General features: G+C 64.3%; 48 protein-coding genes (1 of these 48 cut by a window edge). 27 read left to right on the top strand and 21 right to left on the bottom strand.

The genetic code is table 11. The features are described from left to right. Window positions 1-143: 143 nt before the first annotated feature. Entirely contained in the window at window positions 144-812 is a 669-nt protein-coding gene (otnC, locus tag AC0L3K_RS20480; RefSeq protein ID WP_007593729.1) for a 3-oxo-tetronate 4-phosphate decarboxylase, read from the bottom strand. A 103-nt stretch (window positions 813-915) separates the two neighbouring features. Here otnC and ltnD point away from each other — a divergent pair, with 103 nt between their 5' ends. From ltnD to AC0L3K_RS20445, 7 genes are all read left to right on the top strand, one after another. Then, window positions 916-1,833, top strand: coding sequence for an L-threonate dehydrogenase (gene ltnD, locus AC0L3K_RS20475; protein ID WP_473366777.1), 918 nt, complete (start codon window positions 916-918; stop codon window positions 1,831-1,833). Between the two features lie 14 nt (window positions 1,834-1,847). Next, window positions 1,848-2,630 (top strand): 2-oxo-tetronate isomerase, encoded by a 783-nt coding sequence (otnI, locus tag AC0L3K_RS20470; protein ID WP_473366776.1) that lies wholly within the window; start codon window positions 1,848-1,850, stop codon window positions 2,628-2,630. Next, a complete protein-coding gene (otnK, locus tag AC0L3K_RS20465) occupies window positions 2,627-3,916 on the top strand; it encodes a 3-oxo-tetronate kinase (protein WP_473366775.1) in 1,290 nt (429 codons plus the stop codon). The genes otnI and otnK overlap by 4 nt, the downstream gene beginning before the upstream one ends. A 169-nt stretch (window positions 3,917-4,085) precedes the next feature. Further along, window positions 4,086-5,777, top strand: a complete 1,692-nt coding sequence (locus AC0L3K_RS20460) for a methyl-accepting chemotaxis protein (RefSeq protein WP_219682657.1) — start codon at window positions 4,086-4,088, stop codon at window positions 5,775-5,777. 271 nt (window positions 5,778-6,048) lie between these two features. After that, window positions 6,049-7,743 carry a methyl-accepting chemotaxis protein gene (locus AC0L3K_RS20455; protein ID WP_473366774.1) on the top strand — a complete coding sequence of 565 codons (1,695 nt, stop codon included), beginning with the start codon at window positions 6,049-6,051 and terminating at the stop codon, window positions 7,741-7,743. A 165-nt stretch (window positions 7,744-7,908) separates the two neighbouring features. Then, window positions 7,909-11,088, top strand: a complete 3,180-nt coding sequence (locus tag AC0L3K_RS20450; protein WP_007593719.1) for an efflux RND transporter permease subunit — start codon at window positions 7,909-7,911, stop codon at window positions 11,086-11,088. After that, entirely contained in the window at window positions 11,075-12,277 is a 1,203-nt protein-coding gene (locus AC0L3K_RS20445) for an efflux RND transporter periplasmic adaptor subunit (protein WP_473366773.1), read from the top strand. The genes AC0L3K_RS20450 and AC0L3K_RS20445 overlap by 14 nt, the downstream gene beginning before the upstream one ends. A gap of 102 nt (window positions 12,278-12,379) precedes the next feature. On the opposite strand, the gene AC0L3K_RS20440 is transcribed toward AC0L3K_RS20445, so the two are convergent. Next, the gene (locus tag AC0L3K_RS20440; RefSeq protein WP_473366772.1) at window positions 12,380-13,897 is read right to left on the bottom strand and encodes an acetyl-CoA acetyltransferase; all 1,518 of its coding nucleotides are present in this window, start codon (window positions 13,895-13,897) and stop codon (window positions 12,380-12,382) included. Between the two features lie 117 nt (window positions 13,898-14,014). Then, window positions 14,015-15,148 (bottom strand): nitronate monooxygenase, encoded by a 1,134-nt coding sequence (locus AC0L3K_RS20435; protein ID WP_473366771.1) that lies wholly within the window; start codon window positions 15,146-15,148, stop codon window positions 14,015-14,017. 304 nt (window positions 15,149-15,452) lie between these two features. Here AC0L3K_RS20435 and yghU point away from each other — a divergent pair, with 304 nt between their 5' ends. Beyond that, a complete protein-coding gene (yghU, locus tag AC0L3K_RS20430) occupies window positions 15,453-16,334 on the top strand; it encodes a glutathione-dependent disulfide-bond oxidoreductase (RefSeq protein ID WP_007593714.1) in 882 nt (293 codons plus the stop codon). A gap of 137 nt (window positions 16,335-16,471) precedes the next feature. On the opposite strand, the gene AC0L3K_RS20425 is transcribed toward yghU, so the two are convergent. From AC0L3K_RS20425 to AC0L3K_RS20415, 3 genes are all read right to left on the bottom strand, one after another. Then, window positions 16,472-17,749 carry an acyl-CoA dehydrogenase family protein gene (locus AC0L3K_RS20425; protein WP_007593713.1) on the bottom strand — a complete coding sequence of 426 codons (1,278 nt, stop codon included), beginning with the start codon at window positions 17,747-17,749 and terminating at the stop codon, window positions 16,472-16,474. A 274-nt stretch (window positions 17,750-18,023) separates the two neighbouring features. Then, on the bottom strand, window positions 18,024-18,404 hold the full coding sequence (locus tag AC0L3K_RS20420; RefSeq protein ID WP_027516798.1) for a VOC family protein: 381 nt from the start codon (window positions 18,402-18,404) through the stop codon (window positions 18,024-18,026). Between the two features lie 109 nt (window positions 18,405-18,513). Beyond that, window positions 18,514-19,293 (bottom strand): SDR family NAD(P)-dependent oxidoreductase, encoded by a 780-nt coding sequence (locus AC0L3K_RS20415; RefSeq protein WP_354162874.1) that lies wholly within the window; start codon window positions 19,291-19,293, stop codon window positions 18,514-18,516. A 167-nt stretch (window positions 19,294-19,460) separates the two neighbouring features. On the opposite strand from AC0L3K_RS20415, the gene AC0L3K_RS20410 reads away from it, so the two are divergent. The 3 genes from AC0L3K_RS20410 to AC0L3K_RS20400 are packed head-to-tail and all read left to right on the top strand — an operon-like array spanning window position 19,461 to window position 21,626. Further along, on the top strand, window positions 19,461-20,249 hold the full coding sequence (locus tag AC0L3K_RS20410; protein ID WP_007593710.1) for an enoyl-CoA hydratase/isomerase: 789 nt from the start codon (window positions 19,461-19,463) through the stop codon (window positions 20,247-20,249). 10 nt (window positions 20,250-20,259) lie between these two features. Further along, window positions 20,260-21,246 (top strand): phosphotransferase family protein, encoded by a 987-nt coding sequence (locus AC0L3K_RS20405; protein ID WP_473366770.1) that lies wholly within the window; start codon window positions 20,260-20,262, stop codon window positions 21,244-21,246. Window positions 21,247-21,248: 2 nt separating this feature from the next. Beyond that, window positions 21,249-21,626: a DUF6285 domain-containing protein gene (locus AC0L3K_RS20400; protein ID WP_354127677.1), complete on the top strand. Its 378-nt coding sequence runs from the start codon at window positions 21,249-21,251 to the stop codon at window positions 21,624-21,626. Between the two features lie 220 nt (window positions 21,627-21,846). Here AC0L3K_RS20400 and AC0L3K_RS20395 read toward each other — a convergent pair whose 3' ends face one another. After that, the gene (locus tag AC0L3K_RS20395; RefSeq protein ID WP_219683980.1) at window positions 21,847-22,626 is read right to left on the bottom strand and encodes an enoyl-CoA hydratase-related protein; all 780 of its coding nucleotides are present in this window, start codon (window positions 22,624-22,626) and stop codon (window positions 21,847-21,849) included. Window positions 22,627-22,834: 208 nt separating this feature from the next. On the opposite strand from AC0L3K_RS20395, the gene AC0L3K_RS20390 reads away from it, so the two are divergent. Further along, window positions 22,835-24,109 (top strand): acyl-CoA dehydrogenase family protein, encoded by a 1,275-nt coding sequence (locus AC0L3K_RS20390; protein WP_007593699.1) that lies wholly within the window; start codon window positions 22,835-22,837, stop codon window positions 24,107-24,109. Window positions 24,110-24,305: 196 nt separating this feature from the next. Here the strand turns inward: AC0L3K_RS20390 and AC0L3K_RS20385 are convergent, their stop codons facing one another. Beyond that, window positions 24,306-25,883 carry a fatty acid--CoA ligase gene (locus AC0L3K_RS20385; protein ID WP_354127675.1) on the bottom strand — a complete coding sequence of 526 codons (1,578 nt, stop codon included), beginning with the start codon at window positions 25,881-25,883 and terminating at the stop codon, window positions 24,306-24,308. Window positions 25,884-26,050: 167 nt separating this feature from the next. Continuing rightward, window positions 26,051-26,923, bottom strand: a complete 873-nt coding sequence (locus AC0L3K_RS20380) for an SDR family oxidoreductase (protein WP_354127674.1) — start codon at window positions 26,921-26,923, stop codon at window positions 26,051-26,053. A 116-nt stretch (window positions 26,924-27,039) separates the two neighbouring features. On the opposite strand from AC0L3K_RS20380, the gene AC0L3K_RS20375 reads away from it, so the two are divergent. The 4 genes from AC0L3K_RS20375 to AC0L3K_RS20360 all read left to right on the top strand — a co-directional run bounded on the left by AC0L3K_RS20375 (window position 27,040) and on the right by AC0L3K_RS20360 (window position 30,866). After that, window positions 27,040-27,849, top strand: a complete 810-nt coding sequence (locus AC0L3K_RS20375) for a crotonase/enoyl-CoA hydratase family protein (RefSeq protein WP_473366769.1) — start codon at window positions 27,040-27,042, stop codon at window positions 27,847-27,849. Window positions 27,850-27,978: 129 nt separating this feature from the next. Beyond that, window positions 27,979-29,523: an acyl-CoA synthetase gene (locus AC0L3K_RS20370; RefSeq protein ID WP_473366768.1), complete on the top strand. Its 1,545-nt coding sequence runs from the start codon at window positions 27,979-27,981 to the stop codon at window positions 29,521-29,523. A 171-nt stretch (window positions 29,524-29,694) separates the two neighbouring features. Next, a complete protein-coding gene (locus tag AC0L3K_RS20365; RefSeq protein ID WP_007593693.1) occupies window positions 29,695-30,099 on the top strand; it encodes a YccF domain-containing protein in 405 nt (134 codons plus the stop codon). Window positions 30,100-30,686: 587 nt separating this feature from the next. After that, a complete protein-coding gene (locus AC0L3K_RS20360; protein WP_473366767.1) occupies window positions 30,687-30,866 on the top strand; it encodes a hypothetical protein in 180 nt (59 codons plus the stop codon). Between the two features lie 133 nt (window positions 30,867-30,999). Here the strand turns inward: AC0L3K_RS20360 and AC0L3K_RS20355 are convergent, their stop codons facing one another. Both AC0L3K_RS20355 and AC0L3K_RS20350 read right to left on the bottom strand, forming a co-directional pair. Further along, window positions 31,000-31,917 (bottom strand): NADP-dependent oxidoreductase, encoded by a 918-nt coding sequence (locus tag AC0L3K_RS20355; protein WP_473366766.1) that lies wholly within the window; start codon window positions 31,915-31,917, stop codon window positions 31,000-31,002. A 345-nt stretch (window positions 31,918-32,262) separates the two neighbouring features. Beyond that, entirely contained in the window at window positions 32,263-32,886 is a 624-nt protein-coding gene (locus AC0L3K_RS20350) for a TetR/AcrR family transcriptional regulator (protein WP_007593689.1), read from the bottom strand. A gap of 124 nt (window positions 32,887-33,010) precedes the next feature. Here AC0L3K_RS20350 and AC0L3K_RS20345 point away from each other — a divergent pair, with 124 nt between their 5' ends. The 3 genes from AC0L3K_RS20345 to ppc all read left to right on the top strand — a co-directional run bounded on the left by AC0L3K_RS20345 (window position 33,011) and on the right by ppc (window position 38,377). Beyond that, window positions 33,011-33,889, top strand: coding sequence for an SDR family oxidoreductase (locus tag AC0L3K_RS20345; protein WP_007593688.1), 879 nt, complete (start codon window positions 33,011-33,013; stop codon window positions 33,887-33,889). A gap of 194 nt (window positions 33,890-34,083) precedes the next feature. Beyond that, window positions 34,084-34,566 carry a cupin domain-containing protein gene (locus AC0L3K_RS20340; protein ID WP_473366765.1) on the top strand — a complete coding sequence of 161 codons (483 nt, stop codon included), beginning with the start codon at window positions 34,084-34,086 and terminating at the stop codon, window positions 34,564-34,566. A 1,021-nt stretch (window positions 34,567-35,587) separates the two neighbouring features. Further along, on the top strand, window positions 35,588-38,377 hold the full coding sequence (gene ppc, locus AC0L3K_RS20335; protein WP_473366764.1) for a phosphoenolpyruvate carboxylase: 2,790 nt from the start codon (window positions 35,588-35,590) through the stop codon (window positions 38,375-38,377). Between the two features lie 99 nt (window positions 38,378-38,476). Here ppc and AC0L3K_RS20330 read toward each other — a convergent pair whose 3' ends face one another. From AC0L3K_RS20330 to AC0L3K_RS20315, 4 genes are all read right to left on the bottom strand, one after another. Then, window positions 38,477-39,589: an SMP-30/gluconolactonase/LRE family protein gene (locus tag AC0L3K_RS20330; RefSeq protein WP_473366763.1), complete on the bottom strand. Its 1,113-nt coding sequence runs from the start codon at window positions 39,587-39,589 to the stop codon at window positions 38,477-38,479. A gap of 131 nt (window positions 39,590-39,720) precedes the next feature. Next, entirely contained in the window at window positions 39,721-40,635 is a 915-nt protein-coding gene (locus AC0L3K_RS20325) for an SDR family oxidoreductase (RefSeq protein ID WP_007593675.1), read from the bottom strand. 266 nt (window positions 40,636-40,901) lie between these two features. Further along, the gene (locus AC0L3K_RS20320; protein ID WP_219684729.1) at window positions 40,902-42,041 is read right to left on the bottom strand and encodes a thiolase C-terminal domain-containing protein; all 1,140 of its coding nucleotides are present in this window, start codon (window positions 42,039-42,041) and stop codon (window positions 40,902-40,904) included. 3 nt (window positions 42,042-42,044) lie between these two features. Further along, the gene (locus AC0L3K_RS20315) at window positions 42,045-42,458 is read right to left on the bottom strand and encodes a Zn-ribbon domain-containing OB-fold protein (RefSeq protein WP_473366762.1); all 414 of its coding nucleotides are present in this window, start codon (window positions 42,456-42,458) and stop codon (window positions 42,045-42,047) included. Between the two features lie 173 nt (window positions 42,459-42,631). Between AC0L3K_RS20315 and AC0L3K_RS20310 the strand changes: the two genes are divergently transcribed. From AC0L3K_RS20310 to alkB, 4 genes are all read left to right on the top strand, one after another. Continuing rightward, complete coding sequence (locus AC0L3K_RS20310; RefSeq protein WP_007593673.1) at window positions 42,632-43,981, top strand: amidase; 1,350 nt, start codon at window positions 42,632-42,634, stop codon at window positions 43,979-43,981. Beyond that, window positions 43,974-44,660, top strand: coding sequence for a DUF2848 domain-containing protein (locus AC0L3K_RS20305; protein ID WP_007593672.1), 687 nt, complete (start codon window positions 43,974-43,976; stop codon window positions 44,658-44,660). Before AC0L3K_RS20310 ends, AC0L3K_RS20305 begins: the two co-directional genes overlap by 8 nt. A gap of 159 nt (window positions 44,661-44,819) precedes the next feature. Continuing rightward, window positions 44,820-45,566: a 2OG-Fe(II) oxygenase gene (locus AC0L3K_RS20300; RefSeq protein ID WP_007593670.1), complete on the top strand. Its 747-nt coding sequence runs from the start codon at window positions 44,820-44,822 to the stop codon at window positions 45,564-45,566. Between the two features lie 9 nt (window positions 45,567-45,575). After that, window positions 45,576-46,229 carry a DNA oxidative demethylase AlkB gene (alkB, locus tag AC0L3K_RS20295; RefSeq protein ID WP_198288297.1) on the top strand — a complete coding sequence of 218 codons (654 nt, stop codon included), beginning with the start codon at window positions 45,576-45,578 and terminating at the stop codon, window positions 46,227-46,229. A gap of 127 nt (window positions 46,230-46,356) precedes the next feature. Here the strand turns inward: alkB and AC0L3K_RS20290 are convergent, their stop codons facing one another. The 6 genes from AC0L3K_RS20290 to hpaH all read right to left on the bottom strand — a co-directional run bounded on the left by AC0L3K_RS20290 (window position 46,357) and on the right by hpaH (window position 52,760). Further along, window positions 46,357-47,985, bottom strand: a complete 1,629-nt coding sequence (locus AC0L3K_RS20290) for a thiamine pyrophosphate-dependent enzyme (RefSeq protein WP_473366761.1) — start codon at window positions 47,983-47,985, stop codon at window positions 46,357-46,359. 25 nt (window positions 47,986-48,010) lie between these two features. Continuing rightward, a complete protein-coding gene (locus AC0L3K_RS20285) occupies window positions 48,011-48,880 on the bottom strand; it encodes a fumarylacetoacetate hydrolase family protein (RefSeq protein ID WP_473366760.1) in 870 nt (289 codons plus the stop codon). Window positions 48,881-48,883: 3 nt separating this feature from the next. After that, window positions 48,884-49,867, bottom strand: a complete 984-nt coding sequence (gene hpaD / locus AC0L3K_RS20280; RefSeq protein WP_473366759.1) for a 3,4-dihydroxyphenylacetate 2,3-dioxygenase — start codon at window positions 49,865-49,867, stop codon at window positions 48,884-48,886. A 125-nt stretch (window positions 49,868-49,992) separates the two neighbouring features. Continuing rightward, a complete protein-coding gene (gene hpaE, locus AC0L3K_RS20275) occupies window positions 49,993-51,531 on the bottom strand; it encodes a 5-carboxymethyl-2-hydroxymuconate semialdehyde dehydrogenase (RefSeq protein WP_473366758.1) in 1,539 nt (512 codons plus the stop codon). Continuing rightward, window positions 51,524-51,922 carry a 5-carboxymethyl-2-hydroxymuconate Delta-isomerase gene (locus tag AC0L3K_RS20270; protein ID WP_007593662.1) on the bottom strand — a complete coding sequence of 133 codons (399 nt, stop codon included), beginning with the start codon at window positions 51,920-51,922 and terminating at the stop codon, window positions 51,524-51,526. The genes hpaE and AC0L3K_RS20270 overlap by 8 nt, the downstream gene beginning before the upstream one ends. Window positions 51,923-51,953: 31 nt before the next feature. Beyond that, window positions 51,954-52,760: a 2-oxo-hept-4-ene-1,7-dioate hydratase gene (gene hpaH, locus AC0L3K_RS20265; protein ID WP_219684788.1), complete on the bottom strand. Its 807-nt coding sequence runs from the start codon at window positions 52,758-52,760 to the stop codon at window positions 51,954-51,956. 110 nt (window positions 52,761-52,870) lie between these two features. On the opposite strand from hpaH, the gene hpaR reads away from it, so the two are divergent. The 4 genes from hpaR to AC0L3K_RS20245 form a co-directional block, all read left to right on the top strand. Continuing rightward, window positions 52,871-53,389 carry a homoprotocatechuate degradation operon regulator HpaR gene (gene hpaR / locus AC0L3K_RS20260; RefSeq protein WP_473366757.1) on the top strand — a complete coding sequence of 173 codons (519 nt, stop codon included), beginning with the start codon at window positions 52,871-52,873 and terminating at the stop codon, window positions 53,387-53,389. A 240-nt stretch (window positions 53,390-53,629) separates the two neighbouring features. Next, window positions 53,630-54,406: an HpcH/HpaI aldolase family protein gene (locus tag AC0L3K_RS20255; RefSeq protein WP_007593655.1), complete on the top strand. Its 777-nt coding sequence runs from the start codon at window positions 53,630-53,632 to the stop codon at window positions 54,404-54,406. A 170-nt stretch (window positions 54,407-54,576) separates the two neighbouring features. After that, window positions 54,577-56,100 (top strand): UxaA family hydrolase, encoded by a 1,524-nt coding sequence (locus tag AC0L3K_RS20250; protein ID WP_473366756.1) that lies wholly within the window; start codon window positions 54,577-54,579, stop codon window positions 56,098-56,100. Window positions 56,101-56,286: 186 nt separating this feature from the next. Next, on the top strand, window positions 56,287-56,334 hold the 5' portion of the coding sequence (locus AC0L3K_RS20245) for a PAS domain-containing protein (protein WP_354202198.1). It continues 474 nt past the right edge of the window; 48 of the gene's 522 nt are visible here — the first part of the coding sequence; its start codon is at window positions 56,287-56,289; the stop codon falls past the right edge of the window.

The raw sequence follows: 56,334 nt of genomic DNA, 5'->3' as shown, positions 1-56,334 counted from the left end.
GAACGTCGCTGCCGTTTCGTCATCTGACACCTCTTGCTGTCTAAGCTATAGGTGTCCACCGATTTAGGGGAGGCTCAGAATCCCTCCGCGGAAAGACCATGGATTGCTTCGCTGCGCTCGCAATGACGAGGTTAGAGCCGAGCCTAATGCCCGTGCTCCGGCAGCATCAGCCCAAACACCTTCCCCAGATCGTTCACCTGCTCCGGCGACAAATACCGCGGGTTCATCCCGCGCAGCATCAGATACAGCTTCGCGGTCTCCTCCAGCTCCTCCGTCGCGAACACGGCTGCCTCCAGCGTGTCGCCCGCGACGACCGGGCCGTGATTGGCGAGCAGCACGGATGAGTATTTCCCTGCCAGCCCTCTGATCGCATCGGCGACCGCGGGATCGCCGGGGCGGTAATAGGGCACGAGCGCGGTGGCGCCGCATTTCATCAGATAATAGGCCGTCATCGGCGGCAGCGCGGCGCGCGGGTCGATCTCCGGGAGCATCGACAGCGCGACCGAATGGGTGGAATGCAGGTGCACGATCGCCCTTGCGCTCCCGCGCGTGGCGTAGAGCGCATTGTGCAGCGGAACTTCCTTGGTCGGCGCATCGCCCGAAACCAGTCGGCCCTGATCGTCCAGCCGCGACAATTTTGCGGGATCGAGGAAGCCGAGCGAGGCATTGGTCGGCGTCACCAGCCAGCCGCCGCCATCCAGCCTGACGCTGATATTGCCGGAGGAGCCGGGCGTCAGCCCACGTTCGAACAGGGACCGTCCGAAGCGGCAAATGTCTTCGCGCAGCAATGTCTCGTTGCTCATGGCCGTCATGTCCGTTTGTCTCACGCTTTGGCAGCGCGGCCAAGCCGTGTTATTCCGTTGCCAAGCTGCCGCAAAGGGCGGCCCTCCGGGAAACGTCGCAAGGATCAGTTGTATGTCCGCCTCCACGTCACAGAATCAGCGCATCGCCGTCATCGGACTCGGCTCGATGGGGTTTGGCATGGCGACCTCGCTGAAGCGCGCCGGTCATGTCGTCACCGGCTGCGACGTCTCGGCTGATGCGGTCGCGCGCTTCGTGACGGAGGGCGGCGCCGGCGCCAAGACGCCGGCTGAAGCCGCCAAAGGCGCCGACATCGTCGTCAGCGTCGTCGTCAATGCCGCGCAGACCGAGACCATCCTGTTCGGCAAGGATGGCGTCGCCGAAACCATGGCCAAGGACAGCGTCTTCCTGTCGTCGGCGACCATGGATCCCGACGTGGCGCGGCGTCTCGCCAAGCAGTTGGAGGCGACCGGCCGGCACTATCTGGATGCGCCGATCTCCGGCGGGGCGCAGCGCGCAGCGCAGGGCGAGCTGACGATCCTCGCCTCCGGCAGTCCGGCTGCGTTTGACAAAGCGCGGCCCGCGCTCGATGCCATGGCCGCAAAGCTCTACGAACTCGGCGATGCCGCAGGCCAGGGCGCCGCCTTCAAGATGATCAACCAGTTGCTTGCCGGCGTGCACATCGCCGCCGCCAGCGAGGCGATCGCGTTCGCGGCCAAGCAGGGTCTCGATATCCGCAAGGTCTATGAGGTGATCACGGCGTCCGCCGGAAACTCCTGGATGTTCGAGAACCGCATGCCGCACGTGCTCGACGGCGATTACACGCCGCGCAGTGCGGTCGAGATCTTCGTCAAGGACCTCGGCATTATCCAGGACATGGCGCGCAGTGCCAGATTCCCGGTCCCGGTCTCCGCCGCAGCGCTCCAGATGTTCTTGATGACATCAGCCGCCGGCATGGGCCGCGACGATGATGCGTCGGTAGCGCGGATGTATGCGCAGGTCACCGGCGTCAAGCTGCCCGGCGACAAATAGACAAGAGGATTCCCATGCCCCGTTTTGCCGCCAATCTCTCGATGATGTTCACCGAGGTGCCGTTCCTCGACCGCTTCGATGCCGCTGCGGCAGCCGGCTTCACCGCCGTCGAGTTTCTCTTTCCCTATGAGCATCCGGCCGAAGCCGTCGGCGAGCGGCTCAAGCGCAACGGCTTGACCCAGGCGCTGTTCAACCTGCCGCCGGGCGACTGGAATGCCGGCGAGAAGGGCTTTGCGGCGCTCCCGTCGCGATTCCCTGAGCTCAAGGCGAGCCTGGAGACCGCGCTGCCTTACGCCAAAGCGACCGGCGTCAAGCGGCTGCATTTGATGGCGGGCATCGCCAACCGCGGCGAGCGCGTCGCGATCGAGGCGTTCTACAAATCGGTGGCGTGGGCCGCCGAGTTCTTTGCACCGCACGGCATCGACATCGTGCTGGAGCCGATCAATGCGCGCAACGTGCCGGGCTATTTCCTCAACGATTTCGGCTTCGCGCGCGACCTGATCCAGGAGCTGCGGCTTCCGAACCTGAAACTCCAGTTCGACATCTATCACTGCCAGATCATCCATGGCGACGTCACGATGCGGCTGCGCGAGATGATGCCGGTGATCGGCCACATCCAGATCGCCAGCATCCCCTCGCGCAACGAGCCTGATGGCGAGGAGCTGAACTATCCGTTCCTGTTCGACGAACTCGACCGGCTCGGCTATGCCGGCTTCGTCGGCTGCGAATATAATCCCCGCGGCAAGACCACCGACGGCCTTGCCTGGTTCACGCCTTATGCGGGAGTGAAGCCGTGACACTTGCAGCGAAAATATCTCTTGGCTGCATCGCCGACGACTACACCGGCGCCTCCGACCTCGCCAACACGCTGACACGCGCCGGCCTGCGCACCGTGCAGACCATCGGCGTGCCCGCGGACGATCTCGCGCTGCCCGAGGTCGACGCCGTCGTGGTGTCCTTGAAGAGCCGTTCGATCGAGGCCGGCCTTGCCGTGTCGCGCTCGCGCGCGGCTGACAAATGGCTGCGCGGCCGTGGCGCCGGCCACGTGCTGTTCAAGATCTGCTCGACCTTCGATTCCACCGATGCCGGCAATATCGGCCCGGTGATGGATGCGCTGCGCGCCGATTGCGGCGAGGCGACCGTGCTGGTGACGCCGGCCTTCCCGGAGACTGGCCGCACCGTCTACCAGGGCAATCTGTTTGTCGGCGCCGTGCCGTTGAACGAGAGCCCGCTGAAGGACCATCCGCTCAACCCGATGCACGATTCCAACCTGGTGCGCATCCTGGCGCGCCAGAGCAAAACGCAAATCGGCCTGGTCGATCTCGCCACCGTCACGCGCGGCGCGGATGCCGTGCGGACGCGGCTCGCCGAACTTGCGGGCAAGGGCATTGGCGCGGCGATCATCGACGCCGTGTTCGACCGCGACCTTGAGACCATCGGCCTCGTCGCTGTCCAGCATCGGCTGTCGGTCGGCGCCTCCGGCATGGGCCTTGGGCTGGCGCGGGCGCTGGTGTCGACAGGCAAGGTCACATCGACAGCGGCGAGCAGCAAGGCGAGGGCTGCCGTCGGCGGACCGGCGGCGTGCCTGGCCGGAAGCTGCTCGCAGGCGACGCTTCAGCAGATTGCCAATGCCGAGCGTGTCATGCCGGTGCTGCATCTCGATCCGGGCCGTATTACTACGGGCGAGGACGAGGCGCAGCGCGCGCTGGCCTGGGCGAAACCGCGACTGGCGGACGGTCCGGTCCTGATCGCATCGAGCTCGACGCCCGATCAGGTCGCCGCGCTCCAGGCGCGCCATGGTCGCGACGCGGCTGGTCACGCCATCGAGCAGGCGATGGCCGACATTGCCGAGGGCTTGGTGCGGGCCGGCGTCAAGCGCCTGGTCGTTGCCGGCGGGGAGACATCCGGCGCCGTGGTCGATCGGTTGAAGATTCCCGGATTTCTCGTGGGAGTAGAGATCGCAGCCGGCGTCCCGGTGCTGCGTGCAGTCGGTGCTGAAAAAGGCGACATGTTGCTCGCCTTGAAGTCCGGAAATTTCGGCGGCGCGGAGTTTTTCTCCGACGCGCTTGGGCTCATGCGCTGAGCGCAGGGCATTTTTAGCGCCCTGTTCATTTGTTTCGGGCTTCGTGCTCGTACGGAGTCGTCGTTAACATCTGCTCAGGTGCTCTGGTGTTGGATGTCGGTGCTGCTCCCTTAGGTTGATTCGTAAAATTTCCGGACGCGCCGCCGCGCCAGCACAAAGAGACCCCGTTATGCTCGCCACCATTTCCATTCGCGCCAAGATCATCAGTGTCGTGGCGTTCCTGCTGGTCGCGATGGCCGGCATGGGCCTGCTCGCCGTCATGAAGATGCGGTCGATGAACGCCAATACCACCGAGATCACCACGAGCTGGATGCCCAGCGTGCGGGTGCTGGGCGAGCTTCGGGCATCGGTCATCACCTATCGCAACGTGGTTCGTCAGCACATGCTGTCGGAAACCCTTGAAGACAAGCTCGCAAACGAGAAGACGGGCGCCACGGTGATCGAGGCGCTCGCCAAGGCCCGCAAGGCCTACGAGCCGATGATCACCTCGCCCGAAGAGCGGAAGCTCTACAACGATTGGGCCAAGCTCTGGGACGACTATAAGAAGGGCACCGAAGACGTCATGGCGCTCTCGCGCAAGGAGGCCGGCAAGGTCCCGCATGAGGCCCAGGAGCTGAACACCAAGACGGTCAACAAGATCGGCCTCGAGGCCGACGCGATCCTGACCAAGGACATCGAGCTCAATACCAAGGGCGGAGACCAGGCCGCGCAGGATGCCGCCGACAGCTACTACTATGCCTTCATGCTCGTCTCGATCATCCTCGGCGCGGCCGTCGTCGTCGGGATCGGCGTCGGCTTCTACCTGGTCCGGGACGTCTCCAGCGGCATCAACTCGATCATCGAGCCGATGCAGGCGCTGGGCAAGGGCGAGCTTTCCGCCGAAGTTCCTCATCGCGGTGAGAAGACCGAGATCGGCGCCATGGCCGATGTGCTCCAGATCTTCAAGGAAGCGCTGATCGCCAAGAAGGCCGCCGACGAGGCTGCCGCCGCCGATGCCGAAGCCAAGATCGAGCGCGGCCGCCGCGTCGACAACATCACCCGCGAATTCGAGACGATGATCGGCGAGATTGTCCAGACCGTGTCGTCGGCCTCGACTCAGTTAGAGGCCTCCGCCTCGACGCTGACCTCGACCGCCGACCGCTCCCAGCGGCTGGCGACCACCGTTGCCGGAGCGTCGGAGGAAGCCTCGACCAACGTGCAGTCGGTCGCTTCGGCGACCGAGGAGATGGCCTCGTCGGTGAGCGAGATCAGCCGCCAGGTCCAGGAATCGGCGCGAATGGCGGGCGACGCCGTCGGCCAGGCGCGCTCCACCACCGAGCGCGTCAGCGAGCTCTCCAAGGCGGCCTCGCGCATCGGCGACGTCGTCGAGCTCATCAACACCATCGCCGGCCAGACCAATTTGTTGGCGCTCAACGCGACCATCGAAGCCGCACGCGCCGGCGAAGCCGGCCGCGGCTTTGCGGTCGTGGCCTCCGAGGTGAAGGCGCTCGCCGAGCAGACCGCGAAGGCGACCGGTGAAATCGGCCAGCAGATCTCCGGCATCCAGGCGGCGACCAACGACTCGGTCGGCGCCATCAAGGAGATCTCGTCGACCATCGAGCGTCTGTCGGAGATTTCCTCGGCGATCGCGGCGGCCGTGGAAGAGCAGGGCGCCGCGACCCAGGAGATCGCCCGCAACGTCCAGCAGGCGGCGCAGGGCACCCAGCAGGTCTCATCCAACATCACCGACGTGCAGCGCGGCGCAACCGAGACCGGCACCGCCTCCTCGCAGGTTCTGTCGGCGGCACAGATGCTGTCCAACGACTCGGGCCGGCTCAAGACCGAGGTCAGCAAGTTCCTGACCAACGTTCGCGCGGCGTAGCTACGTCCGCGCGGCGTAACGACGGACGCGCGAGGTGTAAACTCCCGCGTCAACATCCATTGACGAACGAGCGGCGCCTCAAGCGCCGCTCTTTTTTTTGAGCGCCGGTAGCCTGATGTCGGTAGCAGGTACCATCATGGGGTTCCGCGGAAGATGGACGGGTGCCTTCTTCATCGATAGTTAAATTCGGCTTACGAGAATGGTCACAAGGACCGCCGGTAGCAGCCCTGATTGGAATCGCCGCTTATTTCATCCAACTTTTGGGGCTCGCATGCGCAAGAATTTACCCGTCACCGATGTCGAATATTCCGTCAGCGATGAGACGCTGATCGTCTCCCGGACTGACCTCAAGGGCAAGCTCACCTACTTCAACGACGACTTCCTTGCTGCAGCCGGCTTCACGTCCGCGGAGCTGATGGGCCAGCCGCACAACATCGTCCGTCACCCCGACATGCCGCCGGAGGCATTCGACAATCTCTGGGACACGCTGAAGGCCGGCAAGCCGTGGCTCGGCGCGGTGAAGAACCGCCGCAAGAACGGCGATTTCTACTGGGTGCTGGCGACGGCATCGCCCATTCGCGAGAACGGGCAGGTCACGGGCTTTACGTCGATCCGCACCAGATTGCCGGCCGACCAGCGCAAGCTGGCCGAAGAGGTCTACGCCGCGATCCGCGAGAAGAAGCCGCATGGTTATCGCGTCGACGCCGGCATCATCCGCCGCCGCTCGCTGCTCGACCATTTTGCGATCTTCACCAGAACGCTGAAGGCGCGCCTGGTCACCACGATGGCGCTGCAGCTGCTGTTCGTGCTTGGGCTTGGCATCGGCGGCGCGCTCTCGACCGGCGGCACGACCAGCCTGAGCCTGGCGCTGCTGGCCGCCGCCGGCGCTGCCGTCCTCGGCTTCGCCGGCCTTACGACCATGCGCGCCGTCCAGGGGCCAATGCAGCAGCTCAACGACACCTTGGTCAACCTCGTCCAGGACAAGCTGGACAACCGCATCGTGATCCAGCGCGACGACGAGATTGGCGAGGCGCTACGCAACCTGCAGACGGTGCAGACCATCATCCGCTTCAGCCGCGGCGAGGTCCAGGCCGTGCAGCTGCGCTCAGAGGCGCAGCGCAAGGCCGAGATGGCAAAGCTCGCGGACGCCTTCGAGGCCGCCATCGGCGAGATCGTGGAAACGGTCTCGTCAGCCGCGACCGAGTTGGAAGCGTCTGCTTCGACGCTGTCCACCACGGCGGGTCGCGCGATGGAGCTCGCTACCGTGGTCGCGGCAGGCTCCGAAGAAGCCTCAGCCAACGTGGATTCTGTCGCCTCTGCCGCGGAGGAGATGGCGGCTTCGGTTCGCGAGATCAGCCGCCAGGTTCAGGACTCGGCGCGGATCGCAGGCGAGGCCGTCAGCCAGGCGCAGATCACCACCGAACGCGTCAGCGAGCTGTCGCGCGCCGCGTCACGCATCGGCGATGTGGTAGAACTCATCAACGCGATCGCCGGTCAGACCAATCTTCTGGCGCTCAATGCCACAATCGAGGCCGCGCGCGCCGGCGAAGCCGGTCGCGGCTTCGCGGTCGTTGCCTCCGAGGTCAAGGCACTCGCCGAGCAGACGGCAAAGGCAACCGGCGAGATTGGCCAGCAGGTTGGCGGCATTCAGACGGCAACGCAGGACTCGGTCGGCACGATTGGCCAGATCAGCGGCACGATCGCGCAATTGTCCGAGATTTCCTCGGCGATCGCGGCCGCCGTGGAAGAGCAGGGCGCAGCCACCCGGGAGATCGCTCGCAACGTGCAGCACGCGGCGGAGGGCACGCAGCAGGTGTCCTCGAACGTCGCCGAGGTCGAGCGCGGCGCCACCGAAACCGGGTCGGCCTCCTCACAGGTACTGTCGGCGGCACAGATGCTCTCGCGCGATTCCAACCGGCTGAAGCTCGAAGTGGGCAAGTTCCTCGGGTCGGTCCGCGCCGCATGAGGCGGCCGCATGGCCGCAGTGCGTGTTCTGCAGTGCGGTAGCAGGGAATTGAATGCCGGAAACCCGCCGGAGATTAGCGTTTCCGGCGGTGCTCGGGTAAAGGGTAAAGAGGATCCCCGTGGGGGCGGATTCCGTATCCTCGCTTGACCTGGAATTTCCCGGCGAATGATTGCTCTGGTCCGTATTGCCCTGAGCCGGCCCTACACGTTTGTCGTGCTCGCGCTCCTGCTCCTGATCATCGGACCGCTGGCGGCGCTGCGGACGCCGACCGACATCTTCCCGGACATCCGCATTCCCGTGATCGGCGTGGTCTGGCAGTACACCGGCCTGCCGCCCGACCAGATGTCGGGCCGCATCACCACGCCGTTTCAGCGCGCGCTGACCACGACGGTCAACGACATCGAGCACATCACCGCCAATTCCTATAACGGCTTTGGCATCATCAAGATCTTCTTCCAGCCGAACGTCGACATCCGCACCGCCAATGCGCAGGTCACCGCGATCTCGCAGACGCTGATCAAGCAGATGCCGCCGGGCGCGACGCCGCCTCTGATCCTGAATTACTCCGCCTCCACCGTGCCGATCGTCCAGGTGGCGCTGTCGGGTGACGGGCTGACCGAGCAGAACCTCGCCGATATCGGCATCAACCAGCTCCGTACGCCGCTGGTCACCGTGCCGGGTGCTGCGATCCCGTATCCGTTCGGCGGCAAGCAGCGCCAGATCCAGATCGACCTCGACCCGACCGCGCTCCAGGCCCGCGGCCTGTCCGGCCAGGACGTCGCCAATGCGCTGGCTGCGCAGAACCTGATCACGCCTGTCGGCACCCAGAAGATCGGCACCTTCGAGTACAACATCCAGCTCAACAATTCGCCGCTGAAGATCGACGAGCTCGGCAATCTGCCGATCAAGACCGTCAACGGCGCGATGGTCTATGTGCGCGACGTCGCGACTGTGCGGGACGGCAACCCGCCGCAGACCAACATCGTCCATGTCGACGGCAACCGCTCGGTGCTGATGATGGTGCTGAAGGCGGGCGCGACCTCGACGCTCGACATCATCGCCGGCATCAAGCAGAAGGTGATCGACGTCAAGGACCAGCTGCCGGACGCGCTCAAGATCGGCTTCATCGGCGATCAGTCGGTGTTCGTCCGCGGCGCCATCGAAGGCGTCGCGTTTGAAGGCGTGATCGCGGCGCTGCTCACCAGCGTCATGATCCTGCTGTTCCTCGGCAGCTGGCGCTCGACCGTCATCATCGCGGTCTCGATCCCGCTCTCCGTGCTCGGCGCCATCATCATGCTGTCGGCGATCGGCGAGACGCTGAACATCATGACGCTCGGCGGCCTGGCGCTCGCGGTCGGCATTCTCGTCGACGATGCCACCGTCACGATCGAGAACATCAACTACCATCTGGAGCAGGGCAAGCCGGTCGAGCAGTCGATCCTCGACGGCGCCAACCAGATCGTGACGCCGGCCTTCGTCTCGCTGCTCTGCATCTGCATCGTGTTCGTGCCGATGTTCTTCCTCACCGGCGTGGCGCGCTTCCTGTTCGTGCCGATGGCGGAAGCGGTGATGTTCGCGATGATCTGGTCATTCCTGCTGTCGCGTACCTTGGTGCCGACCATGGCCAACTATCTGTTGCAGGCACATGTCCATCACGAGGACGGCCCGCCGAAGTCGCGCAATCCCCTGGTCTGGTTCCAGCGCGGCTTCGAGGCTCGCTTCGAGCGCATTCGCGGCGGCTACCATAATTTCCTCGGGCTCGCGCTGGCGCACCGTCCGGTGTTCGTGATCGGCTTCCTTTGCGTGGTCGCCGCCTCCTTCGCGCTGGTGCCCTTCCTCGGGCGCAACTTCTTCCCCGCGGTCGATGCCGGCAACATCCTGATGCACGTCCGCACCCAGGTCGGCACCCGCGTGGAGGAGACCGCGAACCAGCTCGCCGACGTGCAGAAGGCGATCCGCAAGCTGATCCCGGGCGAGATCGAAACGCTGACCGACAACATCGGCATGCCCATCTCCGGCATCAACATGACCTACAACAACACCGGCGTGATCGGCCCGCAGGATGGCGACATCCAGATCAAGCTGAAGGAAGGCCACAAGCCGACCGAGGAGCATGTGCGCGTGCTGCGTGAGCAACTGCCGCGGCTGTTCCCCGGCGTCAGCTTCGCCTTCCTGCCGGCCGACATCGTCAGCCAGATCCTGAACTTCGGCGCGCCGGCGCCGATCGACCTGCAGATCCGCGGCGCCAATCTCAGCGCCAACTTCGCTTATGCCAACAATCTTCTGGCCAAGGTCCGCAGGATTCCCGGCGTCGCGGATGCGCGCATCCAGCAATCGCCGAACAATCCGACCTTCAACATCGACGTCGACCGCACCCGCGCGCAATATGTCGGCCTGACCGAGCGCGACGTCACCAACAGTCTCGTGGTCAACCTTGCCGGCTCCTCGCAGGTAGCGCCGACCTACTACCTCAATCCTGATAACGGCGTGTCCTATTCGATCGTGATGCAGACGCCGCAATACCAGATGGATTCGCTCAGCGCGCTGCAGACGCTGCCGATCACGGCCGCCGGAAATTCGCAGTCGCCGATCCTCGGCGGCATCGCCGACATCAAGCGCTCGACCTCGAGCGCGGTGGTCTCGCAATACGACATCCAGTCGATGGTGCAGATCTTCGCCACCACCTCGGGCCGCGATCTCGGTGCGGTCGCGACCGACATCCGCCAGGTGATCGCCGACACCGCCAGGGAGGTGCCGAAAGGCTCTTCGGTGGTGCTGCTCGGCCAGGTGCAGACCATGAACAGCGCCTTCACCGGCTTGTTGTTCGGCCTGCTCGGCGCGGTCGTCCTGATCTATTTCCTGATCGTCGTGAACTTCCAGTCCTGGTCCGATCCGTTCGTGATCATCACGGCGCTGCCCGCCGCACTCGCCGGCATCGTCTGGATGCTGTTCGCCACTGAGACGACGCTGTCGGTGCCGGCGCTGACCGGCGCCATCATGTGCATGGGCGTTGCCACCGCCAACAGCGTGCTCGTAATCTCGTTCGCGCGCGAGCGCTACGAAGAGCTCGGCGATCCCATCGCCGCGGCGCTGGAAGCCGGCTTCGTCCGGTTCCGCCCGGTGCTGATGACCGCGCTCGCCATGATCATCGGCATGGCGCCCATGGCCCTGGGGCTCGGCGAGGGTGGCGAGCAGAATGCGCCGCTCGGCCGCGCCGTGATCGGCGGCCTGATCTTTGCAACCTTCGCCACGCTGATGTTCGTTCCCGTGGTGTTCAGCATGGTACACAAGAAGCAAGGCGGCAAAGCCGCCGCCCCTTTGGAGACTCCGCATGTCGCCCACTGAATCCCGCTCCCCGGTGTCGCACCGGAAACTGGGCATTTTCGGCGTGGTGGCGCTGATCGCGGCGGGCCTGGTCGTGGGCACCGGCATCCGTGCCCGCGAGGAGCAGGGCTCCAAACTGAAGGCATGGACCGATGACCAGGCTGTTCCCAGCGTCGCGGTGACGCTGCCTAATGCCAAGGCTCTCAATTCGACCATCGACTTGCCGGGCCGTCTCGAAGCCTATTATCGCGCGCCGATCTTTGCCCGCGTTCCCGGCTATCTCAAGAGCTGGAGCGCCGACATCGGTGCGCGGGTGAAGGCCGGTCAGGTGATCGCCGAGATCGAGGCGCCCGACCTCGACCAGCAACTGCTTCAGGCCCGCGCCGACCTCGCCAGCCAGCAGTCCAGTGCCAGGCTGTCGGAAGCCACCCTCAACCGCCGCAAGACGCTGGTCGCCTCCAACTTCGTCTCCGCGCAGGAGATCGACGAGCGTACCGCCGATCTCTCCAACAAGAACGCGGCGGTTCGCTCGGGCCAGGCCAATGTCGAGCGCCTCGAAGCGCTGGCCGGTTACAAGAAGATCACCGCTCCGTTTGACGGTGTGGTCACGGCGCGCGACACCGACGTCGGTGCGCTGATCAATTCAGGCGGCGGCTCGGGCCCGGCGATGTTCGTGGTCTCCGACATCACCAAGCTGCGCGTCTACATCAACGTGCCCCAGAACTACGTGCCCGCGATCAAGATCGGCGCCAAGGCCGCCATTGTGCTGCCGGAGTATCCGAACCGGACCTTCCAGGCGACGGTGGAAGCCTCCTCGCAGGCGGTTGACGTCGCCTCCGGCACGACGCGCATGCAACTTGGTCTCGACAATTCCTCGGGCGAGCTGATGCCCGGCGGCTACGCCAGCGTGAAGCTCAACCTGCAGCGCGACTCCGCGCCGCTCAGCATTCCCGCCAGTGCGCTGATCTTCAACGGCAGCGGCCTGCGCGTCGCAACCGTCGGTCCGGACGACAAGGTCCTGTTCAAGCCCGTGACCATCGCCCGCGACCTCGGCCGCGAGATCGAGCTCGCCTCGGGAATTGCAGCGGACGACCGCGTCATCACGGCACCACCGGACGGCCTTTCCGACGGCGATCAGGTCCGCGTGACCGGCACTGGTGCCAAGGGCAAGCCGGCGACGGCGTCGGAGACGCAAGCGCCGAAGGGGTAGGGTGAGTTTGTAGGGTGGGTTAGCGAAGCGTAACCCACCACTGTTCGTCTCCGCGCAAGCAAAAGAGGTGGGTTACGCCTTCGGCTAACCCACCCTACGAGACTACGCCACGCGCCACTCCGGAACGCCATCCGCGGCCGTCGTGATCTCGCCCAGCGAACCCACCGGCGTGCGGTCCATGTTCAGCACTTGCGCCAACGTCGCCGTGTCGCCCGCGGGAATCCGCGCCAGCGTGCGCCTGTCGTCTTCCGTCCGCAGCATCACCACGCCATGCTCGACATCGCCACTGCGGCCATAGAGCACCGTAAAGCTCTCGACCTTGCCCATGCCGCTCGGCTCCGTCACGAACTCCGGCACCGCGCGCTTGTTGCGGTCCGCCGCCGCCTGCACGCTCGTCTCCTGTGCCAATGCTTCACGCGGCGGCGCCTTCGACACCACCAGCGCATGATGCTTGGTGACGAAGCCGCCCTGGCCGTAGAGCAGGCCGAGCTTGGCGCCGTCGCGCAGGCGCCGCACCATCGCGCAGGCCGCATGGGTCATGTAGGTGTTGAGCGGCGCCCCGAAGAAGGTGAGGCCGCCTGTTACGGTCGGCTGCACGTCCGCACCCAGGCCCAGCGTCCGCCGCGCCATTTTGGGCACGCACGGGAAGCAGCTATAGAGCTCGATCGCGTCGAAATTCTTGCCGTCGCCGTCGGCGAGATCCATCACGGCCTTCAAAACGGCGTTCTGCGAATGGCTCTCGTAAAACTGGTCGCGCAAAAGATAGTCGCGCGGTTCCTCGGCCGAGGCGCCGCCGAGCGGGTAGACGAGCTTGTCCTCGGCGATGCCTGCCGCACGCGCCCTGGCGAGGCTGGTGAGCAGCAGCGCGCCGCCCATGTTGACGCTAGGGTTGGCAACCATGAGCTTGTTGTAGGGCCAGGCGATCAGGCGGTTGTCCGCGGTCGGCGTCGTGATTTCGTCGGGCGCATAGCGCCGCTTCAGCCAGGCATTTGGATTTTGCGCGGCGGCTTCTGAATAGCGCGACCACAGCACGCCTGACTCCGCCATCGCTTCGCGCGGCGTCTGGTCCCAATACGCCGAGGAGGCGGCCTCGTAGAATGGATACACCGTGACGGGCCGGAACACCCCGAGCTTCTGCGCCAGCGGCTTCTGATACGCTGCGCCGCGTTTCGGCTCCTCGACGTCATGGGCGAACGGCGTCCATGGCAGCTTCGCGCCGGCGCGCTCCGCCTTGGTCGCCGTCGACTGTGCCTCCGCGCCGCAGACAGCGGCAACACTGCATTCACCGCGCGCAATGCGCTTTGCTGCCTCGTGGATATAGCGGATCGGGCTCTCGCCGCCGACGGGGCCGTAATAGCAATGCGCGGGCGAGATGCCGAGTCGTTGCGCCAGCAACTGCTCCGGATCGCGATAGCGCCAGCTCAGGAAGTTGACGACGTCGAGCGATTGCACCTTCCCGAGCAGCTTTGCGCCGGCGTCTGCTTCCGCGCGCAGCAAGGCCTGTTCGAGCAGGTCCAGCGGCTCGAGGCCCTCGGTGATCTCCTTGGGGCGGTCGACGATCTCGCCGATGCCGACGATGACGGGGATGCGGTCTTCGGGGGTATTCTTCTGGTCTGTCATGCTTCAATTCACGATGTCAGTTGTTTCGTCATTGCGAGCGTAGCGAAGCAATCCAGGGTCTTTCCGCGATGGTAGTCTGGATTGCTTCGCTGCGCTCGCAATGACGGTGTGTGGCAATCACTCCGCCACCAGCGAATTCATATGCTCGACGGCTTCGGCGAACTCTTCCTTGAACTCCTGCACCACCGCGCCGGCCGACTTCACGCTGTCGATCAGCCCGACGCCCTGGCCGACGAAGTAACTCACGAGATCGCGCGCCTTGGCATTGCCGCCCGCCGCCGCGCGGTCGATCGCGTTGAAGGCGTCGCGGCTGACGATGCTTTGCAGCGGCATCGGCAATGCGCCGGGGCTCTCGGGTGCGCGGTCCCAGGCATCGGTCCAGACCGAGCGAAGCTGCCGTGCCGGCTTTCCGGTGCGGCCCTTCGAGCGCACCGCATCGCGCGACGATGCCGCGATCATCTTCTCGCGAAAGATCTCCGTGGTCTCCGACTCGACGGTGGCAAGCCACACCGAGCCGGTCCAGGCGCCCGCGGCACCCATCGCCATGCAGGCTGCCATCTGCCGTCCCGTCATGATGCCGCCGGCCGCCAGCACCGGCACGTCGCGGATCTTCTTGATCGCCTTGATCACCTCGGGCACCAGCACCATGGTCGAGACCTCGCCGCAATGGCCGCCGGCCTCGGTGCCCTGGACCACGAGGATATCGACGCCGGCCGCGACCTGGCGCAGCGCGTGCTCCTTGGCGCCGACCAGTGCTGCGACCGGCACGCCGTGCTTCCTGCCCATCTCGATCATGGCCTTCGGCGGCACGCCCAAGGCATTGGCGATCAGGCGGATCGGGTGCTTGAACGAGACCTCCAGCAGCTCTAGCGCGGTCCTGCCATCGAACGGCTGCGGCTGGTTGTCGGCGACCTCGGTGGTCGTGAGTTCGATGTCGAATTTCTTCAGGAGATTGCGCGTGTAGTCGCGGTGCTCCTGAGGCACGCGCGCTTCAAGGCTCTTCCAGGTGACGTCCTTTTCGCCCGCCGTCGAGATGTTTTCGGGGATCAGCACGTCGACGCCGTAGGGCTTGCCGTCGACGTGATCGTCGATCCATTTGAGCTCGCGCTCCAGCGTATCCGGCGTGTGCACGGTGGCACCTAACACGCCAAAGCCTCCGGCCCGGCTGACGGCGGCGACGACATCGCGGCAATGGCTGAAGGCGAGCAGGGGGAAATCGATGCCCAGCATGTCGCAGATCGGCGATTTCATCGTTCCCTCCGGCGGGCCTTCGCGTTGCTGTTGTCGCAATCTTGAGCGAAGGCTCATCGACGCTAGACCATCGTCTTGCGCTATGCCAATCCGGATTTGGCGGCGCATCTTGCGTGCACACGCCGTGTTACGCGAAGCCGCACGCATGGCTCGACAGATGCGGCCTCTGGTGCAGGTCGTCCTCGGCAACGTCGGATGCATGACGCGGCCTCGAGGCCCGCGCCGGACGCAGGGCCGGCAGGGCTTGCCATCGGCCGTCCGTGGGCTAATTAATGCAGACGCATCTTTTCGCCGGAGCCCCCTCATGACCGACACCCCCGCCTACGTGCCGCCCAAAGTCTGGACCTGGAACAAGGAGAACGGCGGGCAGTTCGCCAGCATCAACCGTCCCATCGCCGGTCCCACTCACGACAAGGAGCTGCCGGTCGGCAAGCATCCCTTCCAGCTCTATTCGCTGGCGACGCCGAACGGGGTCAAGGTCACCGTGATGCTGGAGGAGCTTCTGGCGCTCGGCCACAAGGGCGCGGAATACGACGCTTGGCTGATCAGAATAGGCAACGGCGACCAGTTCGGCAGCGGCTTTGTCGACATCAATCCGAATTCCAAGATCCCGGCGCTGATGGACCGCTCCGGCCCGGAGCCGATCCGGGTGTTCGAGTCCGGCTCGATCCTGTTCTACCTCGCCGAAAAGTTCGGCGCCTTCCTGCCGAAGGACATCAAGAGCCGCACTGAAGCGATGTCGTGGCTGTTCTGGCAGATGGGCAGCGCGCCCTATCTCGGCGGTGGCTTCGGCCACTTCTACGCCTACGCGCCGACCAAGATCGAATACGCCATCGACCGTTTCGCGATGGAGACCAAGCGCCAGCTCGACGTGCTCGACCGCCGGCTCGCCGACAACGAATATCTCGCCGGCAGCGAATACACCATTGCCGACATGGCGGTGTGGCCCTGGTACGGCGCGCTCGCCAAGGGGCTGGTCTATGGCGCGGGCGAATTCCTCTCCGTGCAGGACTACAAGCACGTGCAGCGCTGGACCGACCAGATCGCCAAGCGTCCGGCCGTCAAGCGCGGCCGCATGGTCAACCGTGTCTCCGGCGATCCCGCCAGCCAGCTCCACGAGCGTCACGACGCCAGCGACTTCGAGACCAGGACGCAGGACAAGGTCGGCGAGGTGGCCGCGTCGTAGGCGCATCGCTGAACATCGCAGTATTGTAGGGTGGGTTAGCGCTAGCGTAACCCACCTCTTTCGCTTCCCCGGAGACGAACAGTGGTGGGTTACGCTTCGCTAACCCACCCTACGGCAGGGCCGCGCTTGGCGAGACCTCACGCCATGCTCAGCTCGTGGCGTCCCACCACCATCCAGTGCACCTCGTCCGGACCATCCGCGAAGCGCAGGTGGCGGACGTCCTGATACATCTCGGCGAGAGGGGTCCAGTGCGAGATGCCGGTGGCGCCGTGCATCTGGATCGACTGGTCGATGATCTTGCAGGCGCGCTCCGGCACCATGGCCTTGACCATGGAGACCCAGACACGAGCCTCCTTGTTGCCGAGCACGTCCATGGCCTTGGCGGCCTTCAGCACCATGAGCCGCATCGCCTCGATCTCGCAGCGCGCCTGCGCGATGATCTGCATGTTGCCGCCGAGATGGGCGATCTTCTTGCCGAAGGCTTCACGGGTGAGGCCACGCTGCACCATCAAATCGAGCGCCTTCTCGGCCTTGCCGATGGTGCGCATGCAGTGATGGATGCGGCCCGGGCCCAGCCGAAGCTGCGAAATCTCGAAGCCGCGGCCTTCGCCGAGCAGAATGTTCTCTTTGGGCACGCGCACGTTGTTGAAGCGCATGTGCATGTGGCCGCGCGGCGCGTGGTCCTGGCCGAACACGTACATGGGACCGAGCACCTCGACGCCGGGCGTGTCGCGCGGCACCAGGATTTGCGACTGCTGCTTGCTCGGCGCCGCATCCGGATTGGTCTTCACCATCACGATGAGGATCTTGCAGCGGGGATCGCCGACGCCGGAGATGTAATACTTCTCGCCGTTGATGACCCATTCGTCGCCGACGAGCTTTGCTGTGGTCGAGATGTTCTTGGCGTCGGAGGAGGCGACGTTCGGCTCGGTCATGACATAGGCCGAGCGGATCTCGCCGTTCATCAGCGGCTTCAGCCACTTCTCCTTCTGCTCCTTGGTGCCGACGCGCTCCAGCACCTCCATGTTGCCGGTATCAGGCGCCGAGCAGTTCATGCTCTCCGAGGCCAGCGGGCTCTTGCCGAGCTCGGATGCGATATAGGCGTAGTCCAGATTCTTCAGGCCTTGGCCGGTCTCGTCGTCGGGCAGGAAGAAATTCCAGAGGCCTTCCTGCTTGGCCTTGTTCTTGGCCTTCTCCAGCACCTCGAGCTGCTTCGGCGTGAAGCTCCAGCGGTCTTGTTTCCCTTCGCCTGCCTTGGCGAATTCGATCGACATCGGTTCGACGGTGTCGCGGATGAACTTCCTGACGTGATCATAGAGCGGCCGGACCTGGTCCGACATCCTGAGGTCGTTGAGCTCGTCGCCGGGATTGAGGGTGTAGTTGGTGGTGCGGGGAATATAGGTGTGTTTTGTCATTGTTCCTCCCGGGGTCGCTGAGATCGCGTTGACCCGGAGAATAGTCGCAGCGTCGCCAAAGTGCGAGCGCGCATTTTCTAGAGCGAGCCATGCCATGCGATGGAATATCGCAGGGCGTTTGAAATGTTGTTTGAATGGGACGGTTGCCGCGAGCGCTGCTGTCATCGCCCGCGAAGGCGGGCGATCCAGTACTCCGTGACGGACATGATTGAATCGAGAAGCCGCGGCGTACTGGATTCCCCGCCTTCGCGGGGAATGACAGTGTTTGCTGTGGCTAATTCGCCATCCGATGCATGGCGCAGATCTTATTGCCGTCGAGGTCGCGCAAATACGCGATATAGAGGTTGACGCCCGGGCCTTGGCGGATGCCGGGCGGATCTTCGCAAGGAACGCCGCCGGCAGCGATGCCGGCCGTATGCCATGCATTGACCTGCTCCGGCGAGTTGGCGGCAAAGCCGATGGTGCCGCCATTCGCAGGCGTCGCCGCTTCGCCGTTGATAGGCTTGGTCACCGAGAACACGCCGGTCTTGGTGATGTAGAAGATGCGATGGCCGTCGACCCGCGCCGGCCGCACCTCGAGCGTGGACAGCAAATTGTCGTAGAAGGCCTTGGCCTTGTCGAGGTCGTTGGTGCCGATCATCACGTGTGAAAACATTTTGCCCTATTTCCCTCATCTTGTAGCCCGGATGGAGCGCAGCGTAATCCGGGTCTTGTTTGCTTTTGGCCGTCCCGGATTGCGCTGCGCTCCATCCGGGCTACGAGAATCAAAACGCCGTATAGCCGCCGTCGATCACGAACGTATCCGCGGTGTGGTACGACGACGCCTTGCTCATCAGATACACCGCGATGCCGCCGAAATCGCTGGCTTCGCCAAAGCGGCGCACCGGAATGCGCGGCATCACGTTTGCGACGAATTTCTCGTTGGCCATCAGGCCCGAGGTCATGTCGCTCTTGATCCAGCCGGGCAGGATCGCGTTCGCGGTGACGCCGTGGCGCGCCAGCTCAACGCCGAGCGCGCGCACCAGCGCGTTGATCGCGGCCTTGGTCGCCGCGTAGTGCTCGTTGCGGGCGGTACCGAAGATCGAGGCGAGACTCGAAGTCGCCACCAGCCGACCGAAGGGATCGCCCGCATTGGCGCGCTCGGTCATGTGTTTTGCGGCCGCCTGGAACGCGTGGAACACGCCGTCGAGATTGGTCGCAAACATCCCACGCCATTCCTCTTCGGTGCGTTCGATGAAGGAGCGCCGGCCGCCGCCGCCGATGCCGGCATTGGCGAAGCAGCCGTCGACCCGGCCGAACATGTCGAGCGTGGCCTTCATCGTGGCATTGACCGAGGCCGGGTCGGTGACGTCGCAGACCCGCGCGTCGACCTTACCTGATAGCCCCGCCAGGCTAGCGGCAGCGCTGCTGTTCTTGTCAGGATTGCGACCCCAGATCGAGACGTTGCAGCCCTGGCCGGCGAGCGCCTGCGCGATGCCTAGCCCGATGCCGCCATTGCCGCCGGTGATCACGGCGACCCGTCCCGAAAGGTCGAAAAGGTTCATGGCGCGTTTCCTGTTTTTTTGGCATGCGCGCATCAGCCGCTGCGCGCAAGATTGCTTGCTATGCTCTGATCACCATGGACAAGACCGTGCCAAAAATCAAATATGCGCCCCGGCAAAAGTAATTCCGGTCTGCGAAACTGGCGCAGGCCGCAACTCACGAGGAAACCATGCAGTTCAAACACGTCACGCTCGATCTCGATGGCTCGGTCGCGATCCTCAAGCTCGACCACCAGGAGGTGATGAACGCGGTCTCCGTCGACATGCTGGGCGGTCTCGCGGAAGCGCTCGACACGATCGAGGAGAAGAAGGACGAGGTGCGCTGCGTCGTGCTCACCGGCGCGGGGCGGGCGTTCTGCACCGGCGCGAATCTCCAGGGCCGCAACAACCAGTCGAAGAAGACCAAGGCCGGCCTGACGCTTGAGACCGGCTTCCATCCCTTCCTGCGCCGCATCCGCAATCTGCATTGCCCGATCGTGACCGCGGTCAACGGCCCCGCGGCCGGCGCCGGCATGAGCTTCGCGCTGCTCGGCGACATGATTTTATGCGCGCGGTCCTCTTACTTTCTTCAAGCCTTCCGCCGTATCGGCCTGGTGCCGGATTGCGGCTCGACCTGGCTCTTGCCGCGGCTGATCGGCAAGGCACGCTCGATCGAATTGTCGCTGATGGGCGAGCGGCTCCCGGCCGAGAAGGCGCTGGAATGGGGCCTCGTCAACCGCGTCTATGATGACGGCGTGCTGATGGAGGAGGCGATGAAGCTCGCGCATGACCTCGCCAGCGGCCCGACGGTCGCGCTGTCGCTGATCCGCAAGCTCTACTGGGACAGCCCGGAAAATTCCTTCGAGGATCAGCTCAATCTCGAATTCCAGTGCCAGCTCCGCGCCGGCGACACGGATGATTTCCGCGAAGGCGTCGGCGCCTTCTTGGAGAAGCGGCCGGCCAAATTCAACGGCAGGTGATCAAGGGCAAATGATCGAGGCCGAACTCTCCCGCAGCGTTGCGCGCTGGTGCCCGGGCGCAACTGGTGTCGCTGGCGTGGCAAGACTGTCCGGCGGCGCCAGCCAGGAGACCTGGCGCTTCGACATCGTGCATCCCGATGGGCCGATCGGTGCGATCCTGCGCCGCTCGCCGAAGGGGTATGGCGCGGCGCCGACGCGCGCGGCAGGACTCGGTGCGGAAGCGCAGCTGATGCAGCTTGCCTATCAGGCCGGCGTGCCGTCGCCGCGCGTGATGCATGTGCTCGTGCCGGACGACAATCTCGGCACCGGCTTCATCATGCAGCGGGTCGAGGGCGAGACCATTGCGCGCAAGATCCTGCGCGACGACGAGTTCGCGGCGACGCGGCCGCTTCTCGCGCGGCAGATTGGCGAGGTGCTTGCGAAGCTGCACGGGCTGCCGCGGGACAAATTGCCCGAGCTGCGCAGCCGGTCCGCGACCCAGGAGATCGCCGAGTTCGAGCGCGATTATCGCAGTCTGGATTGGCCCAAGCCCGTCTTCGAGCTGGCGCTGCGCTGGCTGCGCGACCACGATCCGGGCCCTGCTGCCGAGACGACGCTGGTGCACGGCGATTTCCGCAACGGCAATCTCATCATCGGCGCCGACGGCGTGCGCGCGGTGCTTGACTGGGAGCTCGCTCATCTCGGCGATCCCATGGAGGATCTCGGCTGGGTCTGCGTTAACTCCTGGCGCTTTGGCGAGATCGACAAGCCTGTCGGCGGGTTTGGCTCGCGTGAGGAGCTGTTCGCCGGCTATGAGGCCGCAGGCCGCAAGGTCGATCCATCACGTGTCAAATTCTGGGAAGTGATGGGCACGCTGCGCTGGGGCATCATGTGCGGCGGCATGATGCAGCGATTTCGAGAAAGTCCGGACCATTCGATGGAACGCGCCATGATCGGACGCCGTGCCTCCGAGACCGAGATCGATCTGTTGCGGCTGCTGGTGCCGCGGGGGAGTTGACCATGCAGGACGAGCCGACCCCGATCGAGCTGACCAAGTCAGTCGCCGATTTCCTCCGCAACGATATCGCGCCGCTGATCTCCGGCCACCAGGCTTTCAAGCTGCGCGTCGCCATCAATATTCTCGATCTCGTGACACGGCAGTTGACGCTGGAGGAGGGGAGCGATGCCGCGGAGGTGGACCGGTTGCGCGCGTTGCTCGGCATGGACGGCGCGGTCACCGACCTCAACCGCGTACTCGCCGAGCGTATTGCGAGCGGCGAGGTCGATCTCGCGACGCCGGGGTTGGCCGAGCATCTGTGGGCGACCACGATGGACAAGCTTGCGGTCGACCAACCGAATTATGCATCGTACAAGCGGGAACTGTCGCGCGGCGGGTAGACCTCTCCTCGTCATTGCGAGGAGCGTAGCGACGAAGCAATCCAGACCGTCTCAGCGGAAAGATTCTGGATTGCTTCGCTACGCTCGCAATGACGGCGTTGATGCAGGCGCGCTACTCTCTTCGCATCGTCATGCCCGGGCTCGTCTCGGGCATCCACGTTCTTCGTGCCGCGCGGTGAGGCGTGGATGGCCGGGACAAGCCCGGGCATGACGGAAACAGCTACTTCCCCATCCATTTCGGCGGCCGCTTCTCCGCAAATGCCTTCGGTCCCTCGATGTAGTCCTGCGAGGCCGCCATCGCCTTCACGGCCGGATAGTCGCGCTGCTGCTCGATCGCCTGCTCCAGCGACACGCCGAGGCCCTTCTGGATCGCCTGCTTTGACGCGCGGATCGACATCGGCGAATTCTTGGTGATCATCTCAGCCCAGCGCAGCGCGGCCGTGAGCGCCTCGCCCTGCGGCACCACCTCATTGACGAAGCCGAGTTCGAGACCCTCTTTGGCGCTGACGTGGCGCGCGGTGAGGATCATGCCCATGGCGCGCTTCAGCCCGATCTGGCGCGGCAGCCGGTGCAGGCCACCGGCGAGTGCGGCGAGGCCAACGCGCGGCTCGGGCAGCGCGAAGGTCGCGTTCTCCGAGGCAATGATGAGGTCGCAGGCTAGCGCGATCTCGAAACCGCCGCCCATGGCCACGCCATTGACCGCGGCGATGATCGGCTTGTCGCAGTCGAAGCGCGCGGTGAGGCCGGCAAAGCCGCCCTTGTCCCAGCCGCGCTTGCCGCCGGCCGCCTGCCACTTCAGATCGTTGCCGGCGCAGAACGCCTTGTCGCCGCTGCCTGTGACGATCGCGATCCACTGCTCGGGATCGGCGGAGAAATCGTCGAACACCTTGTTGAGCTCGAAATGCGCGTCGGTGTGCAGCGCGTTGTAGACCTCGGGCCGCGACAGCGTGACGATCGTGATCGGCCCCTTGCGTTCCACCTTTGAGAATTTCAGCTCCATGGTCGCTCCCGCAGTTTCTCGTGAAGGAATATTGCCGGAATACTACCGCGCCACCGCGCTAGAGCACCATCGAATTGCGCAATGCGCCCTGCGCATCCGGTACGCCTCCCATTGCTTGACTTGGCGACGCTCTTCTTACCTTAATCGTGCGAAGCAAAGCTGCGCCCAGCGCCTTAACGCAAAACGAAAAAACACCCGGGAGAGAGCCGTGGATTTCTCATTGCCTGCCGATCTCGTCGCCTATCTCGCAGAGCTCGACCGTTTCATCGAACGCGAGATCAAGCCGCTGGAAGAGGCCGATGATAATATCCGCTTCTTCGATCATCGTCGCGAATGGGCCCGCACCGATTTCGAGAATGGCGGCCTGCCGCGCCACGAATGGGAAGCGCTGCTGCGCAAGGCCAAGGATCTCGCGGACGCGGCCGGTCATTTGCGATTTCCGGTGCCGAAGCAATATGGCGGAAAGGATGGCTCCAATCTCTGGATGGCCGTGATCCGCGAGCACTTTGCCGCCAAGGGGCTCGGCCTGCACAACGATCTTCAGAACGAGCATTCCATCGTCGGCAACTTCCCCGTCGCTACCATGCTCGATCGCTACGGACGCGACGACCAGAAGGCGATGATCGATGGCTCGATCAAGGGCAAGTACCGCATCACCTTCGGCCTGACCGAGCCAAATCATGGCTCCGACGCCACCCACATGGAAACGCGCGCGGTGCCCGCGACCCGCGACAACGTCAAGGGTTGGATCATCAACGGCGAGAAGATGTGGACGACCGGCATGCACGTCGCCACGCATTGCGCGCTGTTCGCGCGCACCAGCGGCAATGACGGCGATGCCCGCGGTATCACCTGTTTCCTGGTGCCGGCCAAGAGCCAGGGCGTGAAGATCGAAGAGTACATGTGGACCTTCAACATGCCGACCGATCATCCTCGCGTCAGCTTCACGGACGTGTTCGTGCCGGAGGATGCGCTGTTCGGCGAGGTCGGGCGCGGCCTGTCGCTGGCACAATGTTTTGTCCATCAGAACCGTATCCGGCAGGCGGCGAGTTCGTTGGGGGCAGCGGTCTACTGTATCAACGAGAGCGTGAAATATGCGCGCGAGCGAAAACCGTTCGGCAAGGCGCTGGCCGAGAACCAGGCGATCCAGTTCCCGCTGGTCGAGCTTGCGACCCAGGCCGAGATGCTGCGGCTGCTGATCCGCAAGACCGCCTGGGAGATGGACAAGCTCACTGAGGAGCAGATCGAGCGCACGCTCTCCGACCGCGTCTCGATGTGCAACTATTGGGCAAACCGCCTCTGCTGCGAATCCGCCGACCGCGCCATGCAGGTCCACGGCGGCATGGGCTATTCACGCCACAAGCCGTTCGAGCACATCTACCGCCACCACCGCCGCTACCGCATCACCGAAGGCAGCGAGGAGATCCAGATCCGCAAGGTGGCGGGATTTTTGTTCGGCTATATGGGGCCGGGGAAGCATTAGCTGTTATCGCGAGCGAAGCGATCCAAAGTCTTTCCAGAGAGACAGTCTGGATTGCTTCGTCGCAAGGGCTCCTCGCAATGACGGAGGAGAGAGGCGCGCATCCGCCTCCACACCGTCATTGCGAGCGAAGCGAAGCAATCCAGAGATGTCGCCATGGGCGGAGCTCCCGATTGCACCATCGCTTCTCGCAGTCGGCCTAATTCACCCTTCTATCCTTCCCCGCCCAATATGGCTCGCGCAATTGCCGCCGCAAAATCTTGCCTGACGGATTGCGCGGCAGCGCCGGCAGGAACTCCACGCTCTTCGGCGTCTTGAACCCGGCGATGCGCTCGCGGGTGAAGTTGATGATGTCGGTGGCGGTCGCCTGCTTGCCCGGCTTCATCACCACGACGGCCTTCACCGCCTCGCCCCATTTGTCGTCGGGTATGCCGATCACTGCGGCTTCCGCGACGTCGGGATGATCGCACAGCGCGCTCTCGACTTCGGCCGGGTAGATGTTTTCGCCGCCGGAGATGATCATGTCCTTGATGCGGTCGTGGATGTAGAGATAGCCGTCTTCGTCCATGTAGCCGGCGTCACCGGTGCGAAGCCAGCCGTCGCCGCGTAGTGTCGCGGCGGTCGCTTCCGGCAGGTTCCAGTAGCCTGCCATGTTGGAGCCCGAGCGTGTCGCGATCTCGCCGACCTCGCGCGGCGGCAGCGGCTTGCCATCGACATCGAGGATCGCGATCTCGACGCCCGGCAGCGCCTTGCCGGCCGAGCGCATCCGCTCCAGCCCCTCGATATGATCCTCCGGCGGCAGCGCGACGATGGTGCCGGTGGTCTCGGTCATGCCGTACATCTGCACGAAGCCGCATTTGAAGATCTCGATGCATTCCTTCAGCAGCGCCGCCGGGATCGGGGAGGCGCCGTACAGCATGTATTTCAACCGCGAGAAATCGACAGTCCTCGCGCGCGGCTGCCGCACCACGAACTGCATCGCGGCGGGCACCATGAACAGCTTTGTGATGCCGGACTGTTCGAAAAAATCCAGCACTTTTGTCGGATCGAACTCGCGCGCGATCACGCCGCGGGCGCCGTGATAGAGCCCCATCACGCCCCAGCCGGAACCGCCGATATGGAAGATCGGCATCGCGACCAGCGACACGTCGTCGGTCGACCACCGGTTCCACTCCGGCTTGTCCTCGGCATTGCCGGTTTGCACGAGGTTGAGGAAGTTCGCATGCGACAGCATCGCGCCCTTCGGCTTGCCCGTCGTACCCGACGTATAGAGCTGAATCGCGATGTCCTTCGCGTCGATCGGCACCTTGGGATCATCGCCACTCTGTGCATCGCGCCAAGCTGTAAAATCCTGCCATTCCGGCGCGCCACCTTCGGTGGTGATGACGCTGCGCACGCCCGGCAACTGGCCCTTGATCTGGCGGACCAGGGCGATGAACTCAGGTCCCACGAACAGCACCGGCGCTTTGCAGTCGCTCACGATGAAGGCGACCTCGGGGCCCGCGAGCCGCCAGTTCACGGGCGCCATCACCACGCCGGCCTTCATGGCGCCCATCAGCAGCTCGAAATAGATGTCGCTGTTCTTGCCGAGATAGGCGATGCGCTCGCCGCGTCTCACACCCATGGCAATCAGCGCGTTGGCCACTTTATTCGTCTTGACGTCGAATTCGGCAAAGCTGGTGACGCGGCCTTCGAACTCGAAGGCGATCGCGTTGCCGCGGCTCTTGGCGCGCTCGCGCACCACGTCGGCGAGATTGGCCAATGGCTGTGTGGTCATGTTTCTCCCATACCGTCTTGTTCTTATGCTGCGGAGTGTGGCGTCATCCGCAGGGGAAGACAAGACGGGGGAGGTACGCACGCAATTTGGCGAAGACCGGCCATGACCAATCTTCGCCAAAAAGCATTCGGTGGTAATGGGTCCTGGCTTTCGCCAGGACGACTACGTCACCCCCGCTTCGCACGATCCTTTTCGTTCTGCGCCATGATGCTCTCGCGCGCGGTTTTCCAGTCGTCGTCGGTCCAGTCGCGGAGCTGGTAGAAATTGCCGCCCATCGCGAGCGCCTGCGCGCCGTCCATGGCGATGGTCTCGCCGGAGATCCAGTCGCAGCCGCCCGAGATCAGGAACACGGCGACGTTCTGCAATTCCTCCATGGTGCCGACGCGGCCCATCGGGTTCATCGCCTTGGTGCGCGCGCCGGCTTCGTCGCCGGGCTTGATGCGCTTGCTCATGCCCTCGGTCGGGATCTCGCCCGGTGCGATCGTGTTCAGCCGGATGCCGTAGCGGCCCCATTCGGTGGCGAGCGACATCGTCATGGCGTGGATCGCCGACTTGCTCATCGCCGACGGCACCACATAGGGCGAGCCGTTGCGCACCCAGGTCGTGGTGATCGAGACCACGTTGCCGGGCTGCTTCAACGCGATCCAGCGCTTGCCGACCGCTTGCGTCACATAGAACGTGCCGTGCATGACGATGTTGGCGACGGCGTCGAAGCCGCGCGGCGACAGTTCCTCGCTGCGCGAGATGAAATTGCCGGCGGCGTTGTTGATGAGATCGGTGAGGGGGCCGTCGCGAAAGATGGTCTCGATCATCTCCTCGACCGCGAGCGCGTTGCGGATGTCGACGCCGTGGCTGCTCACGCGGCCGCCATACTCGGCCATCAGCTCGGTCGCGGTCTCGTCGCAAACGATCTTGCGCCGGCCGCAGATGTGCACCTCGGCGCCGAGCTGGAGGAAGCGCGCCGCCATCGACTTGCCGAGCCCGGTGCCGCCGCCGGTCACGAGGATGCGCCGTCCCGCCAGAAGATTTTCCTTGAACATGGCTGTTTTCCCCGTTGCGATTGTCGATTAATTGATCGATTGACTAAATCCGGCCGCCGTCGTCCTGTAAAGCGGCAACGAACAAGAACAGCAGGGAACCAGGGGAGAATTCATTCATGGAAGAGCGCGTCTCGATCTCGATCTCGGAAGGCGTCGCCGATGTTCGGCTGGTGCGCGCGGACAAGATGAATGCGCTGGATCAGGCCATGTTCGAGGCCCTTGTCGCCGCAACCGACCGGCTTTCAAAGGACAAGAGCGTACGCGTCGCGGTGCTGTCGGGCGAGGGCCGCGCCTTCTGCGCCGGTCTCGACATGGGGCGTTTTGCCGCCATGAAGGAGAAGGGCGGCAACGGAATTCCGGGTGGCGAAAATCGCGATCTCACCAAACGCACGCACGGCCAGGCGAACTTTGCGCAACAGGCGGTGTGGGGCTGGCGCCAGCTTCCGGTCCCGGTGATCGCGGCGATCCAGGGCGTCGCCTTCGGCGGCGGCTTCCAGCTCGCGCTCGGCGCCGACATGCGCTTCCTGACCTCCGATGCGCGGATGTCGGTGATGGAAATCAAATGGGGCCTGGTGCCCGACATGGCGGGCACGCCGATCCTGGCTTCACTCGTGCGCGACGATATCTTGCGCGATCTCACCTACACCGGCCGCATCTTCTCCGCGCAGGAGGCGATGGCTTACGGTCTCGCCACGCGCATCTGCGACGACCCGCGCGCGAGCGCCCTCGACGTCGCGCGCGAGATCGCGGGAAAAAGCCCCGATGCGATCCGCGCCGCCAAACGCATGCTCAACAATCTCTCGGTCGATCCGGGCCCCGCACTGCTCGCCGAGTCCGTCGAGCAGCAGAAGCTGATCGGCAGTGCGAACCAGACCGAGGCGGTGCGAGCCAATCTGGAGAAGCGCGCGGCGAAGTTTGCGGATTAGCGCAGACCTCATCCCGAGAAGCCGCGAAGCGGCGTCTCGAGGGATGGGCCTCGGGCTCTCATGGTTCGAGACGGCGCCTTGCGCCTCCTCACCATGAGGGGCAACTTCAACAACAATGAAAAACCAACAATGAGCGAAACGTCAAATTTCCTCGGCATCGTCTCCGGTGAGCGCAGCCGCTCCCATGCCGAGGTCGCTGATCGTGCCGATCGCATCGCCGCGGGCCTCAGCCAAATCGGCGTCAGGCAGGGCGATTGCGTCTGCATGTTGATGCGCAACGACATTGCCTTTCTGGAAGCTGCCTATGCCGCGATGCGGCTGGGCGCCTACGGCGTGCCGATCAACTGGCACTTCAAGCCGGAGGAGATCACCTACATCCTGAACGACACCGGCACCTCCGTGCTGATCGGCCATGCCGACATGCTGCATGCCTTGCGCGATGCGATCCCGAAAGGCGTCACCGTGCTCAGCGTGCCGACGCCGCCGGAGATCCTGTCCAACTACAAGATCGATCCCGATCATCTGAAGACGCCGGACTTCGCGATCGATTTCGAACCTTGGCTCGCACAGCACCAGCCCTATGACGGCCCGATCGTGCCGCAGCCCATGAACATGATCTACACCTCGGGCACGACAGGCCATCCCAAGGGCGTACGGCGCAATGCACCGACGCCGGAACAGGCGGCCGCCGGCGAGCGCATGCGCGCGATGATCTACGGGCTGAAGCCCGGGGCGCGCACGATCCTGCCGGGCCCGCTCTATCACTCCGCGCCGAACTCGTTCGCCATCCGCGCGGGAAAACTCGGCGGTGCACTGGTGCTGATGCCGCGCTTCGAGCCCGAGGAATTTCTCGGGCTGATCGCCCGGTACAAGATCGACACGATCTTCATGGTCCCGACGATGTTCATCCGCCTGATGAAGCTGCCGGAGGAGGTGCGCAGGAAATACGACGTCTCCTCGCTGCGCCACATCATTCACGCCGCAGCACCCTGTCCGGCGGACGTCAAGCGCGCCATGATCGAGTGGTGGGGGCCGGTGATCTACGAATTCTACGGCTCGACCGAATCCAGCGCCGTCACCTTCGCGACCTCCGAGGATGCGCTAAGGAAACCCGGCACCGTCGGCAGGATTTCGCCCGGCGCCGAGCTGCGCTTCATCGGCGATGACGGACGCCTGCTGGGCGTAGGCGAGATCGGCGAGATCTATTCCCGCATGGCCGGGATGGCCGATTTCACCTATCACAACAAGCCGGAGAAGCGCGCCGAGATCGACCGCGACGGCTTCATCACCTCGGGCGACGTCGGCTATATCGACGAAGAGGGCTACGTCTTCATCTGCGACCGCAAGCGCGACATGGTGATCTCGGGCGGCGTCAACATCTACCCGGCCGAGATTGAATCCGTACTGCACGCCGTGCCCGGCGTGCATGATTGCGCGGTGTTCGGCATCCCCGATGCCGAGTTCGGTGAGGCGCTGATGGCCGTGGTCGAGCCGCAAGCCGACGTTACGCTCGACGCCGCCGAAATCCGCGCCCGGCTGAAGGCCTCGCTCGCCGACTACAAGGTGCCAAAACACATCGAGATCCGCGCCGGGCTGCCGCGCGAAGATTCCGGCAAGATCTTCAAGCGCCGCCTGCGCGATCCCTATTGGGAGCAGGCGGGGCGGAAGATCTGACGGTGCGTAGTGCGTAGCCCCGGTGAGCGAAGCGATACCCGGGATAATAAGCCCCGGATGTCGCTTCGCTCATCCGGGCTACACACGCCCGTGAATTCGTGAGCGGCTTCGTCGACCGCAACCTCGCTCATCGTGCTATACTCACGGGATCACCGTCTCGCGGATCATCCCATGGCTCCCGTTTCCATCCTGCTCAACCTGCTCTGGATCCTCATCGGCGGCGCCTGGATGGCGCTCGGCTGGCTGATCGCCGCGGTCATCATGGCGATCACCATCATTGGCCTCCCGTGGGCGCGGGCAGCGTTCAACATCGCGGTCTACACGCTGATGCCGTTCGGCTCGCGGGCGGTCAGCCGCTATGAGGTCACCGGTGTCGAGGATGTCGGCACCGGTCCGCTCGGGGTGATCGGCAACATCATCTGGTTCGTGCTGGCTGGCTGGTGGCTGGCGCTCGGCCATCTCCTCACCGCCCTGGCCCTCGCGATCACCATCATCGGCATTCCCTTCGCCTGGGCCCACCTCAAGCTCGCGGGCATCGCGCTCTGGCCGATCGGCAAGGTGATCGTGCCGGCTTAGGGGAACTCGTAAGCGTCCCCGCGGCACATCCTTCGAGACGCCCGCCGTTGGCGGGCCCTCAGGATGAGGGCGGAACACGTGGCTCCACCTGCAACGAATCCCGACGCAACTCAGCCTCATCCTAAGGAGACCGCGAAGCGGTCGTCTCGAAGGACGAGGCGCTTGCTCAGCTCGTAAGACGGGTAGAGCGCCAGCGAAACCCATCAATCCGTCCGCCGATGATGAAGCATGATGGGTTTCGCAAGGGCTCAACCCATCCTACGCGCTGATTCGAAGTGGAGCACGACTGCTTTCGACCGGGCATAGGTATCCTGCCCCTCGGCAATGCGTCAGATTCATTGCAACTTTTTCCCGGCTTCATTGTTGAAGAACGGGAGCGAACGCGGCCGCAATGTGCCGCGGCCGGCTGGCCCTTGGCTCATTGTTATCGGGAGGCGATTGCATGAAGTGGCTTTGTTTGATCGGCTTTGTGGCGGGGGGCGTTGCTTTAATACCCTCACCTTCTGCTTCGGCGATGCCCGCTGCCAAGCCGGACGCACTGGGCGCGTCACAGACTGCCACTATCGAGGTCAAGGGCGGCCACGGGCATGGTGGTGGCCACGGCTGGGGTCATCACGGTGGCCGTGGTCATCATTACGGTTGGGGCAGAGGCCGAGGTCATCATTATGGCTGGCGGCACCATCACCACTGGTGAGCGTCACGATTGTCCCGAGATCGGAGTTGGTACCGATGTTAATGCGGACCGCGAAGCACATCCGGGAGCTTGAGGACCAACCAAGCTCGTAGGATCGGTAGAGCGTGAGCGAAACCCATCAAACCGTCCGCCGATGACGAAGCATGATGGGTTTCGCAAGCGCTCGGCCCATCCTGCACGCTGCGTGCATCAATGCGCATGCGCCCTCAGGGACGAACGCGAATGATCGTATTCCCCTTGCGTCGCCTGGTCGGATTTAAGGCGGCGACGGCATCGTCGAACATCGAGACGTTGCCGATGTTTGTCCGCAATCGTCCGTCCCGCACCCGCTGGACGATCTCACTCAGTTGGGCACGATCGGCCTCGACGACAAAGTCGACCGCCAGGCCGTCGGAGGGTCGCGCCTCTGCGGGCCCGACGATGGTGACCAGTGTTCCTCCGGCTCGAATCAATGCTGCGGACCGCTTCTGGATGTCACCGCCGATGACATCGAACACCAAGTCGACTTTGCCGATGTCTTCCAGGGCATCGTTGTCGAGGTCAACGAACTCCTTCGCGCCGAAGTCGAGCACTGTCTGACGGTCGGCGGCGCGTCCGGTGCCGATGACGTGGGCGCCGGCCTCTCGTGCGAGTTGCGTCACCATCGACCCGACTGCACCGGCCGCGCCGTGTGCGAGGACGCTTTGCCCCGCCTGAAAGCGGCCGTGCTGGAACAGCCCTTGCCATGCCGTCAGGCCCGAGATCGGCAGGCTTGCGCCCACTGTGAAGTCGACGTCGCCCGGGAGCGGCGCGAGATTGCGTGCCTCGATCGCCACATACTCGGCGAGCGTGCCGTCGCGATACCAGTCCGCGAGGCCAAACACCCGCTGTCCTACCGACAACCCCGTAGTGCCATATCCGAGAGCGGTGACCACTCCAGCCAACTCGTGCCCAGGGATCGACGGTGTTCGGTCACGCTCGAGGCGATCGGTCCAGGTCGAGGGCCACGTCAGCTCGGTCGGAACAAATCCCGACGCATGAACCCGAACAACGACATCGTTTATCGATGCCTGCGGCTCGGGCCGCTCCACCAGCTTCATCCCGGCCGTTCCCGGGGCCCGTTCCCTCACAACGATCGCCTTCATAGGATTATCTCCTCGGTCATTGTCTGTTGATGCAACTGTTGCAGGCAGCGTAAGCACAACGGCTATCCACAAACTGCCGGGCAGTGTGGAAGTGCCCGCGATCTGCGCTGTCTGCATTGACCGGCTCGTACTGAGACTGCCGATCGGGTTCGCTTCGGTCGCGGTACTAGCAGCTAGATGCGTCGCGCCTGGTCATGAAACCAGTACCAAGATTGCAAATTCTGGCTGTACCAAGCGCATTCAGGCGGCGCTTAGCTTGAGCGCGTAGGATGGGGAGAGCGCCAGCGGCCCCCATCGATCCGTCCGCCAGTGACGAACCAGGAAGAGTTTCGCAAGGGCTCCAGATTAAGACGACGATGCGATCCCTTGTTCCAACAACACTCTGGCTGCCTCGCGGTTAGCCTCGACGATGGCGGGATCACGCGTTGACTGTGCGATCACGAGCGAGCCTTCGAACAGCGACAGGATCTGGATCACGGCCCTTTCGGGTTTGCTCAATGACAAGGGCTCAACGAGTGACGCAACGAAGTCGTGCAACTTTGTAAAATACGCTGCGATGGTCGCCTCTACGCCCGGGGAGTTTGCCTCCGGGCCGAATTCGGCCATTCCTTTGGCGAACGGACAGCCGCGGAACGAAGGCGCAAGGAGCGGTTGTTCGAGTGCGTCGAAAACAGCGAGAACGCGCTCCACTGGCGTGAGACCGGCTCGCTCGGTGGAGGTCGAAAGCATCTGAAACCAGACGGCGCTCTTGTAGCGCAGATAAGTGGCGATGAGGTCGGCCTTCGAGGGAAAGTGCTTGTAGAACGTCATCTTGGCCACGCCGCTTTCGGCGATGATCCGGTCGATTCCGACGGAGTTGATGCTGAACCGGTAAAACAGGTCTGACGCCGTCTTCAAAATGCGCTCGCGCGGGGCGAGCGCATCGAGCGGTTGAATATCCACGTCCACGAAATCAAGCAGCGTGCTCATCGATCGTCCTTAACCGAGCCGTATGCGTCGCTGGACAGACTATTCTGTCAATCTAGGGATTGCAAAGACATACAGGTCTGTCTATAGATTCATTATTCCTTGGATTTCAGAGAAAGATCGTGAGATGAGCGGAAAAGTTGTGGTTGTGACGGGTGCGAGCAGTGGTTTTGGGAAACTCACCGCCTTGGAGCTCGCAAAGCGGGGTCACACGGTGGTTGCTGCCATGCGCGATGTCGCAGGAAGAAATGGCCGTGTTCGCGACGAGCTTGTCGAAGCGGCAAAGGCTGAAGGGCGTGCGCTCCAGGTCCTCGAGATGGACGTCGCCGACGAACAATCCGTCAACGCCGCGATCGCGGAAGTCGTCCGGCAGCACGGCCGGGTCGATGCCCTGGTCAACAACGCGGGAATGATGCCCGTCGGCGTCACGGAAGCCTATACGGTCAAGGATATCGAAGCGCAGTTCGCCGTGAACTTCTTCGGCGCCGTTCGTACCGATCGTGCCGTTCTGCCGCACATGCGGGCTGCCGGCAGCGGCGTCCTCGTCCATGTCACGTCGCTCATGGGGCGGGTGGTCTTCCCGTTCTTCGGTGTCTATTCCGCCAGCAAGTTCGCGCTCGAAGCCCTCGCGGAAGCCTACCGCTACGAGCTTTCGAGCTTCGGTGTGGATTCGGTCATCGTCGAGCCAGGCCCGTTCCCGAGCAACCTTCTTCCATCCAGCCCTGAACCCTCCGACCAAGACGTGCTGAAAACCTATGGCGGTGTTGCGGCGATCCCGGGTCAGATCAAGCAGCACTCCAACGATGGAAACGACCCGCAGAATCCGCCGCAGCCCCAGCTCGTCGCGAATGCGATCGCGCAGCTGGTCGAGGCCACGGAACGGCGGCCTCTGCGGACGGTCGTGATGCCCGAAGGCATGGATCTCGGTGTCCAGCGTCTGAACGAGGCCGTCGCCCCGATTCAGAACGACCTTCTTCGCGCGCTCGGCATGGCGAGTATGATTTGACGCGAAGGCGATAAGCACACTGTACAGCTCGTAGGAAGGATAGAGCGTGAGCGAAACCCATCACCGTCCGCCGATGACGAAGCATGATTGGTTTTGCGAGCGCCAAACCCATCCTACGCGTGCTGACGACCCATGGCAGAGAAAGACCACTTGGAGTAGAGTAGCGGCGCCGGATATTTTCAACGGAGCCCGAGATGTCCTTTCTCAAGTTTGGGATCGGTTTGTTGGCCGTCCTTGCGACGAGTGGATTTTGTGCGGCCCTCGCGGAAGATAGTTCACTTGAATACAAGCGCGTGACGGCGACCGAACTGAAGTGGAGCCCGCTGCTTTCGATGCCTAAGGGGACGCAATCGGCGGTGCTACACGGCAATCCGGGCAAGCCGGGCCTCTATACCGTTCGACTCAAAGTACCGGCGAATTCCAAAATGCCTGTGCACTCTCACCCCGATGAACGCGTTCGCGTCATCATTTCGGGGACGTACTATTCTGCGCTGGGCGACAAGGTCGATGCATCGAAGCTCCTGAGCTTTCCCCCCGGTACGTTTTCGCACGTGCCGCCAAAGGTGTGGCAGTTTGCGGAAACCAGGGACGAAGAGGTGATCTTCGAGATTACCGGGATTGGACCGACAGGCATCGACTATTTGAACGCCGAGGATGATCCTCGAAAGCAAAAATAACGTTGGTCGACCTGCCGAGCGCTTCAGCACTCGTAGGATGGGTAGAGCGCAGCGAAACCCATCAATCCCTCCGCCGCAGACGAAGCATGATGGGTTTCGCAAGCGCTCTACCCATCCTACGCGGCCCAAGGGAGAGCGGATGGCTCTCTCACACCATAGCCATGTCCGCTCGTGGCAGTGGGTGGGGCGCTCAGTCGACGCCGAGCACACCATTCCTCGCGTTGCCCGACAAGCAAAACACGCCACGTGCAGGTCAAGCACCGGGCCGTCGAATATTCTGATTGACCGAATTCTTCTCTTCGGGTAAACCGCAGCCATCCCGGCCCGCTAAAAAGGGCGTTTCGCGATCGTCACGATACGTGAGCCGGGATGCGATGGACGCGGCAGCGCCGGCGCGTGACGAGGTGGCAGGGCGGGCTATGCCTGTGAGCCATCGCGATCCGCGCGAACGACCCGGCGCGGTCACAGCGGTTCTTTTCGGCTTCGGTGGCGAGCACGCGCAAGCTTCCGGAGCTCCGGGGAGGGACGTCCGCGGACGGCAAAAGCGTGTGGTCCTGACGCCCGGGGTCTGTGCGTCAAGGCTTGCGGTGATGTGCGGCCCGACCGGGTGCGCGCATCGATCATCCGCAAGGCGACGGGGGCAATAGTGCATCGCTCCCCGGGGAGAGCGCGCCATAAGCCGTAAAACCATTGCGCAGGGAAGGCCGGATGTTCCGGCATCACCTGTGGTCACCCCCGCGTGCGTTTTTCGCGTGCGGACCCTGGGTGCCAGCCGGCGCCCGGCCTTCCCTGCGCCCTTTCTTTGCGATGAGGGCGAAACGGACAGCAAAACTCGGGCGCCCGCGCCGCGAGACCGCGGATGTGTGCAGTGACGAGTTGCAGGCAAATCTCTCGTGCCCGGGACACGAACGGCGCCGGTGGTGTGCGCCGCCACCAAGTTCACCTTGCACTGCGGCAGAAGAATATCGCACACTCGACCGGGCCGGGGAGCCATAGGGAGCTCTACAAGGGGAGCCGAGCCATGTCCCTCCAGACATTACCATCCGACACCGCCGACCAACGCAACAACCGCCCCGAGGATGTCCAGGCGTTGGAGGCGGATGCGCGCCTGCGGGACGATATCCGCCTGCTCGGGCGCATCCTCGGCGACACCGTGCGCGACCAGGAGGGCGCCGAATTGTTCGACCTGGTCGAGCGCATCCGGCAGACCTCGATCCGATTCCACCGCGATGAGGACCGGCTCGCCCGTCGCGAGCTCGAGCAGATCCTCGACAGCATGTCGACCTCGGAGACGGTGCGGATCGTCCGCGCCTTCAGCTATTTCTCCCACCTCGCCAACATCGCCGAAGACCAGAACAACATTCGCCAGATGCGCGCCAACAAGGGCGGCGGCTCCGGCGTGCTGGCCGAGACGCTTGCCCATGCCAGGGCTGCGGGCATCGGCGCCGATGCCCTGCGCAACTTCTTCAAGAGCGCGCTGGTCAGCCCGGTCCTGACCGCGCATCCGACCGAGGTCCGCCGCAAGAGCACGATGGACCGCGAGATGGAGGTCGCCGCCCTGCTCGATCGTCGCGAGCGTGTCGCGCTGACGGCGGAGGAGGCCGCCGCAAGCGACGAGCAGCTCCGCCGCGAGGTGCTGACGCTGTGGCAGACCAATCTGCTGCGCCGGACCAAGCTCACCGTGCTCGATGAGGTCGCCAACGGCCTGTCGTTCTACGATTACACGTTTCTGCGCGAGGTGCCGCGGCTGGTCAACACGCTGGAGGACCGGCTGGAGGAGGGCGGCGAGCAGGCGGCCGGCGAGCTCGCCTCGTTCCTGCGCATGGGCAGCTGGATCGGCGGCGACCGCGACGGCAATCCCTTCGTCACCGCCGACGTGATGCGCGGCACGCTGCGGTTGCAGTCGAGCCGGGTGATGCAGTTCTATCTCAATGAGCTGCACGTGCTCGGCTCCGAGCTGTCGATCGCAGCGCATCTCGCCGACGTCTCCGAGGAGCTGCGCACGCTCGCTGAGCGCTCGCCCGATACCTCGCCGCACCGGAGCGGCGAGCCTTATCGGCTTGCGGTCTCGGGCATCTATGCGCGCCTCACCGCCACGGCCGAAATGCTTCAGGTCGAGATCACGCGCCGGCCGGTCGGCAAGGGCGCGCCCTATGACAGCGTCGGGGAGTTCAAGGCCGATCTCGACGTGCTGCACCGCTCGCTGATCTCCAACAACGCCGGCGTCATCGCCCGCGGCCGGCTGCGGCTGCTGCGCCGTGCGGTGGACTGCTTTGGCTTCCATCTGGCGCGGCTAGACATCCGGCAGAACTCGGCGGTGCACGAGCGCACCATTGCCGAGCTGATGGATGCCGCCAACCCCGGCATGTCCTATCTCGCGCTCGGCGAGGACGCGCGCATCTCGCTGCTCACCAACGAGTTGCGCTCGACGCGCTCGCTGGTGTCGCCGTTCGTCAAATACAGCGACGAGACCATGGGCGAGCTCAATGTCTTCCATGCGGCCGCGGAGGCGCATGCGAAGTTCGGCTCGGATGCCATCCCCCAATGCATTATCTCGATGTGCAAGAGCATGTCCGACATGCTCGAGGTCGCGGTGCTCCTGAAGGAGGTCGGCCTCGTTCATCCCTCCGGGCGCAGCGCCATCAACATCGTGCCGCTGTTCGAGACCATCGAGGATTTGCAGGCGTCTTCCACCATCATGGACCGCATGCTCTCGCTGCATGATTACCGCCGGCTGGTCGACAGCCGCGGCAGCGTGCAGGAGGTCATGCTGGGCTATTCCGACTCGAACAAGGATGGCGGCTTCGTCACCTCGGGCTGGGAGCTCTACAAGGCCGAGATCGGCCTCGTCGATGTGTTCGAGCGCCACGGCGTGCGCCTGCGTCTGTTCCATGGCCGCGGCGGTTCGGTCGGCCGCGGCGGCGGCCCGAGCTACGATGCCATCATCGCCCAGCCCGGCGGTGCGGTGAACGGCCAGATCCGCATCACCGAGCAGGGTGAGATCATCTCGTCGAAATACTCCAACGCCGAAGTTGGCCGCAACAATCTGGAGATCCTTGCCGCCGCGACGCTGGAGGCGAGCCTGCTGCATCCGCGCCAGAGCGCGCCGCGGCGCGAATATCTGACCGCGATGGACGAGCTTTCAAGTCTCGCCTTCAAGGCCTATCGCGGCCTCGTCTACGAGACCGACGGCTTCGTCGATTATTTCTGGGCGTCCACCGTCATCAACGAGATCGCGACGCTGAATATCGGCAGCCGCCCGGCCTCGCGCAAGAAGACCCGGGCGATCGAGGACCTTCGCGCCATCCCCTGGGTGTTCTCCTGGGCGCAATGCCGCCTGATGCTGCCCGGTTGGTACGGCTTCGGCAGTGCCGTCGAGCAATGGATCGCGGAGCATCCCGACAAGGGCATGCCGTTCCTCAAAGAGCTCTACAAGGAATGGCCGTTCTTCCGCATGCTGCTGTCGAACATGGACATGGTGCTGGCGAAAAGCTCGATCGCCATCGCGTCGCGCTATGCCGAGCTCGTGCCCGACGAGGCGCTCCGCGAAAAAATCTTCGGCCGCATCCGCCGCGAATGGCATTCCTGCATCGAGACGTTGCTGGACATCATGGGCCAGGACCGTCTGCTGCAAGGCAATCCACTGCTGGAGCGCTCGGTGCGCCACCGCTTCCCCTATCTCGACCCGCTCAACCATGTGCAGGTCGAGCTGCTGAAAGAGCACCGCGCGCAGAATCCGGACGAGCAGGTGCTGCGCGGGATTCAGCTGACGATCAACGGGATCTCGGCGGGGTTACGGAATACGGGGTAATTCAGGCCCGTCGTTCCGGGGCGATGCGAAGCATCGAACCCGGAACCTCGAGATTCCGGGTTCGGCTCTGCGAGCCGCCCCGGAATGACGGCGGGTCGTTCAACAGAAATGCGCGCCCTGCGTCTCCACATAGACCGCATAGAGCGACTGGCTCGCGGTCATGAACAGGCGGTTGCGCTTCTTGCCGCCGAAGCAAACGTTGGCGCAGGTCTCGGGCAACAGGATCTGCCCGATGCGCGCGCCGTCGTTCGGCGCGAACACCTGCACGCCGTCATAGCCGGGGCCAACCCAGCCGGCGCCGACCCAGATATTGCCCTCAGTGTCGACCCGCAACCCATCGGGAAAGCCTGATTTGCCGTCGAGCTTCATGTCGATCAGCTTCTTCGGGTTCGACAGCTTCGCCCCGTCGATGTCGTAGGACCACACCACGTTCTCGGCTTGCGGATAATGCGTGATGCCGGTGTCGCAGACATAGAGCTTCTTGTAGTCGTGACTGAAAGCGATGCCGTTCGGCTTGAACGGCTCGTCGGCCACCTTCGCGACCTGGCCGCTCTGCGGATCAATGCGATAAACCGCTTCCTTCTGATACGGCTGCAGCGAACCGGTGTTGGCAAGCTTGCCCTCATAGATGCTGATCGCGCCATAGCCGGGATCGGTGAACCAGATCGCCTTGTCGTTGGGATGCACCACCATGTCGTTCGGGCCGTTGAGCGGCTTGCCACCGGCTTGCTCGGCCAGCGTCGTCACCGCACCGTCGTGCTCGTAACGGACGAGGCGGGTGCGCTCGGCACTGAGTTGGCGCCCCTCGGTGTCGAAGGAGTTGCCGTTGGCCTCGTTCGACGGCTTGTGGAATTGCTCGGAGATATGGCCGTCGTCGTCGAGGTAGCGCAGCTGCCGGTTGGCGGGGATGTCGCTCCAGACGAGATATTGCCCCTGCGCATTCCACGCTGGCCCTTCCGCCCACAGGCAGCCGGTATAGAGCCGCTTGATCGCGGTGTTGCCGACCTTGGCCTTGAAGCGCTTGGGATCGATGGCAATGATGTCAGGATCGGGATAGCGCTGCGGCTCGGCATTGGCGCCGAAGTCGCGGGCGTCCGCGTTCGAGGCGAGCAGGGCAGACGCGGCGACAGTCGCGGCGCCCTTGAGCAGCGTGCGGCGGGCGAGGCCGCTGCTTGCAGTCGTGTCGTCGGAGTTGGTCAGTATTCTTGTCATGGTTTCCTCCCAAAATTGTGTTGGGAGGAAATGATCCGCCAGCAATCGGGCGTAAAGCGGAGCGATCTCCGGAGTAAGATAACCGGAGATCGCAGGGCAGAGATGCCGCAAATGCGGTCCGACGGGATTCCTTACACGGGATCCCAAGGGAAGATGTCGGCGGAGCGGTCGAGCTTGTAGAACGATCCCTTCAGCGCCGGCATGCCATGTTCCGCGATCGACTGCGGCGTCCAGCCTTCGCTCCTGTGCACCGAGCGCAGCGGACGGTTCTGGCTGAACAGGAACAGCTCGTTCATGCGTGCCCCAAAGATCTGCCCGGAGACGTCCTTGGCGGCATCGGAGAGCAGATAGGCGCAGACCGGCGCGATCTTCTCCGGGCCCATCTGCTTGATCTTCTCGACGCGCGCCTTCTCGGCTTCGGTCTCGGTCGGGATGGTGCCGATCATGCGGGTCCAGGCGAACGGCGAGACGCAGTTGGAACGGACGTTGAAGCGGCCCATGTCGAGCGCAATCGACTTCGACAGGCCGACGATGCCGAGCTTGGCGGCGGCGTAGTTGGCCTGGCCGAAATTGCCGATCAGGCCGGAGGTCGAGGTGAAATGCACGAACGATCCGCTCTCCTGCTCGCGGAAAATTCGCGCTGCCGCGTGCGAAACGTAGAACGAGCCCATCAAATGCACCTTGATGACGGCCTCGAACGCTTCCACGCTCATCTTGTGGAAGATCATGTCGCGCAAAATGCCCGCATTGTTGACCACGCCGTCGAGCCGCCCGAAATGATCGGTCGCGGTCTTCACGATCTTGCTCGCGGGGATGGCCTCGGCCACCGACTCGAAATTGGCAACCGCGGTGCCGCCGCGCTTCTTGATCTCCTCGACCACTTCCTCGGCGGGCGCGGCGCTCGTGCCGGCGCCGTCAGCGGCGACGCCGGGATCGTTGACGACGACCTTGGCACCCTCGCCAGCGCAGAGCAGCGCGATCTCCCGCCCGATGCCGCGGCCTGCGCCGGTGACGATGATGACCTTGTCTTGCAGTGATTTCGTCATTTGGGTTCTCCTGTTGTCTTACCTCGCCCCGCTTGCGGGGAGAGGTGGGGGGGGGGCGCACAATGCGTGCGCGGGGCGGGGGGGGGGCCGCGGGGGCCGGGGGGGGGGGGGGGCGCCCCCCCCCCCGCTGGCGGGGCGCGGGCGGACCCCACCCACCAGGCCACCCGGGGGAGGGGGGACTCTCCGCGAGTCCGAGTGTGTGGAAGCAGCCCCTCACCCCAACCCTCTCCCCGTAAGAACGGGGAGAGGGAGAGGCGAGCAGCTCATTACCTCTCGTTCGTAAACACGATCGTGCCCGACGCGGCGAACATGCCGCCGACGCCGTGACACACCGAAATCTTCGCATTCGCGACCTGCGCTGGCGCAATACCGCGCATCTGCCGCACGCTCTCCTGAAGCGCATACATGCCGTACATGCCCGAATGCATGTAGCTCAAGCCGCCGCCATTGGTGTTGAGCGGCAGCTTGCCGCCTGGCCGCGTGTTGCCGTCGGCGATGAACTTGCCGGTCTCCTCGTGCGGCATGAAGCCGAGATCGCCGAGGCCGAACAGCGGCAGATGCGCAAACGCGTCGTAGATCATGAGATGGTCGACGTCCTTATGCGCGATGCCGGCCTCCCTGAACGCTAGGGGCCCCGCGGTCTTGAACGCGCGCGAGGAGTTGAACGTCTCCATCTGGCTGACCATCGGCGTCTCCACGCTCTCGCCGGTGCCCATGATGTAGACGGGCTTGCGCGGAAAATCCCTGGCGCGGTCGGCCGAGGTCAGGATCAACGCGCCGCCGCCGTCGGTGACGAGGCAGCACTGCAGCAGGCGGAACGGATAGGCGATCATGCGCGAGTTGAGGACGTCCGCGACCGTGATCGGATCCTTCATCATCGCGCGCGGATTCTTCGCCGCCCATTCCCGCTGCACCACCGCGACCGAGGCGAGTTGCTCGTGCGTGATGCCGTAGGTCTTCATGAAGCGCAGCACGGGGATCGGGAACATGCTGGGGGGGCCATAGACGCCGAACGGCGCCTCGAACTGGCCTTGCAGGCTGTCGGCGGGGATCGAACGCGGTGCCTTGCCGATCATCGACTTGCCGCTCTCGGCATGGGTGATCAGCACCGTCTTGCAGAGGCCGGCCTCGATCGCCGCGGCGGCATGGCGGACATGCAGCATGAACGAGCAGCCGCCGACTGAGGTGCCGTCCACCCAGGTCGGCTTGATGCCGAGATAGTGACAGACCTGCTGCGGCGTTTCGACCGCGGTGGCGAAACCGTCGATGTCGGACAGCTTCAGCCCGGCATCGGCGATGGCATTGAGCGCCGCATCCGCGTGAAGCTGGAGCTGCGAGGCGTTGGGGATGACACCGAGTTCGGTGGTCTCGGCCGCGCCGACGACGGCAACCTGGTTGCTGCGCATGGTCTATCCCTTCGCCGGACGGAATACGGGGAGGGTGACCTTGTCGTCGAGCGCCTCGAAGGCGACCTCGAGCTTCATGTCGAGCTCGAGCGCCTCCGGCGTCTGCGGGCAGTCGATGATGTTGCTCATCATCCGCGGCCCCTCGTCGAGCTCGACCACGGCGATGGCGTAAGGCGGCGTGAAGCCGGGCGCGGCGGGACGGTGATTGATCACGTAGCTGTAGAGAAAGCCCTTGCCGCTCGCCTTGAAGATGCTGACCTTGCGCGAGGCGCAGGACGGGCAGAACGGGCGAGGCGGGAAATAGACATGCGCGCAGGCGTCGCAGCGCTGCAGGCGCAACTCGCCCGCCTTGGTGCCGTCCCAGAAATGCTGGGCCTCCGGCGTCGGTTTCGGTCGCGCGCGCTGCGGTTCGGCCATCTCGGCAGGTCCTCCCAAGGCCAAGCGACGCCCGGCTGTTGCGATCTTGATGCGACAATCGACCATGGCGCGTCAACGGTCCAGCAATGCGCGTGCATGCCATCATGCGCACAATGCTTGTGTCGAAGTGAGGCAGCGCTATACATTGCGCGCAAATATTCCGTGAGACAGACATGCCCGATTTTTCGACACTGAAGAAGCTCGCCGAAGACCTCGAAAGCGGCCGCACCACCTCCCGCAAGCTGGTCGAGGCTTGCATCGCCAAAATCGCCGATCCGGCCGGCGAGGGGCAGCGTGCCTTCATCCATGTCGACAAGGACGCCGCGCTTGTGGCGGCGGATGCGATGGACGGTTTGCGCAAGGTGAAGGCGGCGCCGTCGCGCTACGCCGGTATCCCGGTCTCGATCAAGGATCTCTTCGACATCAAGGGCCAGGTGACGCGCGCCGGCTCCCGCGCTCTGGACGATTCCTCGCCGGCCGAACAGGATGCCCCCACGGTGGCGCGGCTGCGCAAGGCCGGCTTCGTCGTGATCGGGCGCACCAACATGACCGAGTTCGCCTATTCCGGCATCGGCATCAATCCGCATTACGGCACGCCGAAGGGCGCCTGGAACCGGGCCGAGGGCCACGTGCCCGGCGGTTCGTCTTCGGGTGCCGCGGTCTCCGTGCTCGACGGCATGGCGCATGGCGCGCTCGGCACCGACACCGGCGGCTCCTGCCGGATTCCGGCAGCCTATAACGGCATCGTCGGCTACAAGCCGACGCAGCGGCGCGTGCCGCTCGACGGGGCTGTGCCGCTGTCGTTCTCGCTCGATAGCATCGGGCCGCTGGCACGATCGGTCAGTTGCTGTGCCATTCTCGACGCCGTGCTCGCCAACGAGCCGATCGCGCCGCTGAAGCCTCGCCCGGTCAAGGGCATGCGGCTGGCGGTGCCGACCACGATCGCGCTCGACGACCTCGATGCGGCAGTGGCCGGGACATTTGAGCGGGCGCTCAAGACCCTTGCCGATCACGGTGCGATCATCGAGCGCATCGAGATGGCCGAATTCCACGACATCGGACCGATGAACGCCAAGGGCGGCTTTGCGGCTTCCGAAAGCTATGCCTGGCATCGCTACCTCCTCACGTCCAAGGGCGACGTCTACGATCCCAGAGTCTCCGTGCGCATCATGCGCGGCGAGGCGCAGAGCGCGGCGGACTACATCGATCTTCTCAACGAGCGCCGCTCGCTGATCGCCCGCGTCAATGCGCGCATCGCTCCCTATGACGCGCTGGTGCTGCCGACCACCGCCAACACGCCGCCGAAAATTGCGGATCTTGCCGACGACAAGGCGTTCACCAGGGAAAACCTGCGGGCGCTCCGCAATTGCACCCTGATCAACATGATCGACGGCTGCGCCATCTCGCTGCCTGCGCATCGCGAGGGCGAGATTCCGGTCGGCCTGATGCTGGCGGGCGCGGGCGGATCGGACCGCCGTATCTTCGAGCTTGCTGCCGGCATGGAGGCCGTAATTCGTGTTTGACCTGACTTTCACCGTCGACGCCCAGGACACCACCACGCCGCTGACGCTGGCGATCGACCAGATGGTCATCGCCGGCTGGACCGGCCGCGATCCGGTCGCGCGCGACAAGCACATTGCCGAGCTGCAGGAGATGGGTATCGCCCCGCCAGCCTCGACGCCGATCTACTATCGCGCCTCGGCGCGGCGCCTGACAATGGAAGACAGCATCGAGTGCACTGGCGGCGATTCCAGCGGCGAGGTCGAGTTCGTGCTGATCGGCTGGCAGGGTCGCATTTTCGTCGGCTGCGGCTCCGACCACACCGACCGCAAGGTCGAGGCCTACAACGTCACGGTGTCCAAGCAGATGTGCGACAAGCCGATCTCCTCAACGCTGTGGGAGCTCGAGGACGTCATCGGCCATTGGGACAGGATGATCCTGCGCTCCTGGGCCACCATCAAGGGCGAGCGCGTGCTCTACCAGGAGGGCACGCTGGACGCGATGCTGCCGGTCGTCGACCTGATCGCGCGCGGTTTCGAGGGTGGAAAATTCCCCGACGGGTGCGCCATGTTCGGCGGTACGTTTGCGGCGAAAGGCGGTATCCGCCCCGCCGACCGTTTCGATTTCGAGCTGGAAGATCCCGTGCTGAGGCGGACGATCAAGCACGGCTACGACGTGGTGACGCTGCCGGTGAGGGGCTAAGGTCTCTCCGCACTGTCATTGCGAGGAGCTCTTGCGACGAAGCAATCCAGACTGGTTCCGCGGAGGGATTCTGGATTGCTTCGCTGCGCTCGCAATGACGGGGGCGAGAGTCGGAAATCGGGTGGTAGAGGACGGGGCGGTCCTGCGAAGATCAGAGCCATGACAGCTACAGCACGCAAATCGCGTCAATCTGCGGCAGCCGACCCCGCCGCCCATGTCGATACCCTCGACTGGCCCCAGATCACCGCCGAACTCGACACGCACGGCTGCGCTGTCCTGAAGGGCCTGCTCACGCCGGACCAATGCCGCGCCGTCGCCGCGCTCTATCCCGACGACGCCAACTTCCGCAGCCGCATCGTCATGGGCCGCCACGGCTTTGGCCGCGGCGAGTACAAATATTTCTCCTACCCGCTGCCCGACCTGATCGCGCAATTGCGCCCGGCGCTCTACGCGCATCTCCAGGGCGTCGCCAATCGCTGGAACGAGGCGATGGGAATCGACATCCGCTACCCCGCCGAACACGCAGCGTTCCTGAAGCGCTGCCACCAGGCAGGGCAGGCGCGGCCGACGCCGCTGCTGCTGCAATATGAAGCCGGCGATTTCAACTGCCTGCATCAGGATCTCTATGGCGAGCACGTGTTCCCGCTGCAGGTCGCGATCCTCTTGTCCGAGCCCGGCCGCGATTTTGCCGGCGGCGAGTTCGTGCTGACCGAGCAGCGCCCGCGCATGCAGTCCCGTGCCGAGGTGGTTCCGCTCGCGCAGGGCGACGCGGTCGCCTTCGCTGTGCATCACCGTCCGGTGCAGGGGACACGCGGCACCTACCGCGTTAATCTCCGCCATGGCGTCAGCCGGATTCGCTCTGGCCAGCGCCACACGCTGGGTGTGATCTTTCACGATGCCAAATAAGCGCTGCCGCTGATGGCGGATTTGTTCGATAGCGTCGCCGAAGCGCAGCCGTCGCGCGAGGAGATCGCCGACGGCGCCGTGCTGTTGCGCGGCTTCGTCAAGCCGATCGAAAGCGAGTTGATCGAAGCCGTGCGCGCCATCGTGGCGCAGTCGCCGTTCCGCCGCATGACCACGCCCGGCGGTCATTTGATGTCGGTCGCCATGACCAATTGCGGCGAGCGCGGCTGGATCACCGATCATACCGGTTACCGCTATGATCCGATCGACCCGAAAACCGGTGCGCCATGGCCCGCCATGCCGTCCGTGCTGCGTGATCTCGCCGGCCGTGCGGCCGAGCAGGGCAGTTTCAAAGACTTCGCGCCCGATGCCTGCCTCGTCAACCGCTACGAGCCCGGCACGCGGCTGTCATTGCATCAGGACAAGGACGAGCTGGATTATTCGGCGCCGATCGTCTCGGTCTCGCTCGGCCTGCCCGCGACGTTCCTGTTCGGCGGCATGGCACGCAACGACAAGCCGCGTCGCTTCCGGCTCGTCCATGGCGATGTCGTAGTCTGGGGCGGACCGTCACGGCTTGCCTATCACGGCGTAGCGCCGCTCGCCGATGGCGAGCATGCGCTGCTCGGGCGGACGCGGGTCAATTTGACCTTTCGCAGGACGCGCTAGTCGATCTCCTCATCCTGAGGAGCGCGCCTGTTGGCGCGCGTCTCGAAGGATGAAGGCCGAGCTGCAGCAGCGGGGCCTTCATGGTTCGAGACGGCGCTCACGCGCCTCCTCACCATGAGGATCGTCATCACGGCTTCGGCGGGTGAATGAACGCCCACGGGCTGACTTCCGAATCCCGCGTCACTTCCACCGAGATCAGATACGGCCCGCCATGGGCCAGCGCCGTCTCCATCGCCGCCTTGAACTGGTCCGGCGCGGTGACGCGTGCAGCCGCGACGCCAAAGGACTCCGCGAGCTTGACGAAATCTGGGTTGACCAGATCGGACGCCACCACGCGGCCGTCAAAACGTTCGCGCTGGTCGCGGCGGACATTGCCGTAGGCGTTGTTGTTGAACACCAGCGTCACCACGCCGATGTTGAACTGCACGGCGGTGGCAAGCTCCTGCACGCCGAACATGAAGCCGCCGTCGCCGGTGATCGCCACCACCGGCTTGTCGGGATTGGCGACCTTGGCGCCGAGCGCGGTCGGGAAGCCCGAGCCGAGCGTGCCCTGATAGCCTGACGTGATGAAGGTGCGCGGCTCGTAGATCGGAAAACCGTACCAGGAGGCGAAACCGAACTGCGACAATTCATCAGTCACGATCGCGTTCGCCGGCAGCACCTCGCGCAGGATGTTGAGATAGGCCATCTGCGGCTGGATGCGCTGGATCTCGGCTTGCGCCGTCGCGGTCGCCTCGCGGATCTCTCCCCGCCGGCCGCTGGTCCTGGCATAGCCGGCCTTCTTCACGGCTGCGACGAGATCGGCCGTGCCGGCCTTGGCGTCGGCGACGATAGCGACATCGGAGGCGAGCCGGCGCATCTCGGCCGGATCGATATCGACACGAATGGATTTCAGCCCCTTCGGCTGATACGGCCAACGAAAGCCCGATGCCGGCAGCTCGGCGCGCGTACCGATTGCGATCATCACATCGGTTGTCGGCCACAGCTTGTAGGCTGCCGCCATTGTGAGTCCAAGCTCATGCGCATTGGAGACGATGCCGCGGCCGCTGCGGAAGGCGACGACGGGCGCGTCGATCATCTCGGCGAGTTCGAGAATCTCCTCGCGCGCTTCGATCGCGCCGCTGCCGACGAAGATCATCGGCGCCTTGCTGTTCCTGATCAGCGCGGCCGCCTGCTTGATCATATCAGGATCGGGCCGCGGCGCGGGCAAGGGCTCCAGCACCTGTGCGGCGGCCGTGTCCGCGCGCTGGGTGAAGACGTCCCAGGGCATCTCGACCGAGGCGGGGCCGCGCCGTCCGGACGTCATCTCCTGGAACGCGCGCGCCACCGTGGTCGGCGCGTTGCCGGGATATTCTATGCGGTCCGCCCATTTCACATAGGTGCGCAAGGTCGCGAGCTGGTCCGGCATCTCGTGCAGATGGCCGCGGCCCTTGCCGAGAAATTGCGTCGGCACCTGGCCGGTGACGCATAGCACCGGCTCGTTGCAGCCGAAGGCGGTGAGCAGCGCGGCGCTGGCGTTGAGCACGCCGGGACCCGGCACCACGCTGAACACGCCGGGCCTGCCGCTGGAGCGTGCATAGCCGAATGCCATGTAGCCGCAGGCCTGCTCGTGCCGCGCGCCAATCACCTTGAGCTGCGCCCGGTGGAAGGCGTCGAACAGGCCGTAGACCTGCGCGCCGGGCAGTCCGAACACGGTGTCGACGCCGTGGGCGACAAGGCCGCTTACGATCGCTTCGCCGCCGGTGAGGGTGGTCATGCCACTATTCCATTTCAATCAATGTTCAGGCTTCGTCGACGACGCCGTTGCGTAAGGTTCCGATGCCCTCGGCCGCGACTTCGATAACGTCACCAGGCTTTAGATAACGCGGCGGATCGAACCGTGCGCCGGCGCCGGTCGGCGTGCCCGTGACGATGATGTCGCCGGGAACGAGCGTTGCGAAGGTCGAGATATAGCTGATGAGATAGCGGAACGGAAACATCAGCCTGCTGGTGCGGTCGTCCTGCCGCAGCTCGCCGTTGACATGCGTGGTGAGGCGGATGTCGGCGATCTGCGATTCCTGCGTGTAGGGCACCAGCCACGGGCCGAGGCTGCCGCTGGAATCGAAGTTCTTGCCCTGCGTGACATTGAACTTGGCATGGCGCAGCCAGTCGCGCACCGAGCCTTCGTTGCAGAGCGTGAGCGCGGCGATGTGATCGAGCGCAGAACTTTCCGGAATGTGCCGGCCGGCTTTGCCGATCACCAGCACGATCTCGCCCTCATAGTCGAGCTGCGCGGAGGCGCGCGGGCGCACCAGCGGCGTGTCATGGCCGACGAAGGAGCGCGGCGAGCGCATGAACATGCTCGGATATTTCGGCGCGTCCTGGCCGTCCTTGTACTCGGCATTGCGATCGGGATAGTTGACGCCGATGCAGATGATCTTTTCCGGCGCGGGCACCGGCGGCAGCCAGATGATGTCACCGAGCGCGTGATCGGGGGTGCGGCCGGCGGCCTCCTCGGCGAGGCTCGCGAGCTTTCCTGCGGCGATCACCTCGCGCAGCGTGGGATAGTCTTTGCCGTGGCGCGCCGAGAGATCGACGATGCCGCCGTCGACGACGGCGCCGTAGCGGATTGCACCCCTGACGGAATAGGTGGAGAGGTGAGGGAGGGTCATTGCTTAATCCGCCACCAGCACGTCGGCCACGAACTTCGGCTCACGCAGGGCTTGCCCGGAGAACGGCGAGCCCTGCTCGAACCAGGAGCGCGGGGCGGGCGCACCCCACAACGTCTGGCGGCGCGGATCGCGCAGCGACCAGCGCAGCGGCTCGTGGTCGTGATCGCCGGTGAAGTAATCGCTGGTGTAGAGCTCCAGACGGTGCCCATCGGGATCACGGACGTAGAGGAAGAACGCATTCGAGATGCCATGGCGGCCGGGACCACGCTCGATGTTCTTCACGAAGCCCTGCGAGGCCATGACGTCGCAGAGATGGATGATGTTCATCGCCGTCGGCGTCCAGTACGCGAAGTGGTGCAGCCGCGGGCCCTTGCCGTTGGTGATCGCAAAATCGTGGACATTGCCCTTGCGATGCATCCAGGCCGCGGCGATGCGCCCGTTCGGTCCGTCCTCCTCGGCGTATTCGGTGAGGCGAAAGCCGAGCCGGGCATAGAATTCAACGGTGTCCTGCACTTCGGCGGCGAAAACGTTGAAATGGTCGAGCCGCTGCGGATGGCAGCCCCTGTAGAGGTCGTAGCGGCGCAGCAGATGCGGCCGCCGGTCCATCGACGCATACAGCTCGATCTGGAAGCCGAAGGGATCGGTGAACTGCAGCGTCCGGCCCTGGAAGGGCTGATCGACGAAGGCGTAGCCCAGGCCGTTCTCGGACAGGAACTTCGCGGCCTTGTCCAGATCCCCGTCATTGCCGACTTTGAAGCCGAGACGGTTGCAGGCAGGCGTCGCCGCCTTGCGCAACACCAGCGAGTGATGCTGATGCTCCTCGGCGGCGCGCAAGTAAACGACCTTGTCGTCGGCGTCCTCGACATGCAGGCCGACAACGCTTTCATAGAACTCGCGGCTGAGCTTCAGATCTGTCACGTCCAGCACGGCGTGGCTGGAGCGGATGATGTTGAACGGCGGCTCGAAGATATGTTGCGGTACGGGCATTGCGTTTCCCCTCTCGGCCCTTGTCATTCCGGGGCGCGGAGCGCGAGCCCGGAATCCATTCTTCCACTAACTCTGCTGCGCGATGGATTCCGGGTTCGGCTCTTCGAGCCGCCCCGGAATGGCAGTTAAATTCCCAGCTTCTGAATCTTGTGCGTGCCCCGCGCCAGCGAGACGTGCTTGGTTTCCATGTAGAAGTCGAACGAATAGTCGCCGCCGTCGCGGCCGATGCCTGAAGCCTTCATGCCGCCGAACGGCGTCGGCAAATGGCGGACGTTTTCCGAGTTCAGCCAGATCATGCCGGCCTCCAGCGCATCCGCGACACGCAACGCGCGGCCGACATCGTTGGTCCAGACATAGCCGGTCAGGCCGTAGCGAATGTCGTTGGCGATCTCGATCGCGTCTGCTTCGTCCTTGAAGGGCAGCACGGTGAGGAAGGGGCCGAACACCTCTTCCTGTGCCACGCGCATCTTGCCATGCGCGCCGGTCACCAAGGTCGGCTCGACATAGTGTCCGCCGCCCGGGCCATCATAGGCCTTGCCGCCCACGGCAATCGTCGCGCCGTCCTGGCGTGCGACGTCGAAATAGGAGCAGACCTTCGCCAGATGCCGCTCATGAATCAGCGGGCCGATCTCGGTGGCGGGATCGAGGGGATGGCCGACCTTCAGGGCTCTTACCCGCGCGGTCAGCTTCTCGATGAACTTTTCGGCGATGCCGGCCTGGACCAGCAGGCGGCTCGACGACGTGCAGCGCTCGCCGTTGAGCGAGTAGATCATGAACACGACGGCATCGAGCGCGCGGTCGAGGTCGGCGTCGTCGAACACGATCACGGGGTTCTTGCCGCCGAGCTCGAAATGCACGCGCTTCAAGGTCGGCGCGCCCTGAATCATGATCGCGGATCCCGTCGAGCTTTCGCCGACGAAGCCGATCGCCTTGATGGCAGGATGCTCGGTCAGCGCCTTGCCGGCCTCTTCGCCAAAACCGTGGACGGTGTTGAGCACGCCGTCGGGCACGCCGGCTTCCTTGACGAGCTTCGCGAGAATAGCCGCCGTGATCGGCGACCACTCCGCCGGCTTGTGCACGACGGTGCATCCCGCCGCGAGGGCAGGCGCGATCTTCCAGGTCGAGAGCATGAACGGCGTATTCCACGGCGTGATGACGCCGACCGGCCCAATCGGCACGCGGGTCGAGACGTTCCAATGCTCGTCGCTCGGCGTGTTCTGGCCGTCGCGCGCCTCGCCGCATCGATCGGCAAAGAAGCGGAAGTTCTCGGCGGCGCGGATCGCAGCCTTGGCCATGAAGCGATAGGCCTGGCCGGTGTCGATGCATTCGAGCACCGCGATGTCCTCGGCATTGTCCTCGATGGCGTCGGCGACGCGATGCAGCAGCTTCTTCCGCATCGCTGGGCCCATGTCGCGCCAGGATTTGAAGGCGAGGGCGGCAGCGGTGGCGGCGCGATCGACGTCCTCGGCATTGCCGCGGGCGACGCTCGCGAGCGTGGCGCCGTCGACCGGCGATTTCGTCTCGAAGGTCTCGCCCGAGATCGACGGCACGATCTTGCCGTCGATCATGTGGCCGATACCGTCGGCACGCAGAGACTTCAGCAGCGGCGCGACCCGGTCGCGGTTGGCCTGGAATACATCGGCTTTCGGCGTGGTCTTATCCATGGGCGGCCTCCGCTTTCAGGGCGTCGTGGATGTTGTTGCGCTTCCAGCTCGTGTCCTTGTCGTTGATCTGCATGTCGAACGAGAGCGCGAATTTCGAGCTTGCGAAGACGGAATCGAGATGGCGGGAGAGCGCCTGGAAGATTTGTTCGCCGGCCTCCTTGCGGGTCTTGAGGTCACGGCCTTCGCCGATGCGCAGCACCATGTCGAGAAAGCCGTAGTCCTGCCGCGCGTCCGCAATCGCATAATGCTCGCATCTGACGGCGCGGACGCGGATGCCCCCGAGCGGGAAGATGCCGGTCTCGACCGCCGCCTTGCGCACCACCTCGCACGCCGCGCCGATGTCGAGGCGGTCGTCGAGATTGGCCGAATATTCGATCGTGAAATGCGGCATCGCGGTTTCACTCCCTGTCTTTACTTGTTCGTCAGGCGAAGTAGCAGCTCACCGAGCCGTAGGCGCCATAATCGGCCTGAATTGTGTCGCCCTTGCGGGTCTCGATCGGGCGGATGAAGGAGCCCGCGAGCACGATTTGTCCGGGCTCGAGCGCAAGGCCGAGCGGTGCGATCTTGTTGGCGAGCCAGGCAACGGCCGTTGCGGGATGATTGAGCACGCCGGCGGCAAGGCCAGTCTCTTCGAGCTGACCATTCTTGAAACAGAGCGCGCCGATCCAGCGCAGATCAGCATCCAGCGGGCGGATCGGCCGTCCGCCGAGCACGATGCCGGCGTTCGCCGCGTTGTCGGCGATGGTGTCGAAGATCTTCCGCGTCGCCTTGGTCTGAGGATCGACGCGCTCGATCCGCGTGTCCAGAATCTCCAGCGCCGGCACCACGAAGTCGGTGGCGTTGAGCACGTCGAATAGCGTGCAGTCGGGGCCCGCGAGGCGCTTGCTCATGACGAAGGCGAGCTCGGCTTCCACGCGCGTCGCGATGAAGCGCTCCGTCGGGACGAGGCCACCATCGGCAAAGAACATGTCGTCGAGCAACACGCCGGAATCCGGCTCGTTGATCCCAAGCGCGCTCTGCATCGCCTTCGAGGTCAGGCCGATCTTGTGTCCCCTGACGATGCGCCTCTCGGCGATCTTGATATCGACCCAAGCCTTCTGAATCGCGTAGGCGTCAGCGATGCTGATGTCGGGGAAGTCCTGCGAGAGCTGCCGGATCTGCGTACGGGTCTTCTCCGCCTGGTGCAGACGGTTCGCGCAAGCTCGGATATCGTCGTTTGAAAGCGCCATGTGTAATCTTACAGATCGTGGTGCCGGAAGATACTTAACATGTTAAGTGAATGCGTCAAACACAATTTGGCTTGCTGCACTGCAAACGTTTCGCGGCTTGAAAGGGCGTCATGACGAAGAGACCGGCTGATCCCGCGAACGGAAGCGAGCCCGCCGTGCGGCAGGTGCCGATGCGCGACTTCTCGCGCTCGCTGCCGATGTCGTTGCTGCGGGCACGCGAAGCGGTGATGCGGCAATTCCGTCCCTCGTTGCGTGAGCATGGCCTGACCGAGCAGCAATGGCGCATTCTGCGCGCGCTCGCGGCAATCGACACGGTCGAGGTCACAGAACTCGCGCGCACGGCGTTCCTGCTCGGACCGAGCCTGTCGCGCATCCTGCGCGATCTGGAGGCGCGCAGCCTGATCGAGCGCAAGACCGCCAAGGCGGACCAGCGCCGCAGCATGGTTTCGATCTCGGAAAAAGGCGTGAAGCTGATGGCCTCGGTGGCGCCGTCCTCCGAAGCGATCTATGCGGAGATCACGCGACGCTTCGGCGCAAGCAAGCTCGTCGAGTTGCAGGAGATGCTCGGCGAACTCGAACAGAGTCTCGCAGGGCTCGGCGCAAGCGAGGAGGCAAGTGCCGAGGAGTGAAAGCAGATATGCGCGAGCGCGCGGCAACAATCATGGACATCGCCGCATTTTTTCGCTCAAGTGCCGCTCAAGCCGATCGCTGCAAAATCGGCGCGCCGGAACGGATTGCGCCGCCTTTGCCAGTGACACCTTGCGTCATCGCGAGCGTAGCGCGGCGGTCGGGATCGCGCTAATAACGGCATCGTGCTGTCGCGGCGCTCGTCATGGTGACGAAGGTCCAAAACAAAGAAGGAAGGCAACGTGGCGAACAAGGTCAAGGAAATCTGGAAGTCGGGCAAGGCCGTGGTCAACGCGTGGCTCGCGATTCCCTCCGGCTTCTCGGCCGAGATGATCGCGCAATGCGGCTTCGACAGCGTCACCGTCGACATGCAGCACGGCGTGCAGGATTATCTGTCGATGGTGCAGTGCTTCCAGGCGATGGACAAGCACCCGATCACGCCGATGGTCCGCGTGCCCTGGAACGAGCCCGGCATCATCGGCAAGGTGCTCGATGGCGGCGCCTATGGCGTGATCTGCCCGATGGTCAACACGCCGCAGGAAGCCAGGAACCTCGTCTCCTATTCCAAGTACCCGCCGAAGGGCGTGCGCTCCAACGGACCGATTCGCGCCGGCATGTACGGCACCGCGGGCTCCTACCAGAAGACGGCCAACGACGACATCGTGCTGCTGCCGATGATGGAGACCAGGACCGCGGTCGAGAACATGGAAGCGATCTTCGACGTCGAAGGCATCGACGGCGTCTATATCGGCCCGTCCGACCTCGGCTTCTCCTACGGCCTCGAACCGAAGCTCGATCGCACCGAGCCCGAAATCCTCGCGATCTACGAGAAGATCGTCAAGGAGTGCGGCAAGCGCGGCCTCAACCCCGGCATCCATTGCAGCGGCGCCGAAGGTGCCGCGCGCGCCATCAACATGGGCTTCAAGCTGGTGACGCTGTCGAACGAGGTCGGTCTGATGACGACCTACGCCAAGATGCAGGTCAACGCCACCCGGAAGGATTCCGGCGGCAAGGCCTGATCTCTCTCTGTGTCCCGGACGCGGTGCGGCGCGTAGCGCCGCTCCGCAGAGCCGGGACCCAGGAGCCGGTGAAGCACATTACGTAAACAACTGGGGCCCCGGCTCAGCAGCGCACCGTTTCACGCTGCGCTGCGTCCGGGGCATGATAGTTTCGATACAGGAGACATCCCATGACCATCAGCCCCGTCATTCGCCTGCATCCCGATGATGGCGTGCTGATCGCGCGCGCAAGCCTGCCGCCGGGAACATCGGTGGCCGACGGCGTGACCACGGTCGAGCGCATTCCTTCCGGCCACAAGGTCGCGATCAAGCCGATCGCAGTCGGCGAGCCGGTGATACGGTATGGCCAGATCATCGGGTTTGCGAAGGTGCCGATCGCGCCGGGCCAGCACGTGCACGTGCAGAATTGCGGCATGGGCGATTTTGCCAAGGACTATGCCTATTGCGCCGACGTCAAGCCGACGCCGAATTTCGATCTGCCGGCGAGCTTCGAAGGCATCCGCCGCCCGGACGGCCGCGTCGCCACGCGCAACTATATCGGCATCCTCACATCGGTGAATTGCAGCGCGCATGTCGCAAGCCTCGTCGCCGACGTGTTCAAGAAAAATCCGTTCACCGGCGACAATCCGCTGGCCGACTTCCCGAATGTCGACGGCGTGGTCGCGCTGACCCACAAGACCGGCTGCGGCATGACGCAGAACGAGCCGCTAGCGCTGCTCCGCCGTACGCTCGGCGGCTATGCGCGGCACGTGAACTTCTCCCACGTCATCGTGCTCGGCCTCGGCTGTGAGGTGAACCAGATCGGCGGCCTGATGGAAGAGCAGAAGCTCGCCGGCCGTCTGCGCGCGATGGACATCCAGGAGGTCGGCGGCACCCGCAAGACGGTGGAGGCGGGCATCGCGTTCGTGCGCGAGGCGCTCGCGGAGTCCAACAAGGTCAAGCGCGAATCCGTACCGGTGAGCGAATTGACCGTGGCGCTGCAATGCGGCGGATCGGATGGCTATTCCGGTGTCTCCGCCAATCCGGCGCTGGGCGCGGCCAGCGATCTCATCGTGCGTCACGGCGGCACCGTGATCCTGTCGGAGACGCCGGAGACCTATGGTGCCGAGCATCTGCTGACGCGCCGCGCCGTCAGCCGCGAGGTCGGCGAGAAGCTGGTCGATCTCATGCGCTGGTGGGACGAATACACGACGCGCGAAGGCGCCGAGATGAACGCCAATCCGAGCCCGGGCAACAAGGCCGGCGGTCTCACCACCATTTTGGAGAAGTCGCTCGGCGCGATGGCGAAGGCCGGCACCACCAACCTCGTCGAAGTGCTGCGCTACGCCGAACCCATTACCAAGAAGGGTTTCGTCTTCATGGACACGCCCGGCTACGATCCCGTTGCCGCGACCGGGCAGGTCGCCGGCGGCGCCAATCTGGTCTGCTTCACCACGGGCCGCGGCAGCGTGTTCGGCTGCAAGCCGGCGCCCTCGATCAAGCTCGCCACCAACACGCCCATGTATAAGCGCATGGAAGAGGACATGGACGTCAATTGCGGCACCATCCTCGAAGGCGAGGAGAGCGTCCAGCAGTGCGGCCAGCGCATTTTCGATCTCATCCTCAAGACCGCGTCCGGACAGCCGACCAAGAGCGAGAGTTTTGATTTCGGCGGCGCCGAGTTCGCGCCATGGGTGCTGGGCGCGACGATGTAACCTCGTTGTTGCGCGCCGGCGGTAGCCCGACACTACAAGCGATGCTCCTAAGTAATGATACGGAGCCGTCAAGTGATCACGGGGGTTCCCGCGGTCACACCTGATTAACATCTTCTGCCGTAATCCCTGGGAGGATGCGAGCTCCACTCATTTGGAGCGTTCGCCCTTCGTGAGGATTCGTCAACGATGACGCGTGCGATACGGCCGACCGGCGTGGAAAATCTCCTCGGAGAG

This window comes from Bradyrhizobium sp. MI1.10 (assembly GCF_055811035.1).
This window is presented reverse-complemented; position numbering and strand designations above follow the sequence as displayed.

Bases quoted from the DNA above. Each gene is read 5' to 3' on its own strand.
- otnC (WP_007593729.1), bottom strand. From the start codon at position 812: ATGACGGCCATGAGCAACGAGACATTGCTGCGCGAAGACATTTGCCGC.
- ltnD (WP_473366777.1), top strand. From the start codon at position 916: ATGTCCGCCTCCACGTCACAGAATCAGCGCATCGCCGTCATCGGACTC.
- otnI (WP_473366776.1), top strand. From the start codon at position 1,848: ATGCCCCGTTTTGCCGCCAATCTCTCGATGATGTTCACCGAGGTGCCG.
- AC0L3K_RS20460 (WP_219682657.1), top strand. From the start codon at position 4,086: ATGCTCGCCACCATTTCCATTCGCGCCAAGATCATCAGTGTCGTGGCG.
- AC0L3K_RS20455 (WP_473366774.1), top strand. From the start codon at position 6,049: ATGCGCAAGAATTTACCCGTCACCGATGTCGAATATTCCGTCAGCGAT.
- AC0L3K_RS20450 (WP_007593719.1), top strand. From the start codon at position 7,909: ATGATTGCTCTGGTCCGTATTGCCCTGAGCCGGCCCTACACGTTTGTC.
- AC0L3K_RS20445 (WP_473366773.1), top strand. From the start codon at position 11,075: ATGTCGCCCACTGAATCCCGCTCCCCGGTGTCGCACCGGAAACTGGGC.
- AC0L3K_RS20440 (WP_473366772.1), bottom strand. From the start codon at position 13,897: ATGACAGACCAGAAGAATACCCCCGAAGACCGCATCCCCGTCATCGTC.
- AC0L3K_RS20435 (WP_473366771.1), bottom strand. From the start codon at position 15,148: ATGAAATCGCCGATCTGCGACATGCTGGGCATCGATTTCCCCCTGCTC.
- yghU (WP_007593714.1), top strand. From the start codon at position 15,453: ATGACCGACACCCCCGCCTACGTGCCGCCCAAAGTCTGGACCTGGAAC.
- AC0L3K_RS20425 (WP_007593713.1), bottom strand. From the start codon at position 17,749: ATGACAAAACACACCTATATTCCCCGCACCACCAACTACACCCTCAAT.
- AC0L3K_RS20420 (WP_027516798.1), bottom strand. From the start codon at position 18,404: ATGTTTTCACACGTGATGATCGGCACCAACGACCTCGACAAGGCCAAG.
- AC0L3K_RS20415 (WP_354162874.1), bottom strand. From the start codon at position 19,293: ATGAACCTTTTCGACCTTTCGGGACGGGTCGCCGTGATCACCGGCGGC.
- AC0L3K_RS20410 (WP_007593710.1), top strand. From the start codon at position 19,461: ATGCAGTTCAAACACGTCACGCTCGATCTCGATGGCTCGGTCGCGATC.
- AC0L3K_RS20405 (WP_473366770.1), top strand. From the start codon at position 20,260: ATGATCGAGGCCGAACTCTCCCGCAGCGTTGCGCGCTGGTGCCCGGGC.
- AC0L3K_RS20400 (WP_354127677.1), top strand. From the start codon at position 21,249: ATGCAGGACGAGCCGACCCCGATCGAGCTGACCAAGTCAGTCGCCGAT.
- AC0L3K_RS20395 (WP_219683980.1), bottom strand. From the start codon at position 22,626: ATGGAGCTGAAATTCTCAAAGGTGGAACGCAAGGGGCCGATCACGATC.
- AC0L3K_RS20385 (WP_354127675.1), bottom strand. From the start codon at position 25,883: ATGACCACACAGCCATTGGCCAATCTCGCCGACGTGGTGCGCGAGCGC.
- AC0L3K_RS20380 (WP_354127674.1), bottom strand. From the start codon at position 26,923: ATGTTCAAGGAAAATCTTCTGGCGGGACGGCGCATCCTCGTGACCGGC.
- AC0L3K_RS20375 (WP_473366769.1), top strand. From the start codon at position 27,040: ATGGAAGAGCGCGTCTCGATCTCGATCTCGGAAGGCGTCGCCGATGTT.
- AC0L3K_RS20370 (WP_473366768.1), top strand. From the start codon at position 27,979: ATGAGCGAAACGTCAAATTTCCTCGGCATCGTCTCCGGTGAGCGCAGC.
- AC0L3K_RS20365 (WP_007593693.1), top strand. From the start codon at position 29,695: ATGGCTCCCGTTTCCATCCTGCTCAACCTGCTCTGGATCCTCATCGGC.
- AC0L3K_RS20360 (WP_473366767.1), top strand. From the start codon at position 30,687: ATGGTGGTGGCCACGGCTGGGGTCATCACGGTGGCCGTGGTCATCATT.
- AC0L3K_RS20355 (WP_473366766.1), bottom strand. From the start codon at position 31,917: ATGAAGGCGATCGTTGTGAGGGAACGGGCCCCGGGAACGGCCGGGATG.
- AC0L3K_RS20350 (WP_007593689.1), bottom strand. From the start codon at position 32,886: ATGAGCACGCTGCTTGATTTCGTGGACGTGGATATTCAACCGCTCGAT.
- AC0L3K_RS20345 (WP_007593688.1), top strand. From the start codon at position 33,011: ATGAGCGGAAAAGTTGTGGTTGTGACGGGTGCGAGCAGTGGTTTTGGG.
- AC0L3K_RS20340 (WP_473366765.1), top strand. From the start codon at position 34,084: ATGTCCTTTCTCAAGTTTGGGATCGGTTTGTTGGCCGTCCTTGCGACG.
- ppc (WP_473366764.1), top strand. From the start codon at position 35,588: ATGTCCCTCCAGACATTACCATCCGACACCGCCGACCAACGCAACAAC.
- AC0L3K_RS20330 (WP_473366763.1), bottom strand. From the start codon at position 39,589: ATGACAAGAATACTGACCAACTCCGACGACACGACTGCAAGCAGCGGC.
- AC0L3K_RS20325 (WP_007593675.1), bottom strand. From the start codon at position 40,635: ATGACGAAATCACTGCAAGACAAGGTCATCATCGTCACCGGCGCAGGC.
- AC0L3K_RS20320 (WP_219684729.1), bottom strand. From the start codon at position 42,041: ATGCGCAGCAACCAGGTTGCCGTCGTCGGCGCGGCCGAGACCACCGAA.
- AC0L3K_RS20315 (WP_473366762.1), bottom strand. From the start codon at position 42,458: ATGGCCGAACCGCAGCGCGCGCGACCGAAACCGACGCCGGAGGCCCAG.
- AC0L3K_RS20310 (WP_007593673.1), top strand. From the start codon at position 42,632: ATGCCCGATTTTTCGACACTGAAGAAGCTCGCCGAAGACCTCGAAAGC.
- AC0L3K_RS20300 (WP_007593670.1), top strand. From the start codon at position 44,820: ATGACAGCTACAGCACGCAAATCGCGTCAATCTGCGGCAGCCGACCCC.
- AC0L3K_RS20290 (WP_473366761.1), bottom strand. From the start codon at position 47,985: ATGACCACCCTCACCGGCGGCGAAGCGATCGTAAGCGGCCTTGTCGCC.
- AC0L3K_RS20285 (WP_473366760.1), bottom strand. From the start codon at position 48,880: ATGACCCTCCCTCACCTCTCCACCTATTCCGTCAGGGGTGCAATCCGC.
- hpaD (WP_473366759.1), bottom strand. From the start codon at position 49,867: ATGCCCGTACCGCAACATATCTTCGAGCCGCCGTTCAACATCATCCGC.
- hpaE (WP_473366758.1), bottom strand. From the start codon at position 51,531: ATGGATAAGACCACGCCGAAAGCCGATGTATTCCAGGCCAACCGCGAC.
- AC0L3K_RS20270 (WP_007593662.1), bottom strand. From the start codon at position 51,922: ATGCCGCATTTCACGATCGAATATTCGGCCAATCTCGACGACCGCCTC.
- hpaH (WP_219684788.1), bottom strand. From the start codon at position 52,760: ATGGCGCTTTCAAACGACGATATCCGAGCTTGCGCGAACCGTCTGCAC.
- hpaR (WP_473366757.1), top strand. From the start codon at position 52,871: ATGACGAAGAGACCGGCTGATCCCGCGAACGGAAGCGAGCCCGCCGTG.
- AC0L3K_RS20250 (WP_473366756.1), top strand. From the start codon at position 54,577: ATGACCATCAGCCCCGTCATTCGCCTGCATCCCGATGATGGCGTGCTG.